General features: G+C 69.2%; 53 protein-coding genes, 1 tRNA gene and 2 pseudogenes (1 of these 56 running past the window's edge). 29 read left to right on the top strand and 27 right to left on the bottom strand.

The genetic code is table 11. From position 1 onward, the window contains the following. Nucleotides 1–224 precede the first annotated feature (224 nt). Entirely contained in the window at nt 225–710 is a 486-nt protein-coding gene (locus ACFQU4_RS35100; protein ID WP_377501289.1) for a GNAT family N-acetyltransferase, read from the bottom strand. Nucleotides 711–768: 58 nt separating this feature from the next. On the opposite strand from ACFQU4_RS35100, the gene ACFQU4_RS35105 reads away from it, so the two are divergent. The 6 genes from ACFQU4_RS35105 (at nt 769) to ACFQU4_RS35130 (ending at nt 5,803) form a co-directional block, all read left to right on the top strand. Further along, entirely contained in the window at nt 769–1,086 is a 318-nt protein-coding gene (locus tag ACFQU4_RS35105; protein WP_377501291.1) for a hypothetical protein, read from the top strand. A 132-nt stretch (nt 1,087–1,218) separates the two neighbouring features. Then, nucleotides 1,219–2,406, top strand: coding sequence for an ROK family protein (locus ACFQU4_RS35110; RefSeq protein WP_377501293.1), 1,188 nt, complete (start codon nt 1,219–1,221; stop codon nt 2,404–2,406). Then, on the top strand, nt 2,403–3,287 hold the full coding sequence (locus ACFQU4_RS35115; RefSeq protein WP_377501295.1) for a sugar phosphate isomerase/epimerase family protein: 885 nt from the start codon (nt 2,403–2,405) through the stop codon (nt 3,285–3,287). Before ACFQU4_RS35110 ends, ACFQU4_RS35115 begins: the two co-directional genes overlap by 4 nt. 39 nt (nt 3,288–3,326) lie before the next feature. Then, nucleotides 3,327–4,385, top strand: a complete 1,059-nt coding sequence (locus ACFQU4_RS35120; RefSeq protein ID WP_377501297.1) for a Gfo/Idh/MocA family protein — start codon at nt 3,327–3,329, stop codon at nt 4,383–4,385. A gap of 35 nt (nt 4,386–4,420) precedes the next feature. Next, entirely contained in the window at nt 4,421–5,320 is a 900-nt protein-coding gene (locus tag ACFQU4_RS35125) for a DMT family transporter (RefSeq protein WP_377501299.1), read from the top strand. A gap of 12 nt (nt 5,321–5,332) precedes the next feature. Beyond that, entirely contained in the window at nt 5,333–5,803 is a 471-nt protein-coding gene (locus ACFQU4_RS35130; RefSeq protein WP_377501301.1) for an OsmC family protein, read from the top strand. A 10-nt stretch (nt 5,804–5,813) separates the two neighbouring features. On the opposite strand, the gene ACFQU4_RS35135 is transcribed toward ACFQU4_RS35130, so the two are convergent. Together ACFQU4_RS35135 and ACFQU4_RS35140 are read right to left on the bottom strand one after the other, a co-directional pair. Then, entirely contained in the window at nt 5,814–6,734 is a 921-nt protein-coding gene (locus ACFQU4_RS35135; RefSeq protein WP_377501303.1) for an aminoglycoside phosphotransferase family protein, read from the bottom strand. Nucleotides 6,735–6,742: 8 nt separating this feature from the next. Then, on the bottom strand, nt 6,743–7,696 hold the full coding sequence (locus ACFQU4_RS35140; RefSeq protein WP_377501305.1) for an AraC family transcriptional regulator: 954 nt from the start codon (nt 7,694–7,696) through the stop codon (nt 6,743–6,745). A gap of 113 nt (nt 7,697–7,809) precedes the next feature. On the opposite strand from ACFQU4_RS35140, the gene ACFQU4_RS35145 reads away from it, so the two are divergent. Continuing rightward, complete coding sequence (locus tag ACFQU4_RS35145; protein WP_377501308.1) at nt 7,810–8,058, top strand: nickel-binding protein; 249 nt, start codon at nt 7,810–7,812, stop codon at nt 8,056–8,058. A gap of 24 nt (nt 8,059–8,082) precedes the next feature. Here ACFQU4_RS35145 and ACFQU4_RS35150 read toward each other — a convergent pair whose 3' ends face one another. Further along, nucleotides 8,083–8,673, bottom strand: coding sequence for a dihydrofolate reductase family protein (locus ACFQU4_RS35150; protein WP_377501310.1), 591 nt, complete (start codon nt 8,671–8,673; stop codon nt 8,083–8,085). A gap of 99 nt (nt 8,674–8,772) precedes the next feature. Then, a complete protein-coding gene (locus ACFQU4_RS35155; protein WP_377501312.1) occupies nt 8,773–9,669 on the bottom strand; it encodes a phosphotransferase in 897 nt (298 codons plus the stop codon). A 146-nt stretch (nt 9,670–9,815) separates the two neighbouring features. Here ACFQU4_RS35155 and ACFQU4_RS35160 point away from each other — a divergent pair, with 146 nt between their 5' ends. Genes ACFQU4_RS35160 through ACFQU4_RS35170 form a run of 3 tightly spaced genes read left to right on the top strand, consistent with a single transcriptional unit; the run spans nt 9,816 to nt 11,898 of the window. After that, nucleotides 9,816–10,274: a DoxX family protein gene (locus ACFQU4_RS35160; protein ID WP_377501314.1), complete on the top strand. Its 459-nt coding sequence runs from the start codon at nt 9,816–9,818 to the stop codon at nt 10,272–10,274. 5 nt (nt 10,275–10,279) lie between these two features. Next, complete coding sequence (locus ACFQU4_RS35165) at nt 10,280–10,651, top strand: YciI family protein (RefSeq protein WP_377501549.1); 372 nt, start codon at nt 10,280–10,282, stop codon at nt 10,649–10,651. A 5-nt stretch (nt 10,652–10,656) separates the two neighbouring features. Continuing rightward, complete coding sequence (locus ACFQU4_RS35170) at nt 10,657–11,898, top strand: RNA polymerase sigma factor (protein ID WP_377501316.1); 1,242 nt, start codon at nt 10,657–10,659, stop codon at nt 11,896–11,898. On the opposite strand, the gene ACFQU4_RS35175 is transcribed toward ACFQU4_RS35170, so the two are convergent. Then, a complete protein-coding gene (locus tag ACFQU4_RS35175) occupies nt 11,895–13,712 on the bottom strand; it encodes a glycoside hydrolase family 2 protein (protein WP_377501318.1) in 1,818 nt (605 codons plus the stop codon). The genes ACFQU4_RS35170 and ACFQU4_RS35175 overlap by 4 nt on opposite strands. A 135-nt stretch (nt 13,713–13,847) precedes the next feature. Here ACFQU4_RS35175 and ACFQU4_RS35180 point away from each other — a divergent pair, with 135 nt between their 5' ends. Together ACFQU4_RS35180 and ACFQU4_RS35185 are read left to right on the top strand one after the other, a co-directional pair. Beyond that, nucleotides 13,848–15,410, top strand: a complete 1,563-nt coding sequence (locus ACFQU4_RS35180) for a succinic semialdehyde dehydrogenase (RefSeq protein ID WP_377501320.1) — start codon at nt 13,848–13,850, stop codon at nt 15,408–15,410. A 43-nt stretch (nt 15,411–15,453) separates the two neighbouring features. Next, a complete protein-coding gene (locus ACFQU4_RS35185; protein ID WP_377501322.1) occupies nt 15,454–16,725 on the top strand; it encodes a hypothetical protein in 1,272 nt (423 codons plus the stop codon). A 4-nt stretch (nt 16,726–16,729) separates the two neighbouring features. Here the strand turns inward: ACFQU4_RS35185 and ACFQU4_RS35190 are convergent, their stop codons facing one another. Further along, nucleotides 16,730–18,079: an FAD-binding oxidoreductase gene (locus tag ACFQU4_RS35190; protein WP_377501324.1), complete on the bottom strand. Its 1,350-nt coding sequence runs from the start codon at nt 18,077–18,079 to the stop codon at nt 16,730–16,732. Between the two features lie 154 nt (nt 18,080–18,233). Between ACFQU4_RS35190 and ACFQU4_RS35195 the strand changes: the two genes are divergently transcribed. Next, nucleotides 18,234–19,121, top strand: coding sequence for an RNA polymerase sigma-70 factor (locus ACFQU4_RS35195; protein ID WP_377501326.1), 888 nt, complete (start codon nt 18,234–18,236; stop codon nt 19,119–19,121). A gap of 463 nt (nt 19,122–19,584) precedes the next feature. On the opposite strand, the gene ACFQU4_RS35200 is transcribed toward ACFQU4_RS35195, so the two are convergent. From ACFQU4_RS35200 to ACFQU4_RS35210, 3 genes are read right to left on the bottom strand one after another with little or no spacing between them, the layout of a single operon-like run. Beyond that, the gene (locus tag ACFQU4_RS35200; protein ID WP_377501328.1) at nt 19,585–20,421 is read right to left on the bottom strand and encodes an aldo/keto reductase; all 837 of its coding nucleotides are present in this window, start codon (nt 20,419–20,421) and stop codon (nt 19,585–19,587) included. Nucleotides 20,422–20,430: 9 nt separating this feature from the next. Further along, entirely contained in the window at nt 20,431–21,432 is a 1,002-nt protein-coding gene (locus ACFQU4_RS35205) for a TRM11 family SAM-dependent methyltransferase (protein WP_377501330.1), read from the bottom strand. Continuing rightward, on the bottom strand, nt 21,429–22,388 hold the full coding sequence (locus tag ACFQU4_RS35210) for a DUF389 domain-containing protein (RefSeq protein ID WP_377501332.1): 960 nt from the start codon (nt 22,386–22,388) through the stop codon (nt 21,429–21,431). Before ACFQU4_RS35210 ends, ACFQU4_RS35205 begins: the two co-directional genes overlap by 4 nt. Before the next feature lie 77 nt (nt 22,389–22,465). On the opposite strand from ACFQU4_RS35210, the gene ACFQU4_RS35215 reads away from it, so the two are divergent. Beyond that, entirely contained in the window at nt 22,466–24,481 is a 2,016-nt protein-coding gene (locus ACFQU4_RS35215) for an acetoacetate--CoA ligase (RefSeq protein ID WP_377501334.1), read from the top strand. 145 nt (nt 24,482–24,626) lie between these two features. Then, the gene (locus tag ACFQU4_RS35220; RefSeq protein WP_377501336.1) at nt 24,627–25,811 is read left to right on the top strand and encodes an MFS transporter; all 1,185 of its coding nucleotides are present in this window, start codon (nt 24,627–24,629) and stop codon (nt 25,809–25,811) included. A 30-nt stretch (nt 25,812–25,841) separates the two neighbouring features. On the opposite strand, the gene ACFQU4_RS35225 is transcribed toward ACFQU4_RS35220, so the two are convergent. Then, nucleotides 25,842–26,132 (bottom strand): GlsB/YeaQ/YmgE family stress response membrane protein, encoded by a 291-nt coding sequence (locus tag ACFQU4_RS35225; protein ID WP_377501338.1) that lies wholly within the window; start codon nt 26,130–26,132, stop codon nt 25,842–25,844. A gap of 154 nt (nt 26,133–26,286) precedes the next feature. Between ACFQU4_RS35225 and ACFQU4_RS35230 the strand changes: the two genes are divergently transcribed. Continuing rightward, nucleotides 26,287–27,096 carry a TIGR03620 family F420-dependent LLM class oxidoreductase gene (locus ACFQU4_RS35230; protein ID WP_377501340.1) on the top strand — a complete coding sequence of 270 codons (810 nt, stop codon included), beginning with the start codon at nt 26,287–26,289 and terminating at the stop codon, nt 27,094–27,096. Between the two features lie 6 nt (nt 27,097–27,102). Here the strand turns inward: ACFQU4_RS35230 and ACFQU4_RS35235 are convergent, their stop codons facing one another. The 8 genes from ACFQU4_RS35235 to ACFQU4_RS35270 are packed head-to-tail and all read right to left on the bottom strand — an operon-like array spanning nt 27,103 to nt 34,646. After that, nucleotides 27,103–28,251 carry a sialidase family protein gene (locus ACFQU4_RS35235; protein ID WP_377501342.1) on the bottom strand — a complete coding sequence of 383 codons (1,149 nt, stop codon included), beginning with the start codon at nt 28,249–28,251 and terminating at the stop codon, nt 27,103–27,105. Nucleotides 28,252–28,264: 13 nt separating this feature from the next. Then, nucleotides 28,265–28,717, bottom strand: coding sequence for a (deoxy)nucleoside triphosphate pyrophosphohydrolase (locus ACFQU4_RS35240; protein ID WP_377501344.1), 453 nt, complete (start codon nt 28,715–28,717; stop codon nt 28,265–28,267). Further along, complete coding sequence (locus tag ACFQU4_RS35245; RefSeq protein WP_377501346.1) at nt 28,714–30,552, bottom strand: ABC transporter substrate-binding protein; 1,839 nt, start codon at nt 30,550–30,552, stop codon at nt 28,714–28,716. The genes ACFQU4_RS35240 and ACFQU4_RS35245 overlap by 4 nt, the downstream gene beginning before the upstream one ends. Continuing rightward, on the bottom strand, nt 30,545–30,790 hold the full coding sequence (locus tag ACFQU4_RS35250; protein WP_377501348.1) for a hypothetical protein: 246 nt from the start codon (nt 30,788–30,790) through the stop codon (nt 30,545–30,547). The genes ACFQU4_RS35245 and ACFQU4_RS35250 overlap by 8 nt, the downstream gene beginning before the upstream one ends. Beyond that, nucleotides 30,787–31,662 (bottom strand): ABC transporter ATP-binding protein, encoded by an 876-nt coding sequence (locus ACFQU4_RS35255; protein WP_377501350.1) that lies wholly within the window; start codon nt 31,660–31,662, stop codon nt 30,787–30,789. Before ACFQU4_RS35255 ends, ACFQU4_RS35250 begins: the two co-directional genes overlap by 4 nt. Next, nucleotides 31,655–32,524 carry an ABC transporter ATP-binding protein gene (locus ACFQU4_RS35260; protein WP_377501551.1) on the bottom strand — a complete coding sequence of 290 codons (870 nt, stop codon included), beginning with the start codon at nt 32,522–32,524 and terminating at the stop codon, nt 31,655–31,657. Before ACFQU4_RS35260 ends, ACFQU4_RS35255 begins: the two co-directional genes overlap by 8 nt. A 13-nt stretch (nt 32,525–32,537) precedes the next feature. Next, nucleotides 32,538–33,476, bottom strand: coding sequence for an ABC transporter permease (locus tag ACFQU4_RS35265; protein WP_377501352.1), 939 nt, complete (start codon nt 33,474–33,476; stop codon nt 32,538–32,540). A 9-nt stretch (nt 33,477–33,485) separates the two neighbouring features. Next, complete coding sequence (locus ACFQU4_RS35270) at nt 33,486–34,646, bottom strand: ABC transporter permease (protein WP_377501354.1); 1,161 nt, start codon at nt 34,644–34,646, stop codon at nt 33,486–33,488. A gap of 310 nt (nt 34,647–34,956) precedes the next feature. Here ACFQU4_RS35270 and ACFQU4_RS35275 point away from each other — a divergent pair, with 310 nt between their 5' ends. Next, the gene (locus tag ACFQU4_RS35275) at nt 34,957–37,467 is read left to right on the top strand and encodes a DEAD/DEAH box helicase (RefSeq protein WP_377501356.1); all 2,511 of its coding nucleotides are present in this window, start codon (nt 34,957–34,959) and stop codon (nt 37,465–37,467) included. Here ACFQU4_RS35275 and ACFQU4_RS35280 read toward each other — a convergent pair. Then, nucleotides 37,451–38,008, bottom strand: a complete 558-nt coding sequence (locus ACFQU4_RS35280) for a DUF402 domain-containing protein (RefSeq protein ID WP_377501358.1) — start codon at nt 38,006–38,008, stop codon at nt 37,451–37,453. The two genes, ACFQU4_RS35275 and ACFQU4_RS35280, sit on opposite strands and share 17 nt — an antisense overlap. Nucleotides 38,009–38,116: 108 nt before the next feature. Between ACFQU4_RS35280 and ACFQU4_RS35285 the strand changes: the two genes are divergently transcribed. The 4 genes and pseudogenes from ACFQU4_RS35285 to ACFQU4_RS35300 all read left to right on the top strand — a co-directional run. Further along, a complete protein-coding gene (locus ACFQU4_RS35285; RefSeq protein ID WP_377501360.1) occupies nt 38,117–38,647 on the top strand; it encodes a DedA family protein in 531 nt (176 codons plus the stop codon). Further along, the gene (locus ACFQU4_RS35290) at nt 38,644–39,546 is read left to right on the top strand and encodes a 1,4-dihydroxy-2-naphthoyl-CoA synthase (protein WP_377501362.1); all 903 of its coding nucleotides are present in this window, start codon (nt 38,644–38,646) and stop codon (nt 39,544–39,546) included. The genes ACFQU4_RS35285 and ACFQU4_RS35290 overlap by 4 nt, the downstream gene beginning before the upstream one ends. A 78-nt stretch (nt 39,547–39,624) precedes the next feature. Then, the gene (locus ACFQU4_RS35295) at nt 39,625–41,304 is read left to right on the top strand and encodes an RNA-binding domain-containing protein (protein WP_377501364.1); all 1,680 of its coding nucleotides are present in this window, start codon (nt 39,625–39,627) and stop codon (nt 41,302–41,304) included. Between the two features lie 356 nt (nt 41,305–41,660). Beyond that, a pseudogene (locus tag ACFQU4_RS35300) lies at nt 41,661–41,792 on the top strand (1,4-dihydroxy-2-naphthoyl-CoA synthase); the annotation flags it as partial. Here the strand turns inward: ACFQU4_RS35300 and ACFQU4_RS35305 are convergent. The 3 genes and pseudogenes from ACFQU4_RS35305 to upp form a co-directional block, all read right to left on the bottom strand. Next, the gene (locus ACFQU4_RS35305; protein ID WP_377501366.1) at nt 41,786–42,121 is read right to left on the bottom strand and encodes a hypothetical protein; all 336 of its coding nucleotides are present in this window, start codon (nt 42,119–42,121) and stop codon (nt 41,786–41,788) included. The pseudogene ACFQU4_RS35300 and the gene ACFQU4_RS35305 sit on opposite strands and share 7 nt — an antisense overlap. Before the next feature lie 124 nt (nt 42,122–42,245). Then, nucleotides 42,246–42,905: pseudogene (locus ACFQU4_RS35310) on the bottom strand (PQQ-binding-like beta-propeller repeat protein); the annotation flags it as partial. A gap of 281 nt (nt 42,906–43,186) precedes the next feature. Beyond that, a complete protein-coding gene (gene upp / locus ACFQU4_RS35315; protein WP_377501368.1) occupies nt 43,187–43,828 on the bottom strand; it encodes a uracil phosphoribosyltransferase in 642 nt (213 codons plus the stop codon). 136 nt (nt 43,829–43,964) lie between these two features. On the opposite strand from upp, the gene ACFQU4_RS35320 reads away from it, so the two are divergent. From ACFQU4_RS35320 to ACFQU4_RS35335, 4 genes are all read left to right on the top strand, one after another. Next, nucleotides 43,965–44,648 (top strand): tRNA adenosine deaminase-associated protein, encoded by a 684-nt coding sequence (locus ACFQU4_RS35320; RefSeq protein WP_377501370.1) that lies wholly within the window; start codon nt 43,965–43,967, stop codon nt 44,646–44,648. Between the two features lie 52 nt (nt 44,649–44,700). Next, nucleotides 44,701–45,144 (top strand): nucleoside deaminase, encoded by a 444-nt coding sequence (locus ACFQU4_RS35325; RefSeq protein WP_377501553.1) that lies wholly within the window; start codon nt 44,701–44,703, stop codon nt 45,142–45,144. Between the two features lie 47 nt (nt 45,145–45,191). After that, nucleotides 45,192–45,276 (top strand) — tRNA-Ser (locus tag ACFQU4_RS35330). Between the two features lie 133 nt (nt 45,277–45,409). Then, nucleotides 45,410–46,927, top strand: coding sequence for a potassium/proton antiporter (locus tag ACFQU4_RS35335; RefSeq protein WP_377501372.1), 1,518 nt, complete (start codon nt 45,410–45,412; stop codon nt 46,925–46,927). A 4-nt stretch (nt 46,928–46,931) separates the two neighbouring features. On the opposite strand, the gene ACFQU4_RS35340 is transcribed toward ACFQU4_RS35335, so the two are convergent. After that, entirely contained in the window at nt 46,932–47,447 is a 516-nt protein-coding gene (locus ACFQU4_RS35340) for a LytR C-terminal domain-containing protein (protein WP_377501374.1), read from the bottom strand. 94 nt (nt 47,448–47,541) lie between these two features. Beyond that, a complete protein-coding gene (locus tag ACFQU4_RS35345; RefSeq protein WP_152361098.1) occupies nt 47,542–47,835 on the bottom strand; it encodes a type II toxin-antitoxin system VapB family antitoxin in 294 nt (97 codons plus the stop codon). 108 nt (nt 47,836–47,943) lie between these two features. Between ACFQU4_RS35345 and ACFQU4_RS35350 the strand changes: the two genes are divergently transcribed. From ACFQU4_RS35350 to ACFQU4_RS35360, 3 genes are all read left to right on the top strand, one after another. Next, nucleotides 47,944–49,557: a helicase HerA-like domain-containing protein gene (locus ACFQU4_RS35350; RefSeq protein WP_377501377.1), complete on the top strand. Its 1,614-nt coding sequence runs from the start codon at nt 47,944–47,946 to the stop codon at nt 49,555–49,557. 187 nt (nt 49,558–49,744) lie between these two features. Further along, nucleotides 49,745–50,311: a hypothetical protein gene (locus tag ACFQU4_RS35355; protein ID WP_377501379.1), complete on the top strand. Its 567-nt coding sequence runs from the start codon at nt 49,745–49,747 to the stop codon at nt 50,309–50,311. Between the two features lie 32 nt (nt 50,312–50,343). Then, nucleotides 50,344–50,691: a hypothetical protein gene (locus tag ACFQU4_RS35360; RefSeq protein WP_377501381.1), complete on the top strand. Its 348-nt coding sequence runs from the start codon at nt 50,344–50,346 to the stop codon at nt 50,689–50,691. 157 nt (nt 50,692–50,848) lie between these two features. On the opposite strand, the gene ACFQU4_RS35365 is transcribed toward ACFQU4_RS35360, so the two are convergent. Both ACFQU4_RS35365 and ACFQU4_RS35370 read right to left on the bottom strand, forming a co-directional pair. Next, nucleotides 50,849–54,043, bottom strand: coding sequence for a heparinase II/III family protein (locus tag ACFQU4_RS35365; RefSeq protein WP_377501383.1), 3,195 nt, complete (start codon nt 54,041–54,043; stop codon nt 50,849–50,851). 161 nt (nt 54,044–54,204) lie between these two features. Next, entirely contained in the window at nt 54,205–54,414 is a 210-nt protein-coding gene (locus ACFQU4_RS35370; protein ID WP_377501385.1) for a hypothetical protein, read from the bottom strand. Nucleotides 54,415–54,843: 429 nt separating this feature from the next. Between ACFQU4_RS35370 and ACFQU4_RS35375 the strand changes: the two genes are divergently transcribed. Further along, on the top strand, nt 54,844–55,373 hold the 5' portion of the coding sequence (locus ACFQU4_RS35375) for a DUF402 domain-containing protein (RefSeq protein WP_377501387.1). 169 nt of this gene lie beyond the right edge of the window; only the first 530 of its 699 coding nucleotides appear in the window; it begins with the start codon at nt 54,844–54,846; its stop codon lies off the right edge, out of view.

The following is a 55,373-nucleotide window of genomic DNA, read 5'->3' on the forward strand; positions in this document are numbered from 1 at the left end:
ACCAACCTAGAAGAGCCGACCGCGTGCGCGTCCTCACATCTCCCACAACACGTCGAAACCTCCACCACACAAGGGGAACCCCGCCGATCAACCCGCCTCGATCACCCACACAAGCGTGAGGAGAGGCACATAGATACGATTCCAACAAGGGGTGCTGACAGTTCGCCAGGCCGTGCCGCAAGACATCGGCGACAGTTCTGATGTCGCGCAGGAACGGCCCGGTCTCACGGTAGGGAGCGCCAGTAGATCAGCCCTGCTTCGTTGCCGTGAGTGTTGGGGATGGTGCCGATGATCTTGAATCCTGCTCGCTCGTACATGAGGCGTGAGGGATTGTGCTGCTGCACGAGGTTGAACATCATCGCGGTGTAGCCCAGTCGTGCAGCCTCCTCGAGGGAGTGGGTCAGCAGTCTGCTGCCGACGCCGCGGCGGCGGGCCGACTCGGCCACGAGGTAGCCGCCCTGGGCGATGTGCGCGGCGAACGCGGGAAAGTTGGTGCGCAGAAAGTAGCCGCCGATCGCGGTGTCGCCGGCTCGGGCCACGTAGACACGCCGCCGCCTGATCCAGCCCTCATGGAAGACATCGCGGTCGGCTGCCCCGCCATCCGGTTGTGCGCCGCCGGAGGCCACGACACCGCGGTAGATCTCGAACAGGGCCTCGTGGTCGGATTCGGTCGCTGGCCCGATCACCAGCTCCCTGGCAGCTTCATCCATGGGGACAGTCGAACAGAGATCGCCGCCGCCGATACTGGTTGTCCACCATCGCCACTCCATGGCGCCGACCGGAGGACCTGTGCCCCAACCCGACTCGCTGGCTGAGTTCGTCGAGCAGATGGTTCGGGGCACCCTCGACTCCGGGTTCATCGAACTGCACCGCGAGGTTCTCCTCGCCGGCGACCTCTGGTTGGGAACCTGGATCAACCCGGCGACCGGCCGGTGCTACCTCGATCTGATCACGCGGCATCGGAATCAGCACGAGGCCCTGCGCCTCGCACGGCTCTACAGCCACGCGGGAGGCAGGTGGATCGTCGCCATCTGCAACCCTTTGCGCCAACAGACCCGGGAGGTCTTCGGTACGCACGGACCGTGATCATGAGCAGCGCCCTCACCTCCTGGCCCCGGTCCCGGAAATCGGTGGAGCCGAATCGGTTGACCGGCGGCCGGTGGGATGCAAGGCTTGGAATTAACAAACCGGGTTTCGCAATTCGTCACGGGAGCGCGCGTGTCAACCGAGGACCCCGCCGGCGCGGCCGTTCGGCAGGCCAATGCGGCGGCCTGTCTGACGGTTCTGCGGGACCAGCTGCGGCCGCTGACGATCGCCGAACTGGCCCTCGCGACCGGGCTGTCCCGGCCCACGGTCAACGCCGTGATCACCGACCTGCTCCGCTCCGGCCCGGTCCGCTCCGCCGGCTCCCGGCAGGCCCCGGGTGCCGGCCGGCCCGCGCGGGCGTACGGCTTCGACCCGGACGCCGGGCGGGTGGCCGGGATCGACGTCGGTGATCGCCGGGTACGGGCCTGGATCGCCGACCTGGCCGGCGGGCTGGTCGGTCGGGCCGAGACGCGGGTGCCCGGCGGGACCACGGGCGCCGGCCGGATCGCCGCCGTCCGGCAGACGGTTCGGGACGCCCTGGCCGACTCCGGGGCCGAGCCGGGCGCGCTGCGCTCGGTCGGGATCGGCGTGCCGGGCATCCTGGACTCCGCGGGCCGGGTGGCGCGCAGCCTCGCCGTGCCGGACTGGATCGGACTCGACCTGGCGGCTCGGCTGGAGCGGTCGCTCGGCTGCCCGGTGCTGGTGGAGAACGACATCAAGCTGGCCGCCCTGGCCGAGCAGCGGCTCCGGTCCGACGGCGACGACCTGGTGTTCCTCCAGTTGGGCCACCGGATCTCGGCGGCGTTGATCATGAACGGGGCGATCCTGCAGGGCCGGCACCGGCTGGCCGGCGAGCTCGGCAGCCTGCGCGGGATGCGCTGGACCGAGTCGTCGGTCCGCGGCCGGCTGCGCTGGCGTACGGCACGGACGGGGCGGAAGGTGTTCGAGCTGGCCCGGTCCGGTGATCATCGAGCGACCGCCGAGGTCGAGGCCTTCTGCGCCGAGATCGCCCCCAAGATCGCCACGCTGGCGCTCACCGTCGACCCGTCGGTGATCATCATCGGCGGCGGCCTCTCGCAGGCCGGGGACACCCTGATCGAGCCGCTCACCGCGGCGATCCATCACGACCTGATGACCGATGACAAGCCGGCCGTCGCGGCCGCGCACCTGGCCACCGAGGGCACCCTCTGCGGCGCGCTCGGTTCCGCCTTCGAATTCCATTCGGCCGAGATCCTCGGTGTGCCGGGGGTCCCGGCGCGCTGGAGTTCCTGGGCCGACACCCCGACCACCCAACGAGAGAACGCGAGGATGACCAGATGAAGTTCGGCTTCAGCTCCTACAGCTTCAACCAGAAACTCAGCAGCGGCGAGATGACCCTGTTCGACGTGATCGACTGGGTCGCCGAGAGCGAGGGTGAGCACCTCGAACTGGCCGCGATCTACCCGAACGCCGACGGCCCGGTGCCCAACGCGGACAGCGATCCCGGCTTCATCGACAAGATCGCCGAGCACGCCGGCACCCGCGGCGTGACCCTGTCCAACCTGGCCATCGGGGCCAGCTTCCTCGGCGACGAGGCGGAGAACGCGGCCGAGGTGGAGCGGGTCAAGGCCCACGTCGACCTGGCCGAACGGCTCGGCATCAAGCTGATGCGGCACGACGTGGTCCGGCACTCCGGCATCGAGGGCGACGACACCCCGGCCTTCGAGGAGGCGTTGCCCAAGATCGTCAAGGCCAGCAAGGAGATCGCGCAGTACGCCGCGACGAAGGGAATCACCACCAGCCTGGAGAACCACGGCTTCTTCGTCCAGGCCAGCGACCGGGTCCGCCGGATCGTGCACGCGGTGGCCGAGCCCAACTTCAAGACCACCCTGGACGTCGGCAACTTCATCTGCGTCGACGAGGACTCGACGGTCGCGGTGCCGGCCAACCTTCCGTACGCGATGATCGTGCACTTCAAGGACTTCTACATCCGGCCGGCCGACCGGAACCCCGGTGAGGGCTGGTTCCGCAGCCGGGGCGGGAAGTACCTGCGCGGCGCGATCGTCGGCAACGGTGACCTGGACACCTGGAGCATCGCGAAGTCGATCAAGGAATCCGGTTACGACGGCTACGCCTCGATCGAGTTCGAGGGCCACGAGGACTGCCTGATCGGCTGCGCCCGTGGTGTCGCCAACGCCAAGCGGATCTACGACGAAGCCTGACCCCGGCAAGCTCAACTGACCCCGAAATCAAGGAGAACCATGCAGCAGGTCAAGATCGGCGTCGTCGGCACCGGCGGCATCGCCGGCTGTCATCTGAAGGCCTATCAGGGCAACCCGCGGGCCGAACTGCTCGCGGTCTGTGACATCAACGCCGACCGGGCCACCTCGGTGGCCAAGCAGTGGGGCGCCGCCCGGTCCTACAGCGATCCCGCGGAACTGTTCGCCGACCCGGACGTCGACGCGGTGAGCATCTGCACCTGGAACAACACCCACGCCGAGCTCGCCGCCGCGGCGATCGAGGCGGGCAAGCACGTGCTGGTCGAGAAGCCGATGAGCCGCACCTACGCCGAGGCGCAGAAGCTCGAGGACGTGGTGAACGCCCATGATCGAATTCTGCAGATCGGCTTCGTCCGGCGGCATTCGGCGAACTGCCGGGTGCTCAAGTCGTTCATCGACGCGGGCGAGCTGGGCGACCTCTACTACGGCAAGGCCAGCTGCATCCGGCGGGTCGGCAACCCGGGCGGCTGGTTCGCCAACAAGGCGATCTCCGGCGGCGGTCCCTTGATCGACATCGGCGTGCACGTGATCGACCTGGCCTGGTACCTGATGGGCAACCCGCGGGTCACCTCGGTCAGTGCGAACACGTACGAGAAGCTCGGCAACCGATCCAACATCACGACCATGCCGCGCTACAAGGTCGCCGACTACGACCCGACCCTGAACGACGTCGAGGACATGGCGAACGCCATGATCAGGTTCGAGAACGGCGCGTCGCTGATGATGGACGCGTCCTTCTCGCTGCACGCGACCGAGGACTCGCTCACCGTTTCGGTGTACGGGGACAAGGGCGGCGCCGACCTGGAGCCGAAGCTGCAGATCGCCACCGAGAAGCACGAGACGGTGCTCAACGTGACGCCGCGGATCGGCTTCGACACGTTCAACCTGGACGACGGCTTCAACCACGAGATCGAGAACTTCGTCGCCGCCTGCCTGGGCGAGGCGGAGAGCATCGCCCCGGTCTGGCAGGGCGCCGAGATGATGAAGATCCTGGACGCCGTCTACGTCTCGGCCGCGGAGGGCAAGGAGATCCAGGTCTGACCGAGGCCTCGGCGCGCGGGTCCTGGACCCGCGCGTTGATCATCAGCGCAGCGCTGGCGATCTTGCTCGCGCTGACCTGGCTCGTCTCCGATCTTGCGGTACGGCGAGCCGACCCGGCCGTGGTCGCGGCCGGGCGGTCGGCGTTCAGCGCGCTCGGCCTGTGCCTGCTGGCGTTCCGCGGCAAGGGCGCGCTGCGGCGTTCGGTCGACCAGATCCGGCGCCGCCCGCTGGCGCTCGGCCTGTCCGGGCTGCTCGGCGTCTCGATCTACGCCCTCGGCTCGCTGACGGCGATCTCGCTGGTCGGCGTGACCGTACCCAATCTGCTGCTGGCGACCACGCCGTGTCTGTCGCTGCTGATCGGCGTGCTGTTCTTCCGCAAGCGGACCAGTTGGCCGGCCGTCGCGGGCGTGATCGCCGGCTCGGCCGGCGCGGTGCTCTTCGTCACCGCGAGTTTCGCGCTCCGGCCCGACCTGCCGAGCTCGACCCTGCTGTCCGGGGTGCTGGCCTCGGTGGTCGCGGTGATCGCGATCGCCGCGTACGGCCAGCACTACGCCCGGCTGTCCAAGGGACAGGACCCGTTGGACCTGTTGCCGGGGATCTTCGGCATCGGGACGCTGGTCGTGATCATCTTCCTGGTGATCACCGGACAGCTCGGTGGCGTGGCCCGGCTGACCTGGCTGGACCTGGGCCTGCTCGCCCTGCTCGGGGTCGGGATCTACGTACCGGTCTACGTCCTGCAGCACCAGCTGATCCACCTCCGCGGCGCCGTGTTCAAGGCGTCCATCTCGCTGGTCGTCCCGTTCCTGGTCCGGATCGCCGAGACCCTGCTCGGGGCGCCGCCGCCGACCCTGTTCGAGCTGGCGACGATGCTCATCTGCGTGGCCGGCGTGGCCCTGGTGATCCGGCACCCGGAGCGGGACCGCGACGGCGGGTGACACACTGGCTCCATGGCAGGCAAGGCACATCACTATCGGGTGACGACGACGTGGACCGGCAACACCGGCACCGGGACCTCGAGCTACCGGGACTACTCCCGTGATCATGAGGTGGTGATCGAGCCGAAGCCGGAGCCGCTGCTGGGCTCGGCCGACCCGACGTTCCGCGGCGACCCGCTGCGCTACAACCCGGAGGAGCTGCTGCTCACCGCGCTGAGCCAGTGCCACATGCTGTCGTACCTGCATCTGTGTGCGGTGAACAAGATCATCGTGACCGGCTACGTCGACCGGGCCGAGGGCACCATGGAGACCGACCAGAACGGCGGCCACTTCACCGAGGCCACACTGAACCCGGAGATCACGATCACCCCGGAGTCCGACGCCGAACTGGCCGCCCGGCTGCACGAGCCGGCCAGCGCCAACTGCTTCATCGCCGCCTCGGTCAACTTTCCGGTCCACCACCGGCCCACGATCACCAGCTGAGCCAGGGGGATCAGGAGAGCAGCCGGACGCTGAACAGGGTGGCGGCACGGAGCCGGCGGACGTTGTCCGGGTCGCCGCCGTTCTGGCTCTCCCAGTACGTCGACGCGACGTAACGGGCCAGGGACAGACGGCAGGCCTGATCATGATCGACTTCGGCGGCCTCGGCGGCCGCCCTGGTCAGCTCGGCCAGGGCGTCCGCGTCGCCGATCTCGGGCAGCCGGCTCCGGACGATCGTGTGCACCTCGTGGGCGACCGGCCCCGCGACGAGCAACGGGTCGATCGCGACCCAGCGTCCCTCGCCGCCGGAGCGGATGTTGTCCAGGCTCAGGTCACCGTGGGTCAGCCGGTCCGAACGCTCGGCGCCGAGCTCGGTGACGCCCAGCAGGGCCTGGGCGAACACGTCGTCCGGGAACGCGAGGCGGGCGCCGTCCGCGGCCTCGTGCTGTTCGATCAGCTGGTGCCGCCAGGCCGCGGCGCCGTCGGCCAGGCCCGGGATGCCGCCCGGGGCCGGGGTCCGGCCGAGCTGCTCCGCCAGTCGCCCCGCGATCCGTACCGCAACGAGCGGGTCCGGTTCGTCCGACAGCGACGGGCCCGGCAGCCACTCCAGCAACAGGGCGTTGTCCGCGGACTCGGCCTCGAACAGCCGCACCGCGCCGTTCCCGTCGAAGGCGTCCAGGGCGGCGGCCTCCTTCGTCGCGTCGATCATGGGCCCGATGATCTTGAGCGCGGCCGGGCCCGAGGTCATGATCACCGGGACCACGATCGAGGTGGCGCCGGCGGACACCGGTCCGTTGATCGTCAGGCGCCAACGCCGGCACAGCTCGGCACAGCGCGCGGGCAGCTCGGTCAGCCAGGCAGCGCCGGCGTCCGGACTTCGGCGCAGCACTTCGTGCCGGAACCGTTCCGGGACCTGAAGCTCGAAGGCGTGCACCCGTCGAGTCAACCACCGGGCCGGGTTCCGGCCGGCAGCCGGGCATCGCGCGGAGACCGGCCGGTGTTGCGTTTGAAGGCTCGGCTGAACGCCTCCTCCGAGTCGTAACCGACCCGTCGAGCGACCGCGGCCACGCTGAGGGTCGTCGATCCGAGCAGGTCCCCGGCGACGTGCATCCGCCAGCCGGCCAGATAGCGGATCGGTGGCAGGCCGAGCGTACGGCGGAACCGCTCGTCCAGCAGGGACTCCGACACATGCGCCAGCCCGGCCAGCGTCTCGACCTGCCAGTGCACCTCCGGCGCCTCGTGGATCGCCGCGAGAGCCGGAGCCAGCACCGGATCGCCGAGCGCGGCGAACCAACCGCACTCGATGTTCGGCGCGCTGGCCAGGTGCAGCCGGAGCACCTCGCGCACGATCAGTTCCGGGAGCTGGGTCGGGCAGGCCAGCCCGCCCCGTTCGGCCGGAGCGGTCTGGGCCAGCGCGTAGTCGATGCTGGCCCGGACCCAGTCCCGGGCCGGTCCGGAGCCGAGGCTCACCACGAACAACGGCGGCAGGGCGCGCAGCCGCGGATCGAACAACGGGTGATCACTGGACAGGTAGCCGCACACGACATCGGTCGGCCGGCCGCCGGCACCGAGGGTGATCACTGGCATCCGGGCCCAGGGCGGGGGATCGAGCAGCTCCTCCATCGGCACGATCTCGCTGTCCGCGGACCCGCCCATGGTGTGTACGTCGCCGTACGGAACGACGATCACGTCACCGGCGCGGGCCCAATGCCGCTCGCCGTCGTGCAGTGCGACCCAGCATCGGCCGGTGGCCACCAGATGGAACAGCGCGACCCGGGGCGACCCCGGACTCAGCAGTGCCGCGGTGACCGTCGGAGTCGGCGACCGGTACGCCCAGGCCTCGCTGTATTCACCGCGCAGGAAGACGGCCCCCTGGAGTCGCATCCGGCTGAGCATCTCGACAAGCGTGGTCTTCCGGTCAGGCTCGGCGGGGGCACGGTCATGGTCGGCCGGCACCGCTCGCACAAGACTGAGTCTGACAGCGATTCGCCACGATTGAAGGAGAAGTCATGCTTTTCATGGACGTCCACGAGAACCTGACCGGAGTCAAGGCGGCCGACGTCGCCGAGGCCCATCAGAAGGACCTCGCCATCCAGGACCAGTACGGCGTCGACTACCGGCAGTACTGGGTCGACGAGGCGGGCGGCAGGGTGTTCTGCCTGGTCGAGGCGCCGTCCGCGGAGGCCGCCGCCGCGGTGCACAAGGAGGCCCACGGCCTGCTTCCCGATCATGCCTACCCGGTGACCGAAGGGGTCTGACCGGAGGCCGGGCAGGGTGGCGGGTCAGCGGGTCGTGTTGATCACCCGGTAGCGCAGATGGGTGGCGTTGGGGGAGTCGATCACCTCGGTCCGCTCCAGCGTCACCTGGCCGCCGAGGTGATCGAACAGCCTGGTTCCGGAGCCGAGCAGGACCGGCACCAGGTGGAGCTGGAGCTCGTCCATCAGTCCGGCGGCCAGGCATTGCTGGGTGACGCTGGCCCCGTGCACGCCGACCGCTCGGTCCCCTGCGGCCGCCTTCGCCTGCTCGACCGCGCTCCGGACCCCGTCGGTGACGAAGGTGAAGACGCCGCGAGCCCGTACCGTCTCCGGCTCAGGGGCCCGGTGGGTCACCACGAAGCAGGGCAGCTGCCCGGCCGGACCACCGTCGCCCCAGCCGCCGTCACCCTCGGCCAGGTCATAGGACCGGCGGCCCATCAAGATCGCCCCGGCCCCGTCCCGCATCCCTTCCAGCAGGTCGGTGTCGACCTGGTCCGGTGCCCACAGCCACCGGTGCAGCGCGTCGCCGCCGTCGCCGAGCTGCTGCTCCCGGGTGACCTGGGGGCCGGTGACGAAGCCGTCCAACGACATCGAGATCCCGGCGATGATCTTGCCCATGATGGTTCCTCCTTGATCGAGTACGGCGACCTCCGCCGTCACCCCCTCGTCGGAGCCGAACCGCCGGTCACGACAGTCCGCGGCAAGAACCTTCTGCAGCTAGGCGAAGTGGATCCGGGTGGTGAGGTACTCGGTCAGGTCCGGTTGGTCGTCGAGGTCGTTGATCATCTGCGAGAACCGCCAGTAGGTCCGGAACGCCTCGAACCGCGGCAGCGGGAGGATCTCCTCGTAGCCGCGGCGGAAGTCGTCCGGGCGGGTGAGGCACAGCTCGGCGACCGTCAGTTCCAGCTCGCGCGGCCCGGCGACGTAGGAGTCGAGGTCGACCACGCCCGCGATCCGGGCGCCGTCGTAGACGAACTGGTTGGCGGAGACGTCCGGCATGATCGGCGCCGGCGCAGCGGCCAGCGCGTCCGGGTCGGTCCGGACGATCCGGTCCTCGAGGAAGGCGACCACGTCGGGTCGGTGGGTCCAGTAGCTCTCGACGATGGTCGCCATGCTCCGGTTCGCCCGGGCGATCAGCCCACCGGGATCGAACGGCTGGTGCTCCAGCGTCCCGAAACCTTCCAGCCGGCTGCCGTCGGCGTGCAGCGTGGCCAGGTAGCGGCCCAACTGCTCGTGCACCTCCGCTGAGTCGGGAAACTCGTCCGGCTCCCACGCCTCGCCGTCGACCCAGCTGAAGATATAGGCCGTGGTTTCAAGGAACGGCCCGCTGGCCACCGGCCTCGGCGCGGCCACGATGCCGGCCCGCGCGATCCGCTCCGCGAGCGGTCCGACGTGGCCGAGCTGGGTGCCGTACCGAAGGCCGAACGTGTCCCGCAGCTGTTGCCAGTACGCCGACAGCCGGTCCGGCCGGAGCAGCGGCACCCGCAGCGAATAGCGAACTCCGGCGACCGTGGTGAGCCGGAAGACGTGGTTGGAGCTGCGGGCGATCTGCTCGAGCTCGTCGATCGGCTCGCCGAGCAGCCGCTCCGCCACCGCCCTGACCTCGGTCTTCATGACCCGGGACGCTACGTGCCGTCCGGGACCGGCGGCCACCTGTTTATCCCCCCGCCGCGAATCTCGGAAAAACTTCGGCCGAAGTGTCGTGATCGTGTCGACGGCTCCGTACGAGAGGTGACAGCAACCCAGACCAAGGAGTCATCATGACCGCACAGACCCTCTCCGACACCGCCGTCCGGCCGGCCCGGACGGGCGGCCGGATCCGTACCGTCGCCTCCTGGATCCTCCAGGTGGCCCTGGCCAGCCAGTTCGCGATGGCCGGCATCCCCAAGCTGACCGGCGACCCGATGATGGTCGGCATGTTCGACGCACTCGGAGCCGGCCAAGGGCTCCGGTACGTCGTCGGCTCGCTCGAAGTGGCCGGCGCCGTCGGCCTGCTGATCGCACCGGTGGCCGGGATCGCCGCGATCGGCCTGTTCGCCCTGATGATCGGCGCGGCCGTGTCGAGCGTCGGGCCGCTCGCCACCAGCCCCGCGATCCCGCTGACCGTGGCCGCCGTCGCGGCCGTCGTGGTCGTCCTGCGGCGGCATCGGCTGCTCGACTTCGTCACGGTCATTCGCCGGTACGCTGAGCGGACCGCAACGACGAGGAAGGCCCGGTGATCTCCATGAAGTACATGCTGATGACCTTCGGCGACGAGACGTCCTGGGACTGGGACCAGTGGCCGCGGGAGAAGGTCGAAGATCATTTCCGGAACATGAGCGCGTTCCTCGAGGAGCTGCAGGGCACCTCGGAGCTGGTGACGGGCGAGGGCCTCACCCCGCCGTCGCACGCGCTGACGGTGGAGCTCCGCGACGGCCGGCCGGTGGCCTCCGACGGCCCGTACGCCGAATCCAAGGAAGTGCTGGCCGGCTTCCTGATCGTCGAGACCGAATCCCATGATCGGGCCCTGGAGTTGGCCGGCCGGTTCGCGGGTCTGGTCGAGAGCCGGGTCGAGCTGCGGCCGGTCGACGAGGCCGCCGGGCCGGACTACATCTGAACCCGGTGGCCCGGACCAGCGGCTTCGAGAGCCTGCTGCGCGAGATCGCGCCGCAGGCTCTCGGCGCGCTGACCCGGCGCTACGGACGGTTCGATCTCTGCGAGGACGCCGTCCAGGAAGCCCTGCTGGCGGCCGCGACCCAGTGGCCCGAGGCGGGGGTGCCGGACAATCCGGCGGCCTGGCTGACCACCGTTGCGGGCCGCAAGCTGACCGACCTGCTGCGCAGCGAACAGTCCCGGCGGCAGCGCGAGCAGCGGGACTTCGTCCGTGAGGTGCCGATGCCGTCGCCGACGCCGGACACCCCGCGGCCGGAGGACCGCGACGACACCTTGATCACGGTCTTCCTGTGCTGCCATCCGGACCTCAAGCCGCCATCTCAGATCGCCCTCACGTTGCGCGCGGTCGGCGGCCTGACCACGGCCGAGATCGCCCGCGGGCTGATGATCCCGGAGACCACCGTCGGGCAGCGGATCACCCGGGCCAAACAACGGATCCTGGAATCCGGCGCCCGGTTCCGGATGCCGGAGCCGAAGGAACGGGACAAGCGGCTGGCCGCCGTGCTCCAGGTGCTCTACTTGATCTTCAACGAGGGTTACACGGCCTCGTCGGGCCCGGACCTGCAGCGGGTCGAACTGGCCGACGAGGCGATCCGGCTGACCCGGCTGCTCTGGTCCCGACTGCCGGACGAGCCCGAGGTCGGCGGGCTGCTGGCCCTGATGTTGATCACCGCGTCCCGCCGGGACACCCGGACCGGTCCGGCCGGCGAGCTGGTCCCGCTGGCCGAGCAGGACCGCAGCCGCTGGGACCGGACCATGATCACCGAAGGGGTCGGGCTGCTCGAGCAGGTGCTGCCACGGCAACGGCCGGGCAGCTACCAGTTGCAGGCCGCGATCGCCGCCTGTCATGCCGAGGCGGAGCGGTACGAGGACACCGACTGGCCCCAGATCGCTGCCCTGTACGGGGTTCTGGACCAGATGTCGGACGATCGGATGATCACGTTGAACCGGGCCGTCGCGGTCGCGATGGCGTACGGGCCGGCCGCCGGGCTGAAGTTGATCGACGGTGTCGTCGATCATCCCCAGCTGGCCGGGCATCACCGCCTGTTCGCCGTCCGGGCCCATCTGCTGGAGCAGGATGATCAACCGGCGGCGGCCCTCGAGGCGTACCAGGAGGCCGCGCGGCTCACCCTCAGCCAGGTCGAGCGGCGCTACCTGCAATCCCGCGCCGCTCGCCTGGCGAAGGACTAGGCGTCCGCCTGACCCTCGATCGCGGCGATCCGCCGCTGGATGTTGCGGAGCCGGGTCAGGTCGAACTTCGGCTTGCGGTCGAAGAAGAAGATCCCGTTCTGCTCCTGGAACACGTCGGTCAGCTGGGTGTAGCAGTAGCCGAACATGTTCGGGTCGTCCATCAGCACCTTGAGCAGCCCTTCGAACCGCTCGTAGAACTCCTCCTCGGTGCGCGGCCGATCACCGTACCCCCAGGACTCGCCCTCCTCGACGCCCGAGGCAGCCACCTCCGGGTTCCACCAGATGCCGCCGAACTCGCTGCAGAAATAGGGCTGTCCGCGGTACGGCAGCGACCAGAGCCGGTCCGGTGCTTGATCATCCGGATTCGCGTACGGCTTGCCCTCGGCCAGCGGGGCCATGATCGCGGCGAACTTGGCCGGATCCTGCTCGTAGTTGTGCGAGTCGTAGATGTCGGTCTCGGCGACCCGGTGCGAGTAGCCGGAGGAGTCGATCACCGGGCGGGTGGTGTCCATCGCCTTGGTGGCCAGGAACATCCCGCGGGTGACGTCGTCCAGCACGGTGACCTGATCACTGATCACCTGCCAGGTCTCGTTCAGCGGGCACCAGCCGACGATGCTCGGGTGCGAGTAGTCGCGCTCGACCGCCTCCAGCCACTGGGTGACGTACCCCTGGGACGGCTGCTGATGATCATAGGGAGCCTGACCGGTGCCGCAGCCCCAGTCGCCGAACTCGCCCCAGACCAGGTAACCCAGCCGGTCCGCGTGGTAGAGGAACCGCTCCTCGAACACCTTCTGGTGCAGCCGGGCGCCGTTGAAGCCGGCCTCCTGGCTGAGCCGGATGTCGTCGATCAACGCCTGGTCCGACGGCGCCGTCATGATCCCGTCCGGGTAGTAGCCCTGGTCCAGCACCAGCCGCTGGAACACCGTGCTGCCGTTGATCCGTACCTGCTTGCCGACGATCGAGACGCTGCGCAGGCCGGCGTAGCTGAGCACCGAGTCGATCAGGTTGCCGTCAAGATCACGGAGCTCGATCGCCACGTCGTAGAGGTACGGGTCGTCCTGCGACCAACGCCGGGCCTTGTCGGCCGGCAGTCGGACCTCGGTCCGCGGGGCAAGATCAAGATCGGCCCGGACCGATCGCACGGCGACCGTTCCGGTGTCGTCGGTGATCGCGATCCTGATCATGGTGTTGTCGCGGTTCTCAGACAGCGGCAGCTCGAACTCGAACGAGGTGCCGGCGACGTTCGGCGTGATCCGGGGCCGGCGCAGGTGGTGCTGCGGCACCGACTCCAGCCAGACGGTCTGCCAGATCCCGGTGGTCCGGGTGTAGAGGCAGCCGTACTTCTCGTACCGGGTGGACTGCTTGCCGCGCGGCTGCGGGCTGTCCCGGTCGTCGCGAGCCCGGACGGTGATCCAGGCGGGCCGGCCGGGCGTCACGGAGTCGGTGATGTCGAGCGTGAAACCGGTGAAGCCGCCCCGGTGCCGGCCGACCTCGACGCCGTCGACCCAGACCGTCGCGTCGTAGTCGACCGCCTGGAAGTGCAGCAGCACCCGGTCGCCGGCCCAGTCGTCGGGCACGGTCACCTCGCGCCGGTACCAAACGGCGGTCATGAAGTCGACGTTCCCGATGCCGGACAGCTCGGACTCCGGCGCGAACGGCACGGTGATCTCGTCCGGCAGATCGCTGGTCACCAGCCCACGCTGCAGGCCGGAATCACCCGGATCCTGGGCGAACTGCCATTGGCCGTTGAGGTTGAGCCAGCGCTGCCGGCGGAACTGCGGGCGCGGGTATTCGGGTCTCGGGATGTCGGTCACGAGGTTCCTTCGGTACGGATCGGAGGTCACGGTGTCAACGAGGACAGAGTGTCTATCGTGGCAGACTCCGCCCGGCGCCACGCCTGGAGGTCGCGATCAGTTGGTCGGGCCGTCAGCACGCAGCAGACTGGCGCCATGGACGGCCAACGAGCTTTGCCTCCGACCCTGGCGCCGGCCCGCCTGGATCACCTCCGCCGCGGCATCTCGGGCACCGGACCACTGCAGCAGACCCTCCTGCCCTTCACCGGGGAGCCGCTGACCGAGCTGCCGACTTCGACCGCCGACGATCTTGATGCCGCGGCCGACCGGGCCCGGGCGGCCCAGGCAGGCTGGGCCGAGATGCCAACGCGGGAGCGGGCAGCGGTCGGCCTGCGGTTGCAGGAGTTGATCTTGGACCGGTCCGGCGCCCTGCTCGACGTGATCCAGGCCGAGACCGGGAAGGCCCGCGGGCACGCGTTCACGGAGCTGCTCGAGGTCGCGCTGCTGACCCGGTTCCTGGGCCTGGTCACCCCGGCGACGCTGGCGCCGCGCTCGCTGCCGGGGGCGTTGCCGATCTTCACCCAGGTCCGGCAGCACCGGACTCCGGTCGGACTGGTCGGCCTGATCAGCCCGTGGAACTATCCCTTCTCGCTGGGGGTCGGCGACGGACTGGCCGCGCTGCTGGCCGGCAATGCCCTGCTGCACAAGCCGGACAGCCAGACCGTCCTTACCGCACTGCTCGGCCGGGAGCTGATCATCGAGGCCGGGCTGCCGGCCGACCTGTGGCAGATCGTGGTCGGTCCCGGCGGCGAGGTCGGCCCGGCGGTGATCGACCGCAGCGACCAGGTGATCTTCACCGGCTCGACGGCGACCGGGCGGCAGGTCGCCGAACGCGCGGCGCGGCGGATGATCAAGACGAGCCTCGAACTCGGCGGCAAGAACCCGATGATCATCCGGGCCGACGCCGACCTGGACCGAGCGGTGCCCGGCGCGGTCGCGGCCTGCTTCTCCTCGGCCGGCCAGCTCTGCGAGTCGATCGAGCGGATCTACGTCCACCGGGCGGTCGCGGCGGACTTCACCCGGCGGTTCGCCGCCGTCACCGACCGGCTGGTGGTCGGCACCGGGTTCGGCGACGACTACGACATCGGTTCGCTCACCTCGGCCGGCCAGTTGGCCAAGGTCGATGATCACGTCACCGACGCGGTCGCGCTCGGGGCGCGGGTGCTGTCCGGCGGCCGGCCGGTGCCGGAGGCGGGACCGTACTGCTACCGGCCGACCGTGCTCACCGACGTGCCGTCGACGGCCCGCTGCTACCGGGAGGAGACCTTCGGCCCGGTCGTCGCGATCACTCCGGTCGAGTCCGACGACGAGGCGGTCGCGCTGGCGGCGGACTCCGAGTACGGCCTGAACGCGTCGATCTGGTCCGCCGACGCCCGCGCGGCCCGGGCGCTCGCTGCGCGGCTCCCGTCCGGCAAGATCAACATCAACGACGGCTTCGCCGCCGCGTACGGCTCGGTGCACGCCTCGATCGGCGGCTGGGGCCGGTCCGGCGGCGGTCACCGGCACGGCCGGGAGGCCTTGCTCTCGGTCACCCGGGTGCAGACCGTCGCCCGGCAGGTCGGCGTGCCGACCGGCGAGTTCGGACCCTTCCGCGGCTTGTCGTACCGCCGCCTGATGAGCGACGTGCTGCGGGCGGTACGGATCCTTCCCGGCCGCTGACCTGCGCACCCGGCCCGGCACGGTCGACTGCCACAATGCCCGGGTGCCGAATCGCCGTACCGTGCTCGCCGCGATCGTGTCCCTCCCGCTGCTCGCCTCCTGCTCGGGCACCGGCTCGCGGGCCCCGGAGCTCGCGCTGGACCGGGTCTGGGACCGGCCGGTGCCCTGGGATGCCGGGCGCGGGATCGACTACCTGGTCGACCGGTTGAGCCTGGTCGGGAACACGGTCCTGTACGCCGAGGGCGCCGAGCGCGAGCCCGAGCGGATCACCGCCCTGGACGCGGCCACCGGGGCGGAGCGGTGGTCGATCAAGGTCGGGCAGTCGATCACCGCGCCGACGGTCGGGCGGGTCCGGCTCAGCGGCTGCGGGCGGGTGGCGGCCGGCTCCTTCGGGGCGAGCTTTCAGAATCCCCTGCTCCGGGCCGTCGGCGACATCCTGCCGCTCCCGTACGTCAGCGACGACGGTGCGAAGCCGGCCAGCGGGGTGATCGGGGTCCGGTTGACGACCGGCGAGCCGGTGTGGGGCGTCGCCACCTCGGAGCCGTCGGCCGATCGTCCCGTGATCACCGCCGTGTCCGACGCGTGCGTGATCATCACCGTCACACCCGAGGTCGGGATCGACTGGCCCGCGGCCGACGCACCGGTGACCACGATCGCCGTCGACGGCCGGACCGGGCGTACCCTCTGGTCGGCACCGGACGTGCTCGGCCTCGGGGCCGACGGTGAGTTCGTGGTGGTCGGACAGCGCGAGCTCCGCGCCGGCAGCCGCGCCGTCTGGACGCTGCGAACCCTGGCCGCCGGGACCGGTGAACAGCGCTGGGCTGATGATCAGGAACTGCGTTACCTCGGTGATCATCGCGCCACCGCCGCGGGCTACACCGTGTTGAACGGCTACCGGGTCTTCCGGCTGGCCACCGGCGAGCGGATCGACTACGAGGCCGAGGCCCAGCCCCTGCCGATCATGACCGATCCGCCGCTGCTGGCCTGGGACGCCGGCGACGACTGGTGGAGCCCCTGGTCGAGCGGCTTCTTCACCCAGGTGCTGCCGGACGGGAAGCCGCAGCACGGCCGCGGCCGCCCGGGCGGACTCGAATTCGACGTGCGGTCCGGAGTCGGCCCCTATGTCTGGGGAGAGCTGACGGGCACCCAGGGCACCTGGGAGAGCGACGCCGACCTGATCGGCGTGGCGGCGCTCGACCGCTCCGGCACGCCGCGCTCGCCCAGCCTGCACGGCATTCTCGCCGCGGTGAACGACCGCTGGCTGATCACCGTGGACTCGAAGGGCTTCGCGACGTACCGGATCGCGCCGGCCTGAACCGTCAGCCGACCGGCGCGGGGCTGATGTTGTGGTTCCGGGCGAACAGGTTGGCCGGGTCGTAACGTCGCTTGATCGCCGCCAGCCGGCTCAGGGTCGCCGGCGGGTAGACCGCGGCAAGATCATCCGCGGACGTCCCGCCGAGGAAGTTGGCGTAGGCCCCGTACACGTACGGATCCAGCCGTTCCCACAGCGCCGCCACCCCGGGGCCGGCGGCCTCGATCACCGGTGGCGGTCCGGCGACGATGGTGGTGATCATCAGCTCGGCCTGCCGGTACGGATACGCGGTGGCCTCGCCGGCCACCCGGGACACGGCACCGCCGAGGCTGCGCAGGGCGATGAACGGAGACCGTCCGGACGTGCCGACCTCGGCCAGGATCGACAGCGCCTGCGGTACGGAATCCCTGTCGACGAAGGCGTTGCGGGGGATCAGCTGCAACCCCGGCGGCAGCACCTGGCCCTCCACCAGCAGGTCCCCGTACGGGCGGAGCGTGACGTCGTCGTCGATCACCGGCGCGAGCCGGCGCAGCGGCTCCAGGGTCCGGGCCGCCAGGTCGGGATCGTCGGTGTCCACGGCGACGTGGACCTGGACCGGAGCCTCGGGACCGCCGGCGGCCGGGTTGGCCAAGTCGGCGATGGCAGTGAGCTCCGGTGCCGCGTCGCGGATCAGGTCGGCCCAGCCCAGGAGCACCTGCGTCGCCTGGTCCCGCGGGAAGGTGATCTTGCCGAAGTGGACGTCGGTGGTCGGATGGGCCGCGAACTCGAAGGCGGTCACGATCCCGAAGTTGCCGCCGCCACCGCGGATCGCCCAGAACAGGTCGGCATGATCATCGGCGTCGGCCCGGACCAGCTCGCCGTCCGCGGTGATCAACTCCGCCGCGACCAGGCTGTCCAGCGCGAGCCCGTACTTCCTGACCTTCCAGCCCATCCCGCCGCCCAGCGTCAGGCCGCCGACGCCGACGCTCCGGGTGTCGCCGGAGGAGATGGCCAGACCGTGCGGGGCGAGGGCGTCGGCGACCTGGCCCCAGGTGGCCCCGCCGCCGATCCGGACCAGGTGCCGGTCCTCATCGATCACCTCGACGCCGGCGAGCCGGCCGAGATCGATCACCACACCGCCGTCGTTGGTGCCGAAGCCGGCGAACGCGTGGCCGCCGCCGCGGACGGACAGCGGCAGGCCGCTCGCCGCGGCGAACCGCACCGCGGCCCGGACATCGGCCACCGTCACGGGTCGCAGGACCATGGCCGGGCTGCCCAGGGCGAGCGGCGTCCGGCTCGCCGCCGGGTACTGATCACTGCTGCTGTCGATGATGTCTCCGCCGAAGTCACGGCCGAGGAGTTCGAGCGTCGTGCTCATGATGTGTCCTTCCAGGTCAGCTGAACGTTCACAAGACGCCGCCCGACGAGGCGCTGTGACCGGCCTCCGTTGTGACCTAGCTCACCAGCCCCGGCCTGTCACACGCGCGCGGTGGGTGGAGTCTTATGGGTGTCCGCCGAACCAGAGGAGCACCATGGCCAGCGACCCGGACGCCGCCACCGAGACGTTCGTCGAGCACCGGAACCTGCTCTTCACCGTGGCCTACGAGCTGCTCGGCTCGGCCGCCGACGCGGAGGACGTGTTGCAGGAATCGTGGCTGAGGTGGGCCGCGGTCGACCTCGACGAGGTACGGGACCGGCGGGCCTACCTGGTCCGGATCGTCACCCGGCAGGCCCTCGACCGGTTGCGCTCGCTCGGCCGGCGCCGGGAGTCCTACGTCGGTCCGTGGCTCCCGGAGCCGCTGCTGACCTCGCCCGACGTGGCCGAGGACGTCGAGCTCGCCGAGAGCGTGTCGCTGGCCATGCTGCTGGTGCTGGAGACGCTGTCACCGACCGAGCGCGCGGTGTTCGTGCTGCGCGAGGTCTTCGGCCTCGGGTACGACGAGCTCGCCGCGGCGGTCGACAAGAGCCCGGCCGCGGTCCGCCAGATCGCGCACCGCGCCCGGGAACACGTGGCCGCCCGCCGGCCCCGCGGCGAGGTGTCCCGGGAGGAGGCCGGCGCCGCGCTGCAGGCGTTCCAGCGAGCGGTCGAGACCGGCGAACTGCAGGCCCTGGCGGACCGGCTGGCGCCCGACGTCGTGCTGCTAGGCGACGGCGGCGGCGTCGTCCAGGCGACCCTGGAGCCCCTGGTCGGCGCCGACCGGATCGTTGACCTGCTCTCGCTGCGGATGCCGATCCTGGACATCGAGTCGATCGAGCAGGTCATGATCAACGGTTGGCCGGCCCTGATCATGCGCATCGACGGCAAGATCAACACCGTCCTCACGGTGCGGCTCGACGGCGGCATGATCACCGGGATCTACCTGGTCCGGAACCCGGCCAAGCTCTCCCGCCTCACCGAGCCGACCACGATCACCCGCTGATCGAACTCACGTGATCAGCAGGGGTGCCTCGGCCAGACCCGCCACCAGTCCACGCGTATCTCGGCGAGCGCGGCAAGGGTCCCACTACCTCGAGTGTGACGTTACGGACCGATGAAATCGATATCGGTTGGTCGTATCGTCACACTCGGCGCCCCAGCGCTCGATCGCTCGATCGGTCGCTCGGGGCGGCCGGTGGCGAGCGGGCGGCGCCAGTCAGCCGGGATAGCGGGGAGTGCCGTTGACGACAACCCGACGCAAGTCAGCCGGAGTAGCAGGAGTGCGGTTGTCGACAACCCGACACGGAATCCCACTAATCGCGTGCGGTTGTCGACAAACCCACGCGTGGGGGCGGGTTGAGGCGGTGGTGATCGGCAGCCCGGCCGGTTCCACGCCGAGCCGGCCGGGGCCCGCTTCGACCGCGGGATCCCGGTGCTGGGCTACGCGTTCCGTCGACTCACCGGCATCAGGTCGTGACGCGGTCCATCACGTCGGGGTGTGGGCCGATTCGGGCGTCGGTGTTGAGGGCGCTGATCGCGGCGACGTCGGCGTCGGAGAGCTCGAAGTCGAACAGGGCGAAGTTCTCTTCGACCCGGCTGCGGGTGATCGACTTCGGGAAGACGATGTCGCCGCGCTGCAGGTGCCAGCGCAGGGTGACCTGGGCGGGGGTCCGGGCGACCCGCTCGGCGATGCCCTTGATCACCGGGTCCTCCGCGACCTTGCCCTTCGCGATCGGCGCCCAGGCCTCGGTCGCGATCCCGTGCGCCTGGTTGTAGCCGCGGACGACGTCGTTGGTCAGGTACGGGTGCGCCTCGATCTGGTTGATCGCGGGCACGGTGTCGGTCTCGGCGGCCAGCCGGTCCAGGTGGGCCGGCTCGAAGTTGGAGACGCCGATCGCGCGGACCCGGCCGCCGGTCAGGATCTCCTCCATCACCCGCCAGGTCTCGACGTAGTCGCGGACGGTCGGCAGCGGCCAGTGGATCAGGAACAGGTCGAGATAGCCGAGGTCGAGCTCGGCCAGCGTCCGCTCGAACGCGGCCAGGGCGTCGTCGCGGGTCTGGTACGGGTTGTTCAGCTTGCTGGTGACAAACACGTCCTCGCGGGCCAGCCCGGACTCCCGGACCGCCTCGCCGACGCCGCGTTCGTTGCGGTACATCTCGGCCGTGTCGATGTGCCGGTAGCCGATCTGCAGCGCGGCCAGGGTGGCCTCCCGGGTCTGCTCCGGCGGCACCTGGTAGACCCCGAATCCCAACTGGGGAATGGTGACGCCATTGTTCAAGGTGATCACTGGCACGGAAGTCATGCCCGAAGCCTATCGGCCGCGGCCGCGCCGGTTCCTGGTGGTCGGCGTGATCACGTACGCGGTCGGGCTGACCCCGCCGAAGCTCAGCACCCGCTCCCGGATGATCTTGATCCCGCCGGTCCGCTGGACGGATTCGGCGAACAGCCGCTTGTCGTCGGTGAGCAGCACGGCCCGGCCGCGCTGGTCGAGGATCCGGCCGATCTCCCGCAGCGCGGCCGGATAGAGCTGTTCGTTGTCGCGGTGGCTGCCGACCTGCTTGCCGAACGGGAGGTTCGCGATCACCCGGGCTGCCGCGCCGTCGCGGAGGTCGATCGACTCGGCCGATCCGGTACGCCAGCGAGCCCGGATGCCGAACCGGTCGGCGTTGAGCTTGGCCAGCCGGATCGCCTCGGGGTCCCGGTCGGAGCCGAAGAGCCGTACCTCGGGCACGGCCAGTCCGGCCAGGACCAGCAGGGTTCCGGTGCCGCAGAAGGGATCCGCGACCAGGTCGCCGGGGCCGATCTTGGCCAGCCGGACCAGCGTCGCCGCCAGCACCGGCGTGCTGGACCAGGGCAGGCGCTCCAGCCGGCCGAAGCGCCGGGTCCAGTGCAGCGGCCCGAGCTCGGCCAGCCAGCGCTCCCCGTACCGGGTGAGGTTGACCAGCCAGTCGCCCGGCGCGTTCTCCCAGCCGAACTCCGCGCTGATCCGCTCGGTGAGGGCGGTGCGGACCTCGGTGGAATCGTGGCCGACCCGGAAGGTGACCGGGCCGTGCTCGGGAGCCAGCGCCGCGATCATCCCGCGGTCGGCGGACTCGCGCAGCGGCCCGAGGTCGGGTTCGGCCGCATCTCCGAGGGGCAGCGACGCGGTGGAGCTGAGCCGGAGCCGGGTCAGCGTCTCGGGCGGGCCGGTGACGGTCGCGGTGACCCGGCGCTCGCCCAGGGCCAGCTCGGTCAGGCCGGCGTCGCCGAGCTCCTCGGCCAGCAGGTCCTCGGCGCCGCCGATGGTACGGAACTCCACCCGGTCGGTGATCATGCCCGGCTCCGTCGCCGGGCCAGCTGCCGCTGGGCGTACCGCTGGATGATCAAGGTGAGCACTCCGGCCACGATGATCGCGGCGAGGTTGATCAACAACTGCAGGGCCGAGCCGCCGGCCTCCCACGGAACCCAGTAGGCGAGGGCGACCGCGGCGTTGGCGGCGGCCGGGATCGTGGTCACCGAGATCAGCACGCCGACCAGGGCGCCGGACTTCGCCGCGGTCAGGGACAGCATCCCGGCGATGCCCGCCAGCAGGCCGATCACCCAGGACAGCGCGTCGGGGTGCCAGATGAAGCTGGTCAGTGGACGCGGCTCGAGCAGCATCTCGCGATTGATCAGGCCGAGCGCGGTGAACAGCCAGGTGGTGCCGATGGTGATCATCATGCCGACGCCGAAGCCGGCCAGCAGGGTGCCGAAGGGCCGGGCGATCAGGCTCCGCCGGCCGCCGACGATGCCGGTGCAGAGGGCGGCCAGCGGCCCGAACTCCGGACCGACCACCATCGAGCCGACGATCAGGATCGGCTGGTCCAGCAGCACGCCGATGCTGGCGATGATCATGGCGACCGTCATGAAGACAAGGTACGTCCAGCTCAGCTTCGCCTCGTCGCCGGACCGCTGCTCGATGTCGGACCAGACGATCGCGTCGCTCGACTCACCCGGCGTCTGGTCGACGGCCGAGTCGGCCGCGGAGGAGAGCGTGAGGTCGACCTGTTCGACGCTGATGCCGCCGTGCTCCTCGAGCCCCAGCTCGCGGAGCCGGTCCAGGATGTCCTGGGCGCCCTCCCGCGCGATGTCGCAGCTGATCACGTCGCCGGCCGGACGTTGCGCGGCGCCGCGCAGCACGAACAGGTGCGTCACCGCCTCGTCGTCGCGCAGCAGCTCCAGCGTCGGCTCGGTGAGCCCGTCGGGTGAGATCACCCGCAGATGCAGCATCCGGTCCTCCTCCGTGATCATTGTGCTCGACGCCCGAACTCTCGATTCGCCGTCCAGAATCGCATAGCCTTCCCGACAGCGCGGAAGGGAGCGAGGCGATGATCGCCGAGAACACGGCCGGAACGGAACTGTGGACCCCGGACGAGGACGCGATGCTGCGGTCGCAGGTGGCCCGGTTCCGGGACTTCGTGGCCGCCGACCTCGGCCTGCAGCACCCCGACTACGGGTCGCTGCACCGCTGGAGCGTCGAGCGGCCGGAGGAGTTCTGGGCGGCCCTGTGGCGCTACTTCCGGCCCGGAGTCGATCTTGGCGCGGAACGGATCCTGGCCGATCCGACGATGCCCGGCGCCCGCTGGTGTCCCGGCGCGCGGATCAACTTCGCCGAGGAGATGCTCCGGCCGCTGCCGGACGAGTCGCCGACCGCGCTGATCGCGATCGACGAGCGGGACCAGCCGGTCGAGCTGACCCGGGCCGAATTGCGCTGCCGGGTCGCCGGACTTTCCGAGACCCTGCGGGCGGCGGGGATCGGGCCGGGCGACTGCGTCGCCGCGTACCTGCCGAACGTCGCGGAGACCGTGATCGCGCTGCTGGCCGCGGCCAGCGTCGGCGCCACCTGGACCTCCTGCTCGCCCGACTTCGGGGTGTCTGCCGTGGTCAGCCGGTTCGAGCAGGCCAAGCCGACGGTGATCTTGGTCGCCGACGGCTACCGCTACAACGGCAAGCTGTTCGACCGGACGGCCCAGGCCCGCGAGTTGATCACCGCCCTGCCCGGGCTTCGCCTGGTGATCACGGTCGACCTGGTCGGCGGCGCCGACTGGTCCGACCTCGGTCCGCATCGGATCGCCTGGACCGACGCAGTGGCCCCCGAGGCCGAGCTGATCTTCGCCGACCTCGAGTTCGATCATCCGCTGTGGGTGCTCTGGTCCTCCGGCACCACCGGCCGGCCGAAGGGGATCGTCCAGTCCCACGGCGGCATCGTGTTCGGCTTTCTGGCCTCGATCGGGCTCGGCTCCGACATCCGGCCGGACGACCGCTACTGCGTGATCACCTCGGCGAGCTGGATGATGTGGAACTACCTGGTCGGCGGGCTGGGCCTCGGCGCCACCGTGATCTTGTACGAGGGCAGCCCGATGGCCGGCGGCGGCGACGCGGTCTGGCGGGTCGCCGCCCGGACCGGGGCCACGGTGCTCGGGATCGGCGCGGGCTACCTGGACGCCGACTTCCGGGCCGGCGCGCGGCCCCGCGATGATCATGACCTGAGCCGGCTGCGGTCGATCCTGCAGACCGGCTCGACGCTGCCGACCGAGGCGTGGGTCTGGGTCGCGGAGGCGGTGTCGGACCGGTGCTGGTTCGCCTCGGTCAGCGGCGGCACGGATCTCTGCGGCGTGCTGATCGGCGCGTCCCAGCTGCTCCCGGTGCACGCGGGCCGGATGGCGGCGCCGTACCTCGGGGCGGACCTGCACAGCTGGGATCCCGACGGCCACGACCTGATCGGCACCGAGGGCGAGCTGGTGATCACCGCGCCGCTGCCGTCGATGCCGCTCCGGCTGCTCGGCGACCCGACCGGGGAGCGCTACCGGGAGACCTACTTCGATCTCTATCCCGGCGTTTGGCGGCACGGCGACTGGATCACGATCTTCGCCGACGGCTCGGCGGCGATCTCCGGCCGCTCCGACGCCACCCTGAACCGGCAGGGAGTCCGGATGGGCTCGGCCGAGCTGTACGGCGTCGTCGAGGGGGTGCCCGGCGTCGCGGACAGCCTGGTGATCGGGCTCGACCTGCCGGACGGCGGCTACTTCCTGCCCTTGTTCGTCGTCACCGATGCCGAGATCGAGCTGGATGACGCACTGACGGCGAAGATCAAGTCCGAGCTGCGGACCAAGCTGTCGCCACGGCACGTCCCGGACGCGATCATCGCCGTGCCCGCGGTGCCGCGCACCCTGACCGGCAAGAAGCTCGAGGTGCCGGTGAAGCGGATCCTGCGCGGCGCCGACCTGGCCTCGGTGAGCGGCGGCCGCGGCTCGATCACGGCGCCCGAGATGCTCGACTGGTTCGCCGACTTCGCCCGCCACGAGCCGCGCCTGGCTCCGCTGCGCGACCAGAAGGGGAACTGAACAACGTTCCCTGAGCCTGTCGAAGCATGTCCTGAGCCTGTCGAAGGGGGCAAGGCCCGGTCAGGCTGGCACTTCGACAAGCTCAGTGCGCGAGAGTTACGCTGATCATGATACGAGACGTTCTGTCCTGAAATGTGAGACGATCATGATCAGTGAGTTCCGGCGCTGGGCACTGCTGGCGGTGAGCATGCTGGCGCAGGCGACCAGTGCGTTCTTCGTTCACGGCACGGCGTTCCTGATTCCCGAACTGCACGGCCGGCATCGGCTGACGCTGGTCGAGGCCGGTGTCGTGGTCGCCATGCCGACGATCGGGACCATGCTCACCCTGATCGCCTGGGGAGCCGCCGTCGACCGCTTCGGCGAGCGCCGGGTGCTGGTGGTCGGCACCGCGCTCACCGCGGTCGCGGGTGCCGGGGCGGCGCTCACCGCCTCGTCCATGATCATGATCTCGGTGTTCCTGCTGCTCGGCGGGATGGCCGCCGCCAGCACCAACGCCGCCAGCGGGCGGGTGGTCGTCGGCTGGTTCCCGGCGCACCGGCGCGGCCTGGCGATGGGGATCCGGCAGATGGCCCAGCCGCTCGGGGTCGGGCTGGCTGCGATCACCGTGCCCACCCTGGCTCCCGGGTACGGGATCGGCGCCGCGCTCTGGCTGGCCGCGGCGCTGGCCATCGCCGCCGCCGGGCTGTCGTACCTGGTCGTCCTCGACCCGGCTCGGCCCGAGCGGTCCGACCCGGCCGCGGCGGGTCAGCTGGCGAACCCGTACCGGAGCGGCGGGTTCCTCTGGCGGGTGCACGCGGTGTCGGTGCTGCTGGTGGTGCCGCAGTTCATGGTCTGGACGTTCGGCCTGGTCTGGCTGATCGGCGAACGGGGCTGGTCGCCCGGCGCCGCCGGCACCTTGATCGCGATCACCCAGGTGCTCGGCGCCCTGGGCCGGATCGCCGCCGGGCAGTTGTCGGACCGGGTCCGGAGCCGGATGCGGCCGCTGCGCTGGGTGGCGATCGCGGCGGCCGCGACGATGATCATGCTGGCCGCCGCCGATCAGTTCGATTCCCCTGCGGCCGTGGTGCTGTTGGTCCTCGCCACCGTGATCACGGTGGCCGACAACGGGCTCGCCTTCACGGCGATCGCGGAGCGGGCCGGTCCGTTCTGGTCCGGCCGGGCGCTCGGCGCGCAGAATACGGCCCAGTTCCTGACCGGTTCGCTGGTGCCGCCGGTGCTGGGCGCGGCGATCACCGTGCTGGGCTTTCCGTTGGCCTTCGCCCTGACCGCGCTCTGCCCGGCCGTGGCGGTGTCGTTGGTTCCGGTACGGCAGGAGGAGTTGATCAGCTGACGAGCTGATCAACTCCCACCCGACCGAGTGTCAGTCGGCCTTCTTGCTGCCGAGTCGACTGGAGATGAATCCCCAGATGATCAACACGATCAGCGAGCCGACGATGGCGAGCAACCAACTGCGCAATTCGAAGAATCCGCCGAGGTTGATGTCGAAGATCAGCCCGCCGAGCCAGCCGCCGAGCAATGCTCCGACGACTCCGAGAATGAGGGTGGAAATCCACCCGCCGGCCTGCTTCCCGGGCAGGATCAACTTGGCAATGGCTCCCGCAATCAGGCCCAACAGCAAGAATCCAAGAAAGCCCATCTCTGTCTCCCTCAATCGTTAGTTGGACCAAACCAACGTAGCGCTCGTTCGCCGGATCTGGCGATGATCAGGAGCAGGAATCTGCGTGCCGTGTCCCGCCGACATCAAACCGTGATCGAGCGCACCCGGATTTGATCTCAACCGCGGTTGAACTCCTAGCTTCGTGGGTATGGACATCGGCAGAGCAGGCATCAGCATCGAGGCGACGGACGACCTGGCCCGGCAGGCGCGCGGCTACGAACAACTCGGCTACGACGCGATCTGGATCGCCGGCGGTCAGCTGTCGTCGCTCGGGTTGCTGGACGAGCTGGCCGGCGCGACCGAACGGATGACGATCGGCACCGCGGTGATCCCGACCGGGGTGTATCCGGCGGAGCAGGTCGCCCGCAGCTACGCCGGCCTCGAGACCGCGGCGCCGGGCCGGTTTCTGGTCGGGCTCGGCGCCGCCCAGCAACCCCGATCGCTGGGTGCGCTGCGCGACTATCTGGACCGGCTGGACCGGGACGAGCCCGTGGTCCCGGTCGATCGTCGCTATCTCGCCGCGCTGGGCCCGCGGAAGCTGGAACTGGCGCGCGACCGCTTCGCCGGCGCGATCACACTCCTGGTCACGCCGGAGTTCACCGAGCAGGCCCGGGTCGCGCTCGGCGGCGCCCAGCAGCTCGTCATGCTGCTCGCGGTCGCCGACCTGGATCCGGTACGGGCTCGCGCGACGGCCCGGGAGACGCTCGGGTTCCTGACCCAGGTGCCCGGCTACCGCGCGCATCTGATCCGGATCGGCTTCAGCGAGGGCGAACTGGACCGGCTGGACGACCGGGTGGTCGACGCCCTGGTCCCGTGGGGCTCGGCGGAGACCGTGGCCGCTGCCGTACGGAAGCAGTGGGACGCCGGCGCCGACCAGGTGATCATCAGCCCGACCGGGCCCGGCGCCGAGGCCCTGGCCGCCGACCTCAGTGAGCTCCTCGGCCTGCGGGCCGGGTGATCGGCGTCAGGCCGGGCCGAGCCGGTTGCTGACCAGGTAGCGGCCGTGGTCGCGGCGGTAGCCGTAGAACACGACCAGCAGCGTCCCGTCCGGCAGGTCGGCCAGCGCCGGATACCCACACTGGTATTCGGCGGTGGGCCGTTGCCCGTCCGGATACTCGAGCTCGATCGGGGCACTCCAGGGCCGGCCGACGCCCTCGCTCAGCCGCAGTTCGACCCCCGGCGCCGAGCCGTCCCCGGTCGCCCGGCGGTAGGCGAGGACGTACTGCCCGGACGGCCGCCGGTGCAGGCACGGCGACATCCCGGCGAAGCCCAGCTTCTGGTACGGGCTCCAGGTCCGGCCGCCGTCGGTCGACTCGGCGCCGAACAACTGGAGGGTGTCGTCCCCGCCGACCCCCTGCTGCCGCAGCACCGCCACCAGCCGGCCGTCGTCCTCGATCACGGTGAACTCGTTGAACCCGTCGATGGCCGCGTGCGGCCGGAAGTCGGGATCGGTGGTCGCGGACAGGTCAGGCCGCCCGTCGGCGGTCTCGCCGCTCACCGTCGGGGCGGCGTAGGCGCCGATCAACCGGGCGGTCGGGTCGTGCGCGACGGTGGCCAGCCAGCCGAACGTCTCGCCGTCGTCGGCGGACTGGTAGAGCGCCGCCTGCCAGCGGTCGCCCTCGCGGCGCTGCCCCCACACGGGCAGCAGGATCCGGCCGTCGGCGGTCGGCAGCAACCGGCCGTAGATTGCCGGGCCGTGGAAGTCGGCCGCCACCCGGCGTTCGGCCGACCAGGTCCGGCCGCCGTCGTCGGAGTTGATCAGGTGTGCCGAGATCCGGCGGCCGTCGACGCCGTTCCCGACCCAGCTGACCCGGTTGTACGGCAGCAGCACGCGGCCGGTCGCCGTCGTCGTCATCGACACCGCGCCGAGCGCCGCCTCGCTGGTCTCGTCCGGGCCGGCCAGGAACTCCGGCGAACTCCAGCTGCGGCCGCCGTCGGCCGAGCGGACCAGCCCGACCCGGCCGCCCGGCCAGCCGTCGGGAACGGTCGAGAAGGAGACCAGCAGGTCGTCGCCGACCGCGGTCAGGGCGGGGAACATGGCCGGGACGCTGTCCACGACCGGTCGGGAATCCATGATGCGCAAGGCGGCCTGCGGCCGCTGGTCGGTGGACATGACCAGATTCTAGTCAATGAAATAGCAAATCCAGAGAGCGAATCAGATTCACGGCCGGCCGGTCGGGCTCCAGCCAGTCGACCGACCCGAGCCCGTCCCGAGGCAGCCAGCGCAGCTCGTCGTGCGAGTCGCCGGGGATGGGGCCGGGTTCCGCGGCCAGGGTGGCGGTCCAGACCCGGAGCTGCCAGGCCGGAGTGATCATCCACGGCGCTCCGTCGGTGAGTTCGGTGCCGACCGAGATCTCGACGCCGAGCTCCTCGACGAGCTCGCGGACCAGGGCGTCGGCCGGGGCCTCGCCCGGCTCCACCTTGCCGCCCGGGAACTCCCAGCGGCCGGCCAGGTGGGCGGGCCGGCTGCGCCGGGCGGCGAGCACCCGGCGAGGCCGTACACGATCATCGAGAATGGCCGCCGCGACCACCAGCCCGGGGTGTTCCGGGCCGGTGGTCGCGGACGTTGCTGAGGTCACGAAGGAATGATCGTCCCCCGGAACAGCGACATGACCACCGGGTTGTCGGTGTAGGCCGCGCTCTGCCAGATCGGGTCGTCGTTGGCCGGGAACTGCTTGACCCGGACGCCTTCCTGAGCCGGGTTGTTGCCGAACCGCTCCCAGATCGGGAGCCGGGGCAGCTCGGTGTTGAAGATCAACGCGAGCTGCTGGATCAGCTTCCGCTGCTCGTCCTCGTTCAGTCCCTGACCGGACTTCGTGACCAGTTCCTGGATGTTGATCTTGCCCATCCCCGGGACGTCGCGGACGAGGTCGTAGTCGATCCCGCGGCCGCCCAGGTTGCGGGTGATCGGCTCGTTGTCGGTGATGAACGCGGCCGTGAACGCGTACTGCGGATGGACGTCGCCGCCGCCCCAGCCCGCGTGGCAGAGGTCGAACCGGCTCTTGGCGACCCGGTCGCTCATGTTCGGGCTCTCGATGCCGTCCAGCGCGACCTTGATGCCGAACTTGGTCAGCTTCTCGGCGAAGTACTGCGCGGTCGGCGGCACATCGGCGAAGTCGCTCGGGAAGGTGTACTGGTATTCGGCCGGCTTGCCCTCCGGCGTCGACCACTGGTTGTTGTTGCGCTTCCAGCCGGCCTCTTCCAGCAGCGCCGCCGCCTTGTCCTGATCGAACGGGTACGGGTTGAGCTTGGCCTTGGTGTCCTCGTCGAGCCAGCGCTCGTCGAGCAGCGCCGGCATGCCGGACATGGTCGCTGAGACCTTGGCCGAGGAGTCCAGCGAGATCAGGCCGGCCTCGGCCCGGTCGACCGCGTGCGCGATCGCCTGCCGGAACCGGGCGTCCTTGAACTCGGCGCGCCGGTTCAGGCCGAAGACCATCCCGGTCCCGCTGTAGATCGCCGGCTGCAGCGTGCGGTGCTTGCCGTCGGACTCCCAGTTCTTCTGGGTCGAGACCGGGAAGCCGTGGGTCGCGTAGTCGATCGTGCCGTCCAGCACCAGCGGCGTGATGTCGTTGGTCTCGCCGTTGTAGATCTGGATGGTCTTGAACTTGACCTGGTCGGCAAACAGCCCGGAGTCCCGCTTCTTCAGCGTCAACCGGGCGTCGGTCATCGAATCGATCTCCCAGTGGAACGGCCCCGACGACAGCACCTCCTTGGCGTTGTCCTTCGGGCGCCAGGCCGAGATCTCCTCGCGCAGCGTGTTCGCCTCGGTCGAGTCGGTGGCCTTGCCGGCCTCGAAGATCTCCTTGGCCCGTTCGCCGTAGCTTCCGTACACGGCGGCGGGGATGATCGGAGCCTTCAGGATCCGCCGGTCGATCATGGTCGACGGCGCGCTCAGCTCGAACTCGACCGTCTTGTCGTCGACGGTCTTCAGCCCGCTGATCATCGGCCACTCCTGCTGGTTCATCAGCCAGCGGAGCCAGAAGGTGATCTCGACGTCCTTGGTGGTGATCGGCGAGTCGTCGCTCCAGGTCAGGCCCTGGCGCAACTGGTAGGTGAACTTCTTCTCGTCGTAGTCGTGGCCCTCGGCGAGCAGGTAGAACCACTCCTCGGCGGCCCAGTCCCACAACGCACCGGCCGGCAGGGTGAACTCGCGGTAGATGCCGAGCGTGACGCCGTTGACCAGGCCGGGGGTGAAGTTGAAATGGCCGGTCGGCGGCATGACATACGGATAGGCGGCGTGGAAGACGCCGTCGGGGTTGCTGGAGCCGCCACCTCCGTTGCCTTCCTCGCCGGGGTTCGGGTTGGCCCGCATACAGGCGCCGAGTGCGGGCACGCTCGCAGCGCCCAGGACCAGGGCCGTGAACGAGCGTCGGGTGAAGGCCGGGAGTGATCCCGGCCGGGGCCCATCAGTCATGGTGCTTCCTCTTCTCTGGGTGTTCGGGACTGCTGCGATCGTCGGATCGACTCGATCGCCGGAGAATGATCATCAGGAGCGTGCACAGGACCGCCGCTCCGACCAGCATGATCATGGTGATCACGAAGGGGCCGGTGCCGGGTGCCGGCCGGCCGAAGTACAAGATCATGGCGGCCATCACGAAGACGAACATGATCATGCCGAGCCCGGCCCGGCCCATCTCCAGGGGCAGCTTCATCGCGCCGTCGCCTCCTGCAGCCGGCGGGCGGTGCGGCGCTGCTGGGCCAGGTCCGGGTCCGGCTCCGGACAGGCCTCCAACAACGCCTGCGTGTACGGGTGCTGCGGCCGCTCGATCACGTCGAGGGTCGGGCCGGACTCGACGACCGCGCCGTGCCGCATCACGGCCATGGTGCCCTCGGCACCGAAGAACTTGGCCATCGCCAGGTCGTGGGTGATGAACAACATGCCGACCTGCCGGTCCACCCGGAGCCGGGTCAGCATCTCGAGCAACCCGATCCGGATCGAGACGTCCAGCATCGAGGTGGCCTCGTCGGCCAAGATCACCTTCGGGTTCAGCGTCAGCGACCGGGCCACCGCGACCCGCTGCCGCTGACCGCCGGACATCTGGTGCGGGAACAGCGAGATGAACCGGTCGGCCGGCTTCAGATCCACCTCCAGCAACAGTTCCCGGACCCGCTGCTCGGCCTCGTCCGGGCCCTTGACCAGCTTGTGCTCCAGGAGTGGCGCGGAGAGGATCGTGTAGACGTCCTGGATGGGGTTCAGCGAGGCGTACGGGTCCTGGTGCACGTACTGCACGCCGCGCCTGAACGTCTTCCAGGCCCGCCGGTTCCGCCGGTCGTAGACGTCCTTGCCGTCGTACCGGACCTGACCGCCGGTCGGCCGCCGGAGTCCGGCGGCGATCTTGGCCAGCGTGCTCTTGCCGGAGCCGCTCTGGCCGACCAGGCAGACCACCTCGCCGGGCCCAACGTTGAGGCTGACGTCCTTGACCGCGACCACGCTCTCCCGGGTCGAGTGGAACACCTGCCGGATCGAGTCGAGTTCCAGCAGCGGGCCGTTGCCGGCCGGGGCTGACGGGCTGTTTTCAGGCATCGCGCTGCTCCTGGTCGGGGCGCCGGGTGGCGCCGGTCAACGTCGGGACCGAACCGATCAACTTCTGCGTGTACGGATGCTGCGGGCGGTAGAAGATGTCCCGGACGTCGCCGACCTCCACCATCTCGCCGTCGTACATGGTGGCGACCCGGGTGGCCAGCTCGGCCGCCACCGCCAGGTCGTGCGAGACGAAGATCATCGCGAAGTCGAGCCGCTCGTGCAGGTCGTAGATCAGATCGACGATCCGCCGCTGGGTCAGGATGTCCAGGGCGGTGGTCGGCTCGTCCAAGATCAGGATCTGCGGCTCGAGCAGGATCGCCATCGCGATCAGCACCCGCTGCCGCATGCCGCCGGACAGCTCGTGCGGGTAGGCGCGGAGCACCCGGCCCGGCTCCAGGTCCACCTCGCGGAGCGCGTGCTCGGCCCGCTCGGTGATCTCCCGTTTGCCGATGCCGTCCTGATGATCACGGATGGTGTCGGCCATCTGGTCCTTGATCTTCAGCACCGGGTTGAACGAGTTCATCGCACCCTGGAAGACGATCGCCGCCTCGGACCAGCGGAACCGGCGCATGGCCGGCTCGGAGAGGCTGCGCAGGTCGATCAGTTCACCCGCGCGGTTGCGGTACTCGAGCTCCCCGCCGCTGATCTGGGCGATCTTGGGGAGCAGCCGCAGCAGGCTCAGCGCGAGGGTGGTCTTGCCACACCCGCTCTCGCCGATCAGCGCGATGCTCTCGTGCGGGTACAGCTCGAAGCTCACCCGGTCGACGGCACGCAGCACGTGCGCGTCCGACCGCTGGCTCGCCTCGGTGCGGTATTCGACAGTGAGGTCCTTGACGCTCAGGACCGGGCCGGCGTTCGTCATGTCCACCCCGTTCTCAGTTGTGCCGCAGCCGCGGGTTGAGGATCTCTTCGAACGACCTGGACATCGTGACCAGAGACAGCTGGAGCAGCGAGATGGCCACCACCGGCCCCATCGCCCACCAGACCGATTCGTCGCGGAAGTGCGCACCGGCCTTCTGGGCCCAGTGGATGGTGATCCCCCAGTTGGTGCCGGTCAGCGGTGCCAGACCGAGCAGGTAGAGGCCGACCAGGGAGTAGATCGCGTTGATCGCGCCGAGGACGAAGTTCATCATGATGTAGCTCGCCATGTTCGGCACGATCTCCCGGAGCACGATCCGGCTGATGCTCAGATCGAGCAGTCGCGCCGCCTCGACGTACTCGCGTTCCTTGATCGAGAACGCCTGGGCGCGCACCGTACGGAGCAGGCCCGGCCAGCCGAGCACGCCGATCAGGACGGCCAGCCCCCAGTCCGAGCCGATCGAGTAGAAGGCCGCGATCACCGCCAGCAGGATGATCGACGGGATCGTCAGCGCGATGTCGGTGGCGGTGACGATCACCGCGTCCAGCCGGCCGCCGACGTACGCGGCGAGGGAGCCGAAGAAGACGGCGATGACGGTCGAGATCAACGCGGCCAGGAAGCCGACCAAGATCACCGCCCGGCCGCCGTCGATGACGTCCACCAGGACGTCCTTGCCCATGTTGTCGGTGCCCATCCAGTGCTGCCAGCTCGGGCCGGCCAGCCGGTTGGCCACGTCGGTGCTCTGCTCCGGTGTGAAGAACGGGCCGATCAGGCAGATCAGCAGGATCGCCACGAAGACGCAGAAGCCGATGAAGCCGGACCGCGACCGGCGGATGCCGCGCCAGAAGATCTGCAGCGCGTTGGGCCGGTCCCGGCGGCCGCCGGCGGCGGGGGCGGCCGGTTCCGGACCGGTCGGTTCGTCGCCCCTCGGGTTCGTACCGGATGCGATGATCATGCCCATGGCTCAGCCCTCCTGTCCGCGTACCCGGACCCGGGGATCGATGGTGCTGTAGAGGAAGTCGGCCGCGAGGTTGGCGATCACCACCGAGATCGTGGTGAGCAGCAGCACGCCCTGGATCGTGGTGTAGTCGCGGCTGCTGATCGAGTCGTAGAGCAGTTGGCCGATGCCCGGATAGCGGGTGATCGTCTCGACCAGGATCGAGCCGCCGACCAGGAACCCGATCGAGAGCATGAATGCCGTGAACATCGGCAGCATGGCGTTGCGCCCGACGTACTGGTACTGGATCCGGGTCGTCCGCAGCCCACGCGCCCTGGCCACCTGGACGTAGTCGTCGCCGAGGACCTGGACGGTCGACGATTTCATCACCAGCATCCAGCCGCCGACCGAGGTGAGGATGTAACACCAGATCGGCAGCGCGGCGTGGAACAGGGCGTCCATGATGAAGGTGAGGTTGAACCCGATCTCCACCCCGGGCGTGTACGCACCGCGCATGTCGGCCAACGGCAACCAGCCGAGTTTCACGCCGAAGACGACGATCAGCATGATCGCCAGCAGGAAGGACGGGATCGACTGGGTGACCGAGCCGAACGCGGTCGCCAGGTGATCGAACCAGCCGCCGCGCCGGTACGCCATCACCATGCCGAGCGCGACGCCGGAGACGAAGCTGATCACCAGCGCGATGCCGACGCTGAACAGGGTCCACGGCAGGTACTGCCCGATCATGGACCCGACCGGGGTTCCCGGAGCGGTGATCGAACTGCCCAGATCGCCCCGGACCAGGTTGCCCAGATAGCTGAAGTACTGCTCGACCGGGGACGCGGTCGGGTCGAACGAGAACAGCACCGAGGCCGCGGCGGCCGCTTCCTCGTAGCTGCGGCCGTACTGGGTGATCTGCTCGTTGATGTAGACGTCGAGCGGACTGCCCGGCAACAGCCTGACCAGGAAGAACGTCGCGGTGGCGACCACGAAGATCGTCAGCAGCGCGCGCAGCAACCGGAACGCGACGTAGCGAATGGTGCCGACCAGGTGCCGCCGGCGCCACTCCGCGGAACTGACCGCGGCCGCCGCAGCCTCCTCGGCGTCCTCGACCTCCGCGGCAGCGTCGAAGGGAGCATCGGACGCCGTTGCCACGGCGCCGGGAGAAATCTTGCTCGAATCCGTCATGCCGCCTGACCTTCCTGACCTCGTTGAGGAACAACGCGTACAGGTTTCAGGTGCGCCGTTGCCCTCATACCGATCAAATCCCGTCGCCGTGAGGCGCCGAACCGGGGGAACCGTCGCCTCCCTGCGGCGGCCGATGACCAGCTTTGTCAGGCCATACCCCGATTGCGGCAAGACTCTACTGGAACCGCGCCAGAATGTGTTCAGTTAAATCAAAAACCGAGCACAATCACTCACGCCGTAGATCCGCGAGTGGGGCGCGAGTATTCTGGGTCGGCTGCGCAGGGGTTTCGGACGAGTAAGGTCACACGCGATGTTGCTCTCCAACCGGATCCCGGCCGCTCCCGATCCCGACGCGATTTTCGAGGCATTCGTCGACTGGTCGGTCGAGCGGGGCTGGCAGCCCTACCCGGCGCAGACCGAGGCCCTGATCGAGATCGTCTCCGGCTCGAACGTGATCATGGCGACGCCGACCGGCTCCGGGAAGAGTCTGGTCGCCACCGGCGCCCAGTTCGCCACCCTGGCCGCCGGCGGCACCACCTACTACACGGCGCCGATCAAGGCCCTGGTGTCGGAGAAGTTCTTCGCGGCCACCGAGTTCTTCGGTCCGGAGCGGGTCGGCATGCTCACCGGCGACGCGAGCGTCAACGCCGGAGCGCCGATCATCTGCTGCACCGCCGAGGTGCTGGCCAACATCGCGCTGCGCCAGGGGGATCGCGGCGGCATCGACACCGTGATCATGGACGAGTTCCACTACTACGCCGAACCCGATCGCGGCTGGGCCTGGCAGGTGCCCCTGATCGAGCTGCCCTCGGCGCAGTTCCTGCTGATGTCGGCGACGCTCGGCGACATGACCCGGTTCGAGGCCGACCTGAGCCGGCGGACCGGGCGGCAGACCGCGGTGGTCAGCTCGGTGGAACGACCGATTCCCCTTTACTACTCGTACGTGACGACGACCCTGCACGAGACGATCGAGGAGCGGCTGGAGTCCCGGGACGCTCCCATCTACGTGGTGCACTTCAGCCGGGCGGCCGCGATCGAGCAGGCCCAGGCGATGGCCAGCCTCAAGGTCGCGACCCGGGAGGAGAAGGACAAGATCGCCGAACTGATCGGCGACTTCCGGTTCTCGGCCGGCTTCGGCAAGACCCTGTCCCGGCTGGTCCGGATGGGGATCGGGGTGCACCACTCCGGGATGCTGCCGCGCTACCGGCGGCTGGTCGAGCGGCTGGCCCAGGCCGGGCTGCTCAAGATCATCTGCGGTACGGACACGCTGGGCGTCGGGATCAACGTCCCGATCCGGACCGTGCTGCTGACCTCGCTGAGCAAGTACGACGGCGTGAAGCCGCGGCTGCTCACCGCCCGCGAGTTCCACCAGATCGCCGGCCGGGCCGGTCGGGCCGGCTACGACACGGCCGGCAACGTCGTGATCCAGGCCCCTGATCACGTGGTCGCCAACGAGAAGGCGCTGGCCAAGGCCGGCGACGACCCGAAGAAGCGGCGCAAGGTGGTCCGGAAAAGGCCGCCGGAAGGCACCGTCGGGTACGGCCAGCCGACCTACGACCGGCTGGTCGCGGCCGAGCCGGAACCGCTGGAGTCGAGCTTCGGGGTCAGCCACGCGATGGTGATCAACGTGATCGCCCGCGGCGGCGACTGCTTCGCCGGGATGCGGCACCTGCTCACCGGCAACGACGAACCGGCCGCCCGGCGGCGACGGCACGTCCACCGCACGATCGAGATCTACCGCGGCCTGCTGGCCACCGGCATCGTGGAGCCGAACCCGTCCGGCACCGGGGCCCGGCTGACCATCGACCTGCAGGAGGACTTCGCGCTGAACCAGCCGCTGTCGCCCTTCGCGCTGGCCGCCCTCGACCTGCTCGATCCGGAGTCCGACGACTACACGATGGACATCGTCTCGGTGATCGAATCGATTCTGGAGGATCCGCGGCCGGTGCTGACCGCGCAGCGGAACCGGGCTCGCGGGGCGGCGGTCGAGGCGATGAAGGCCGAGGGGATCGAGTACGAGGAGCGGATGGAGCTGCTCGAGGACGTCACCCATCCCCAGCCGCTGGCCGAGCAACTGGGGCATGCGTACACGGTCTACGCCCAGACCCACCCCTGGGTCCTTGATCACCGGCTGTCACCGAAGTCGGTGGTCCGCGAACTGTCCGAGCAGGCGATGACCTTCTCCGAGTACGTCAGCAACTATCAGCTGGCCCGGTCCGAGGGGATCGTGCTGCGCTACCTGTCCGACGCGTACAAGGCGCTGCGGCAGACGGTGCCGGAGTCGATGCGGACGCCCGACCTGGCCGACCTGATCACCTGGCTCGGCGAGATGATCCGCCAGGTCGACTCCAGCCTGGTCGACGAGTGGGAGGAACTGCGGCATCCCGGCGCGCAGCCGAAGGAGCACCGGATCGACGAGCGGCCGGCGCCGGTCACCCAGAACCAGCGCGCCTTCGCGATCATGGTCCGGAACGCGATGTTCCGCCGGGTCGAGCTGGCCGCCCGGCGCCGCTGGGACGATCTGGGCGCGCTGGACGGCGACGCCGGCTGGACCGCCGACGACTGGTGGAACGCCCTGAAGCCGTACTTCGAACGGCACGGCGAGATCGGCACCGGCCCGGACGCGCGCGGCCCCCAGCTGCTCGCCCTCGACCGGTCCGAGGACGTCTTCCGGGTCCGGCAGACGCTGGACGACCCGGCGGGGGACCGGGACTGGGTGATCGAGGCCGAGGTCGACCTGGCTGCCAGCGACGAGGCCGGCGAGGCCGTCGTGCGGGTGACCCGGGTCGGCGAACTCAGCGGCTTCACGGACGAGAGTTGACCGTCGCGGCTCGATCGACCCAGTGCCGCCACGCGGTGCCGAACGGTTCGGAACCCGCTCGAACCGCAGCCAGCAATTCGTCAGCTGTCGCCCGGGCACCCGCGACGACCGTCTCCGGGTAGCGGTAGCGAACGGTGTGCGCGGCGAACTCGTCCTCGTCCTCGATCCAGCACCGGCCGTCGGCGGCGGCGACGACATCGAGGTCCAGATCCACGGCGCGGATGGCCCAGCCGGACCCGTCGTCGGAGAACTCCGGCACGGTCGTGACGTCGGCATACAACGCCGTGCGGTGCGGTGGTGCGTTGAAATGGGCCAGAAAGCCACCCGTCCGAGGAATCAACATGGCGTGGGCCGCCCGCCGCCGGAGCTCCGTCCCTGCTTCCGCGGCGTCAAAGGGAAAGGGAGAGCCGTCCGCATTCGCGAGCCAGCCGCCATGTTGATCGGAGCCGAGAAAGAGCATCCGCGCCTGGCGATGGGCCGCGCCGTCCCACTTGCGCTGCCGAAGGGTCACGGGTTCGCCGATCCCCGGTTCAGTGTTCATCTCGCCCCTTCCGAGGATCCATCGTTCCAGTCGGGTGCACGCCAAGGGGGTTAGGCAGCCCTCACCTATAGTGGTTCGGTGATGACCGGGGACGGGAGCTGAGCGCCGATGGACTTCTGGCGCGACTGGCCCTATCCGGTGGCTCTGTCGGTCCTGTTCCTGGTGATCCTGCTCCGCGCCAACGCCACCTACTGGATCGGCCGGGCCGCGAATGCCGGGGCCGACCGGACCCGGCTGCACCGGCTGATGGAGACCTCCGGCTACCGGCGGGCGCGGGACCTGGTGGTCCGCTGGGGCGCTCCGGTGATCACGGTGTCGTTCCTCACGGTGGGGCTGCAGACCTTGATCAATCTCGCGGCCGGTGCCCTCCGGATGCCGTACCGCCGCTATCTGCCGGCGATGCTGATCGGCGGCGTGCTCTGGGCGTTCCTGTACGCGACGTTCGGCTTCGTCTCGTTCGAGGTGTGGCAGCGGCTGTACGAACGCTGGCCCGGCCTCGCCATCGCCTTGCTGGTGCTGCTGGTGTTGATCTTGATCGGCTTCATCGTCCGGCAGGCGACCCGGTCGCGGCGGCGCGGCGATGATCAGACGTCGCCGGAGGATGCCGATCGCGCGTCGGGGGATAACGTGGGGGCGTGACGTTCGACCCAGCCCGCTGGCAGCCGATCGATGGCTTCGCCTTCACCGACATCACCTATCACCGCGCCGTCGACGCCCCGGTCGTCCGGGTGGCGTTCGACCGGCCGGAGGTGCGCAACGCGTTCCGTCCGCACACCGTGGACGAGCTGTACCGCGCTCTTGATCATGCGCGGACCAGCTCCGACGTCGGCTGCGTCCTGCTCACCGGGAACGGCCCGTCGCCCAAGGACGGCGGCTGGGCCTTCTGCAGCGGGGGTGATCAGCGGATCCGCGGCCGCGCCGGCTACGAGTACGAGGACGGCGCCGAGCCACCGGCCGACCAGCCGGCGCCCGATGCCGGTGCGCTCGGCCGGCTGCACATCCTCGAGGTGCAACGGCTGATCAGGTTCATGCCGAAGGTGGTGATCGCGCTGGTCAACGGCTGGGCGGCCGGCGGCGGGCACAGCCTGCACGTGGTCTGCGACCTGACCCTGGCCAGCGCCGAGCACGCCCGGTTCAAGCAGACCGACGCCGATGTCGGCTCCTTCGACGCCGGCTTCGGCTCGGCCTACCTGGCCCGCCAGGTCGGCCAGAAGCTCGCCCGGGAGATCTTCTTCCTCGGCGAGGTCTACGACGCCGAGGATGCGCATCGGATGGGCATGGTCAACCGCGTCGTACCCCATGATCAACTCGAAGAGGTCGGCGTCGAGTGGGGTAAGAAGATCTGTGCCAAGAGCCCGACCGCGCAGCGGATGCTCAAGTTCGCGTTCAACGCGATCGACGACGGCCTGGTCGGCCAGCAGGTCTTCGCGGGCGAGACCACCCGGCTCGCGTACATGACCGATGAGGCCGTCGAGGGCCGCAACGCCTTCCTGGAGAAGCGGCCGCCGGACTGGTCGGCCTTCCCGTACTACTACTGAGTCGACTGAGTCATAACTATTGCATAGTTATGAACGCCTTGCAGGCGGCGCTTGCAAAGTTCATAACTATGTATAACTATGGACTTCGTGACTCCAGCGGATCTTCGACGGCTCGTGCGAGCGGGCGAGACATTCACGACGGAGTTCAAACGTGCCAGGGGTCTCAACGACAGCGACATCGTGAACGCAGTCGTGTGCATGGCCAACGGCGAAGGCGGGCACCTTCTCCTGGGCGTCGAGGACAACGGGGACATCACTGGCCTCCCCCCGCGTCACGGCGATCGGACTGACCCCGATCGCCTTCGTGCCTTGATCCTCAACAACACCGAACCTGCGGTTGCAACGGAGATCGAACTCGTCCAGATCGACGAGGGTCTTGAAGTTGCAGCGATCGAGATTGCGGCCGCTCCGAGTCCAGTGGGCAGCAAGGCGGGCGTCTTCTTGCGCCGCGCCACGAAGTTCGACGGGTCGCCCGAGTGCGTGCCCTATCGTGCGCACGAGATCATCTCAGCGGGCCTCAGTGCCCAGGGTCGCGACTATGCGGAGACGCCGGCACGGGGTGCTCGGATGACTGATCTCGATCCACGCGAGTTCGACTCGTTCCGCCGGCTGTGCGGTGATGGCCGGGGTGACCGCGGCCTGGCCGAGGCCGACAACGAGGATGTCCTGCGTGCACTTCGGGTGGTCCGGCCGGACACCGGAGAGCTCACGCTCGGCGCCGTTCTGCTGTTCGGGCGGGAGTCCGCGCTGTTCACACATGTGCCAACGGCAGAAGTCTTGTTCCAGGAGTCGACCGAGGGTGAGATCACCACGAATCAGCAGCTCCGGCTCCCCCTATTTCGGGTGGCCGAGAGGATTCGCGAGCTCATCGAGGTTCGCAACACCGAGCAGGAGTTCGTTCTTGGGCTGCACCGCGTGGGCGTGCCGCGTCTGCCGGACGGGATCGTCCGCGAGGTCGTTGCCAATGCGCTGATCCACCGCGACTATTCCGAACTTGGGCCCATCGCCGTGAGACTGAGTGAAGATCAACTCCAGGTGTCCAGCCCCGGCGGACTTCCGCCGGGGATCACGTTGCGGAGCTTGCTGACCGAGTCAAGGCCGCGCAGTGTCATCCTTGCTGATGCCTTCAAGCGTGCTGGTCTCGTTGACCGCTATGGCCGCGGTGTATCCGAGATGTACCGGCAGTTGTTGCGACTTGGCCGCGATGGTCCGGATTACTCCGCGACGAGCGACAAGTCCGTGATCGTCGACATCCCTACGAGCGATGCCGATCTCGAAATGGTTCGATTCGTGATCGAGTATGAGGAGAGTGAGGACAAGCGGCTCACGCTCCCTCACCTTCGGATCCTGCATGAGATCAAAGCGATGGGGGACGGGAGCATCTCCGAGTTGGCCTCGTCCCTCGATGTAGCGGACGTGACGGTCCGAGGAGACCTTGCGAGACTCACCGAGCTGGGACTGGTGGAGCCGCGAGGCAGCGGCCGCGGTCGACGGTTCCACCTGACCGCGGCCTTCTACCGGAAGGCGGAGTCCTCGGCGTACGTAAGGTTGCAGGACACCGAGCCGATTCAGCAGGACCACATGGTGCTCGCCTATGTTGATCAATGGGGCTCCATCACGCGCAGAAAGGCAGCCGAACTCTGCCGGTTGAGCCCACTGCAGGCGAGGACGACTTTGCGGCGACTTGTCGACGCCGGCGAGCTTGAACTCCGTGGTGAGCGACGCGGTGCCCATTACGTACGTCCGGGTCGAAACTGACATTGCGGACTGGTGGTCCTAAACCGATGCCAGGGCCGACGGGCGACGACATCACATGATCAACAACACGGCGGGCGCTGGCCACTCTGCGATCGCCGAACAGGCTAGAGCGCTTTCGGTTTCGCCGAGGCGCATGACCGGCAGAACGAGTCCGGTCTCTTCAGCGCCTACTACGAGAAGCCGGCGATGCTCGACCTTGCGGGCGACGTCACTGATCTCGGTGACAAGTCAGCTTTCCTGTGCTTCCCGTTCTTCGTTCTGGAAGCCTCCTGAGTCGTATGGAGGGATCTGCCCGTTATGGAGGTGCAGCGGTTGATCAGGTTCATGCCGAAGGTGGTGTTCGCGCTGGTCAACGGCTGGGCGGCCAGCAGGTCTTCGCGGGCGAGACCACCCGGCTCGCGTACATGACCGACGAGGCCGTCGAGGGCCGCAACGCCTTCCTGGAGAAGCGGCCGCCGGACTGGTCGGCCTTTCCGTACTACTACTGACCGGGTGTGATCCGGTAGGCCTCGAACGGATGGCCGTCGGCGCCCTTGCTGCCGGTGGAGACGATCAGGTAGTCGCCGGAGACGGCCAGCAGATCCCGGCCGGGCAGCGTCGCCCGCTTCGCGCCGGTGCGGTCCAGGGCGAAGGTGACCCACTCGTCGGGGTGCTCGGAGGGGCTGAGCTCGTACCACTCGGTGCCCCAGAGGTAGCCGCCGACCGCGGCCCTGAGCTGGACGTTGATGTGGAGGGCCGAACCGGGATCGAGTTCGGTCGCGCCGCGCTCGGTCTGCTCGTTGTTGATCATGCGGCTGCGGAGATCGCGTTCGGTCAAGCCAGGCCAGCAGCCCGTCGTCGCAGACGAGCCGGCCGGTGGCCTGGAACTCCGTGATCGCCAGCGTCTGAAGATCAACGGCCTGGTGGTCCCCGCCGTCCGCCAGGAAGACGGCGTGGGTGTCGCAGACGGCGCGCAGGTAGGCCGGCGAAGCCGAGGCCCAGCGAGGCTTCCCGGTCCGGACGTCGAGGACCGTGGCGGTGCCGGCGCCGGACCTCGCGATGATCGAATCCCCGGTTGCGGCATAGGAGAGCATGTCCTCGACTCGCCACAGCTCGGCACCGGTCCGCGGATCGAGGGCGATCGTCGTGTCCGGCTTCCCGGTGCTGCCGGTGGCGTCGAGATTGATCATGACGGCCGCGCCGGTCACCGCGATCACCTTGGCCTTGGTGTCGGGCCGGGCCCGGGGATCGTCGGCGGGAAGCTGGGGGATCGCGGGATAGGCCCATCGCGGCTTGCCGTCGGCGAGGTTCAACCCGACGACGGCCCAGCCGTCGGTGAAACCCGAGTCCGGGGCGTCGCCCGACCCCTGCGAGTAGGTCAGGGCGACGAGTCCGCCGGCCGGGTCGAGGGCCGCCTTCGGAGCGCTGCCGCTGGACTCGGGGTCGTACCAGTACTCGAAGTCGGGCCTGGCCTTGGTCAGGCCGGTACGGGTGAGAACCGGTGCCGGCGGGGTGTTCCGGTCGACCCGCCAGCGGCGCTCGCCGGTCCCGGCGTCCACGGTGATCAGCGCTTGGTCCGTACGGCCCGGGCGCTTGTCACTGTCGGTCGGGATCTCCGACATGATCACCGTCTGGTCGAGCACCTGGGTGTAGCTGGCGTGCTCGATCCCGCTGGACCCGCTGTCCCAGATCTTGTCGACCTTGAGGTCCGGACTCGGTGGACCGGCGTACTCGGGGTCGGAGTTCAGCAGGGCGCAGCCGGTGAAAGTCAGGCCGATCGCCAGGGCCAGCGCCAGGCGACGGAGGGCGCGAGGGCGGAAGTCTGTACTGATGGGCGAGAGAATAACAGTGTTATCGCAACGACCCGGACCGGGCTGATCAGCCTGCGATGATCATCGACGGCTCAGTCGACCACGCCGTAGAGCCGGTCACCGGCGTCGCCCAGTCCCGGCACGATGTAGCCGACCTCGTTGAGCCGTTCGTCGACGGCGGCGGTGACCAGGTGGCAGGGCACGTGCAGATCGTTGAGCAAGGCCTCGACCCGGGCGATCCCCTCCGGTGCCGCCAGCAGGCAGATGCAGGTGATGTGATCGGCGCCGCGGTCGACCAGGTACTTCACCGCCGCGGCCAGGGTGCCGCCGGTGGCCAGCATCGGATCGAGGACGTAGCACTGGCGGCCGGACAGGTCCTCCGGCAGCCGCTCCGCGTACGTGGAGGCCTCCAGGGTCGTCTCGTCCCTGACCATGCCGACGAAACCCACCTCAGCGGTCGGGATCAGGCGGGTCATTCCCTCCAGCATCCCGAGCCCGGCGCGCAGGATCGGCACCACCATCGGCCGTGGCTGGGCGAGCTTCACGCCGACGCACTCCGCGATCGGGGTCCGTACCGTGTGCGGCGTGACCCGCACCTCCCGGGTCGCCTCGTAGGCCAGCAGGGTGACCAGTTCCTCGGTCAGGTGCCGGAAGGTCGGCGAGTCGGTGCGCTCGTCGCGCAGCGCGGTCAACTTGTGCGCCACCAGGGGATGGTCGACTACCCGAAGTTCCATGTCGTAGAGCGTGCCACAAATCGCGGTGCCTTCCGTAGGGGCAGGATGAGGTCAAGAGCGGGTATCAGTTGGGCCGGCGAGGATGTGTCTGTTGCCTTGTTCTGCCACCATTGGGTGGCGAATGAAGGGAAGGCTGATGAGTGACTTTGACGACGACGAGTACGAGTCGTTCGATCTGGGGACCTCGCGTGCGCGGGGCCGGACCGGTACGGGGACCGATGCTCGGAGTACGGATGAGGACTTGTCTGATTCCGATGATCTTGACCTCGACGAAGATGACGACAGCGACGACGATGACGACGACGACTTCGACGACGATGACGACTACGACGACGATGATCTTGAGGACGCGACCGACGACGAGATCGACTTCGTCGTCGCCGCGTACCGGGAGGACGGCCAGGCGGTCGCGCAAGGGCTGCGCAAGGACCTGGCCAACGACCTGGAGGAGTTGATCGACGAGCTCCGGCGATACCCCGGCGACGGTGGCACCCTCGGGTTCGTCTCGTTGACCCAGTCGGTGTTCGTGATCACCAGGGTCCGCGGCAAGCTGGTCCAGGTGCTGTTGTCCGACGGCGGTGCGGGCGACGAATGGCCGATCGCGCGCGACGTCGCCGACTTCCACGGCATCCCGGTGCCGGACAACGACGACCCGCTGGGTGATCTTGATCTGCTGGCCGACCTCGGCATCGGCTCGTTCGAGCTGGAAGCGATCAGCAGCGACCTCGACGAGACCAGCGAAGATCTGGTGTACCAGATCGTCGAGAAGCTCAAGATCGGTTCGGAGTTCCGCCGGGTCGTCCAGTCCACCTTCCACTGACCTTCATGAGCACGAAGGTTTGATCACGGTGCCCAGCCGCTGGGACCCGGCGATGCGGGTCGCCCTCGACCAGGCCGTCGCGGCGGCCGGGCACGGTGACGTACCCGTGGGTGCGGTGCTGCTCGATCCGGCCGGCGAGCCGATCGCGGTGGCCGGCAACGAGCGGGAACAGACCGGTGACCCGACGGCGCACGCCGAGATCCTCGTGCTCCGCCGGGCCGCCGAGGCCCTCGGTCACCGTCCGGACGCCTGGCGCCTGGACGGCTGCACCCTCGTGGTCACCCTGGAGCCGTGCACCATGTGTGCCGGCGCCCTGGTGCTGGCCCGGATCGGGCAGTTGGTCTTCGGCGCGTACGACCCGAAGGCCGGTGCGGTCGCCTCGCTCTGGGACGTCGTCCGGGACCGGCGGCTGAACCACCGGGTCGAGGTGATGGGCGGCATCCTGGCCGACGAGTGCGGAGCCGTACTCAAGGACTTCTTCGGCGACCGGCGGTAGGGGTTTCGATTCGCGTACACCCGAGTGAATTGGGTACGCTCTTCGGCGGTGGCGTGTCTGAGCGGCCTAAAGAGCGCGCCTCGAAAGCGCGTGAGGTGAAAGCCTCCGCGGGTTCAAATCCCGCCGCCACCGCTCTGGGAAGCCCGCGTCCATCCGTGGACGCGGGCGTTCCCTGTCTCGGGCCTCCGTAACGGTTCCCCTACCGGCGCGCCCGAACACGACCCCAACGGCCGGGATCTGCTGATCGACCAGCGAAAATGACCCGATGGAGATCAATCTCGACGGCATTCTGCTGGTCAGCGCCGTCGTGTTGATCGCCGCGATCATCGCGGCCCGGCTCGGGGCCCGGATCGGGCTGCCGTCGCTGTTGCTGTTCCTGGGCCTCGGCATGCTGATGGGCGATTCCGGGCTCGGGCTGCAGTTCTCCGACCCGGATCTGGCCCGCGCGCTCGGCTTCGGGGCGCTGGTGTTGATCTTGGCCGAGGGCGGGCTGACGACGCGCTGGCACGACATCCGGAGTTCGGTCGGGGTGGCCGGGGTGCTGGCCACCGGCGGGATCTTCGTCAGCGTCGCCCTGATGACCCTGTTCGGGCACTTCGTGCTCGGCCTCGACCTCTGGATCGCGGTGCTGCTCGGCGCGGTGACCTCGCCGACCGACGCGGCCGCGGTCTTCTCGGTCCTGCGCCGGGTGCCGGTCCCGCACCGGCTCCGCGGCGTGCTGGAGGCCGAATCGGGGCTCAACGACGCACCGACCGTGCTGCTGGTCGTGCTGGCCAGTGCCGCCGCCACCGGTGATCAGCCGCACGGTGCCGGCGGGTTCGCCGGGCTGATCGGCATGATCATCTTCGAACTGGTGGCCGGCGGCGTGATCGGGATCGCGCTGGGCTGGATCGGCGTCCAGATCCTGCGCCGGGTGGCGCTGCCGTCGTCCGGGCTCTATCCGCTGGCGGCGCTGGTCTGGACCGTGTTCGCGTACGCCATGGGAGCGACCCTGCACACCAGCGGCTTCGCCGCGGTCTACCTCTGCGCCCTGCTGCTCGGCAACGCGCAACTGCCGCACCGCGGCGCCACCCGGTCGTTCGTCGAGGGGATCGGCTGGATCGCGCACATCGGCCTGTTCATCATGCTCGGGCTGCTGGCCAGCCCGAACCGGGTCACCCTGCAGGCCGTCCTGATCGCGCTGGCGGCCGGCGCCTTCCTCACCTTCGTGGCCCGGCCGGTCGCAGTGCTGATGTCCGCGCCCTGGTTCCGCTTCCCCTTACGCCAGCAGGCCTTCCTGTCCTGGGCGGGGCTGCGTGGTGCCGTACCGATCGTGTTCGCGACCATCCCGCTGTCCGAGGACGTCGCCGGCGGCACCTTCCTGTTCGACGTGGTGCTGGTCTTCGTGATCGTCTTCACCCTGCTGCAGGCACCGACACTGCCGTTGGTCGCCCGGCTGCTCCGGCTCGTCGATCATGAATCGGCGCGCGACGTCGAGGTGGAGGCCGCGCCGCTGGACCGGATCTCCGCCGACCTGCTGCAGGTACGGATCCCGAAGGGCTCCCGGCTGATCGGGGTGGAAATCAGCGAGCTCCGGCTGGGCACCCAGACCGTGGTGTCGCTGGTGATCCGCGACGACACCCCGTTCCCGCCGACCGGCCGGACCCGGATCCGGGAGGGCGACGAGTTGTTGATCGTGACGCCGACGACGCTGCGCCAGCACACCGAGGACCGGCTCCGCAGCCTGGGCCGCAGCGGCCGGCTGGCCCGTTGGCGGGAACGTCTCGAGGAGACCGAGAACTAGCCGATCAACCTTCGGGCGCGGCGCTCGACTTGGGGATCGACGGCAGGCAGACGGTCTTGGCCTTCACCGCGAGAGTGGTCTTGGCCTTGTCGGCGAAGTTCTTGTCCCAGTTCCAGTCGTTGCCGACCAGGACGTCGACCCGATGATCAGCGCGGCCCGGCTCCACCTTGACCGTCGAGCCCGGGAAGAACTGCTTGACCAGCAGCACCTCGGGGTTCTTGGCGCCCTGGCCGACGATCACCGGCGCGCCCACCTTCTCGGCGGTGCTGGCTTCCTCCTGGACCCGGAACCCGCGGTCCCGCAGCCGGATGCCGAGGTCGCGGGCCAGCCCGCGCTTGCTGCCGCCGTTGTAGATGTTGACGGTCACCTGGCTCGCCGACAGCGCGCCCTTCTTGACCGGAACCGAGACGCACGGGGTCGGTGGCAGCGGCGGGATCGGCTTGAGCACGTTCGTGTATCCCCACCAGGCCCCGTAACCCAGAATTCCGAGCAGGACGAGCAGGGTCAGTGGCGTACGCACGATGCGCCACACCCGGCCGATCAACCGAACCAACTCCCTTCCCCTGGGCACGCCCGCCCGCGGCCTCCCGCAGTCGCAGTGCCCGCCGCTGACCTTACTTCAGATCGAGCACCCGAGCATGCATGGTCTGCCGCTGCTGGAGGGCCGCCCGCAGCGCCCGGTGCAGGCCGTCTTCGAGATACAGCTCACCGCGCCAGGCCACGACGTGGGCGAAGAGATCGCCGTAGAAGGTCGAGTCCTCTTCGAGCAGCGCTTCCAGATCCAGGGTCCGTTTCGTCGTGACAAGCTGATCCAAGCGAACCTGGTGCGGAGCGATCGCTGCCCACTGCTTCTGGGCGTACCCGTGGTCCGGGTAGGGACGTACGTCACCGACACGCTTGAAAATCACTGTGACACTCTATTCACAAAGGTGGCAGGGCACCGAACACGGCCGCGTAACGGTTTCGCATGCAGCGGGTCTATCGTCTCGCCAGCCGGATATGGAAATCTGATGCCCATGACCGAGCAAGCCGAGCCGACTGATTCCGGCACCGAGCCCCCCACCGAAACCGCCCAGACCGAACTGCCCGCGGAGGTCGTCAAGATCGCCGAGGGGTACGCCTTCGAAGGCGCGGCGATTGATCTTGGCGTTGTCGTGGAGGAGGGCCAGGCGCTGCCCGCTGCGGTGGTCCGGCTTCCGCTCGGGATGATGAACCGGCACGGCCTGGTGGCCGGCGCGACCGGTACCGGCAAGACCAAGACCCTGCAGCTGCTGGCCGAACAGCTCAGCGCGGCCGGCGTGCCCGTCTTCGCCGCCGACATCAAGGGCGACCTGTCCGGCATCGGGGCCGAGGGTGAGGGCGGCGAGAAGCTGCTGGCACGGACGACGGCGATCGGTCAGGACTGGAAGGCGATCGCCTGCCCGACCGAGTTCTACGCGCTCGGCGGGCAGGGCACCGGGGTGCCGATCCGGGCCACGATGAGTTCGTTCGGTCCGGTGCTGCTGTCCAAGGTGCTCGGCCTCAACGACGTCCAGGAGTCCTCGCTCGGCCTGGTCTTCCACTACGCCGACCAGGCCGGCCTGCCGCTGCTCGACCTGTCCGACCTGCGCGCCGTACTGCAGCATCTGACCAGCGACGAGGGCAAGGCGGAACTGAAGGCGATCGGCGGGCTGTCCGCGGCGACCGCGGGCGTGATCCTGCGGTCCTTGATCACCTTCTCGGACCAGGGCGCCGAGGCCTTCTTCGGCGAGCCGGAGTTCGACTCGGCCGACCTGCTCCGGATCGCCGAGGACGGCCGGGGCATGATCTCGCTGCTCGAACTGCCGAACCTGCAGGACCGGCCGGCCGTCTTCTCCACCTTCCTGATGTGGCTGCTGGCGGACCTCTTCCACGACCTGCCCGAGGTCGGCGACGTGGACAAGCCGAAGCTGGTCTTCTTCTTCGACGAGGCACACCTGCTGTTCAACGGGGCGTCGAAGGCGTTCCTCGACTCGATCGCGCAGACCGTGCGGCTGATCCGGTCGAAGGGCGTCGGTGTCTTCTTCGTCACCCAGACCCCGGGCGACGTACCGGACGAGGTGCTGGCCCAGCTCGGCTCCCGGGTGCAGCACCAGCTGCGCGCGCACACGCCGAACGACGCCAAGGCGCTGAAGCAGACCGTGTCGACGTTCCCCAAGTCGCACTACGACCTGGCCGAGGCGCTGCAGCACCTCGGCATCGGCGAGGCGATCGTCACGGTGATGGATCCCGACGGTGCACCGACCCCGGTCGCCTGGACCCGGATGCGGGCCCCGCAGTCGCTGATGGGCCCGATGCCCGCCGAGCGGCTCACCCAGACCGTCGACGGCTCGCCGTTGAAGGCGAAGTACGGCGAAGCGGTGGACCGCGAATCCGCCCGGGAACTGCTGGCCAAGAAGCTGGACGCCGGCGCCGCCGCCGCAGCCCAGGAGCAGGCCCCCGCCCCGGCTCCCGACGCCCCGGCCCCGGGCCCGGAACCCGAGCGCCGCGGCCGCAAGGAGAAGAGCCTGATCGAGCAGGTGACGTCGAACAGCATGTTCAAGCAGTTGGTGAACACCGCCGGCCGCGAGATCATCCGAGGCCTCTTCGGCACCGCCCGCCGCCGCCGCTGACCCCCCACCCCTCCGTCCCCGCCCCTCCGTCGCTCCTCCCGCCGACTGGGCACAAAAGCAGGCGTTTCGGCGGTGTGTCGCTGCTGTTGTGCCCAGTCGGCGAGGGGCCGGGGTGGGTCGTGTCGGAGTGGGTGGTGCCGGAGTGGGTCGTGCCGGAGTGGGTCGTGTCGGAGTGGGTGGTGATCGGATGACGGTGGTACGGATCCGGGTGCCGCAGGTGGACGATGCGTCGCCGCCCGACCGGCACGCGGCGATCGGGCCGGAGCTGGATCGGCGGTGTGCGGAGATCGTCCTCACCTCGGACCCGGTGCCGAGCAAGATCGGCATCCGCGGCCTGTCCCTGACCGACCATCCCGGCTGGACCGCCGACGAGCTCGCGGCGGAGATCATCCGTACCGGCACCGATCGCCACGATCCCGTGCGATGGCTGCCGTTCACGGCGGGTTACGACAGACTCGGCGTCGAGCTCCACATCGAGCCGACGACGATCCAGGATGGACGACTGCGCGCGGTCCGGCACGACGAGTCGAGCTGCGGCCGGATGCTACGGGACTTCCGGGTCGGGCCACCGGTCGACCGAGGCGGGGTGCCGCTGCAGATCGACCTGATCACGCTGTACGACCTTGATCAACTGGTGTCGGTGCCCGTGCCGTACGACGGCAGGCACGTGGATCGCCTCACCTCGTGGCGGTTCGGCGCCGATCGGGCGGGCGCGGTGATCGCTGTGGTGATCTTGGATCGTTCTCCGGCTTGAACAAACACGTCGACTCGGACAACCTGTTCACGATGAACGATCCACAGGTCCAGCCTCAGCCCGACGCGCCACCCCGGCGGTCGGGGGCACTGGGCGTGATCAGCTTCGTCGTCGCCGGGATCGGATTGATCTTGGCAGCCGTCGCCATGTACCTACTCCCGACCTCAGCCGGAACATCCCTGACCGGACCCCTCTTCACTCGGGCCGGGATGCTTTCCGCGTTCGCAGCGATCGGAGTCGGTCTGATCGCCGTGGTGCTCGCCACCATCGCGGTCGCCGCCCGGTTCGGCCGCCGGTGGGGGCTGATCGGCCTGGTCGCCGGCGTGCTCGCCTGTCTGGTCGCGTTCGGCGCCATGGTGATCGGCTACCTGAGTTCCTGACGGACCACGCTCCTCGTCACCGGAATCTCCTCCGAGCAGCTACTCCGGCGTCGCGTGGTCGCCGGAATCGCCCGCCGCCCGTTGCGCCGACCGGGCACCTCAGCAGCGACACTCCGTCAGATCGCCTGCTTTTGTGCCCGGTCGGCGGAATGGGGGGTCAGGAGGTTTCGGTGAGGGGGAGGGTGAAGGTGGCGCCGGGGGTGAGGTCGTAGGTGTAGCCCGCGTTGGCGTCGTCCGGGTCGCGGAGGCCGCGGATCGGGGTCTGGTCGCCGAGGTCGAGGACGAACCGGTTGACGCTCTCCTTCCGGGCACCGACGATCCGGTAGCTGGCGTTGCGCTCGCCGTCGGTGTCGACGTGCACGTAGAGCCCGGTCAGGGTCGCCGGGTCGAAGCGGGGGCCGTGCCGGCCGTCGGCCAGATCGATGGTGAGTTCGTTCCGGTCGGTCAGCTCCCGGGTGAAGTCGGCGACCGTACCCTCGAGCCGGGAGTAGGAACGCTGGCCCTGCTCCCCGAGCAGCCGGCAGTCGTGCAGGAAGTGCTGCTGTTCCTCGCCGTCCTGCAGGGTGCAGACGCCGAAGCGGCCGCGGAACCGCAACCGGCCATCGATCACGTACACCTGATCATCGACGGTCGAGCTGATCACGTAGTCGGTCCGGCCGTCGGCGAAGTCGATCTTGACCGCGGCGACCCGGAACTGATCGACGTCCTGGCCGTCCTCGGTGTGCACCGGGACCAGGGCGCTGCCGGTGATCACGCTGTCGCCCGGGTAGCTCTCGATCACCGACACGAAGTTGCTCTGCAGTCCGGTCCCCTTGCGGTGAGCCAGCAGGTAGCGCAGCCGATCGGGGTTGCCCGGCTTGTTGCGCGGCGGGATTCCGTCGGCGAGGGCGACGTCGTCCACCGGTGACAGCAGAGTCAGCCGCAGGCGGGCGTCGGGATCCTGATCATGGACGTTCCAGTTGTCCGCGATCTTCCAGTCGACCCGGAACGAGCCGGCCGGCGCGCTGTCGCGCTGCACCGCGTTGAGATAGTTGAAGCCGCCGAGCTTGCCGTTCTTGTTGTACGCCGGATCCTGGAACGGGATGTTCGGGCCGGCATAGGAACCGCCGTTCTGGTCGACGAGTTCGAGACCGGTCGTGGTCGCCGTGCCCTTGGCGCCGTGGAAGCTGAACACATGATCATCGCCGCCGTCGACGCGGAAGAAGTCGACCAGGTAGGAACGTTGATCATCGATCGTGATCATGGTCGTGGTCCGGCGATACAGCTCGGCCTGGGGGTACGCCCTCGGCGCATCGATCTCGACCATCTGGACCCGGTCCGAGTCACCGATCAACCGGGGCAGGGCGACCCAATGCGGCTTCTGCGAGGACTCGTCGACCACCACCGTGTTGTGACTCACCGTGGCCATCGTCCAGTTCAGCCGCTCGGGATCGGAGCCGGTCACCTCCGGATAGCCGAGGTCCGGCGCCAGGTCCATCCCGGACGCGTGCACGCCGAGGTTGAGCGTGTCCCGGTGGCCGTGCCCTCCGCTGCGTCCGTAGTAGATCCAGGCGCCCCGGGCGTCGGCCCCGCTGCCTTCGCGGAGTGCCGAGAACCCGTACCCGGTCTGATGCACGGTGCCCGGATTGAACCGGCCACGCTCGTCGACGATCGCCTGGATCTCGGCGACCACACCCTCCGGTTCGGGGTCGTAGAGGTTGCCGCGCAGGTTGGCCGTCGAGTTCCCGTTGCGGTGGAAGATCAACTGGGCCAGTCCGGGATCCTTGGTCTTGGTGAATCCGAGCAGGTCCGTGGCCAGCGCGCCGACGATCGCCGGCCCGCCGGTGTTGCCGCTGTCGCCGATCGTCGGCGTGTAGCGGGACAGCATGGTGATCGGATACGTCGCGGTGAACATCTTGAGGAACTTGAGCTGCCCGAACAGGTCGTAGTCCGGGTACCGCTGGTAGCCGTCGACGGCGTCGGCGAGCTGCAGGAAGTTCGCCAGCCAGCCGGCGTTGTAGCCGGGCGCCGCCTCGTTGCCCCAGCCGTCCCGGTCCACGTCGTTGATCAGGACGCGGGCCATGTTGCCGCCGGTGACCTCGTACCTGCGCCCGTACGGGGCCGACGGATCCTCGATCCGGACCAGGTCGCCGGGCTTGAAGACGAAGTCGAGCCACTCCTTGCTGGTGTTCTCCTCGTCCTGCACCACCGCCGCGAGAGCCAGCACGCTCTGGTGCATGCCCGTGTTGCCGCGGATCCGGGAGTTCTGCACCGCCGGGTAGACGAGCCGGACGATGTGATCTTCGACGTGCTTGCGGAACTCGGCCGGGGTCGACTTCGGCGTCGTGATCTTGTAACGCTCGGCCTGGTCGCCGACGAAGTCGAGCAGGGCGGTGTCGGTCTCGATCGCCGGGTAGAAGCCGTCGTAGGCGAGCAGGAAGGCCCGCGCGATCCCGGTCTCCCAGATGTCGTGCAAGATCTTTCCCTGCACCGTGTGCACGTTCGGATCGCCGTTGTCGAAGCCGTCCTCCCACTTGTACGCCGACACGTCCATCTCCGGATAGACGTCGGCGATCCGGTCCAGCAGGACCAGTCCCTTGTGGGCGTACTCGGCCTGTCCGGTGAAGAGGTAGGCGTCCCGCAGCGCGTTGAGGGCGCGCAACACGTAGCCGTGGAACGCCTGCCCGCCGCCGGTGTTCCAGACCGCCCAGTGGTTGTAGTACGCGACGAAGGTCCAGGTGTCGCCGTCCGGGTCGGTCCAGCCCATCCCGTCGTCGACGCCCCAGCCCTCACCGCGCTCCGGGTAGAGCTCGTTGATCAAGAACTGGGAGCCGCGTTCCCGGGCCAGCACGGGATCGAAGATGCCGTGCTCGTTCAGACCTGCGGCGTAGAAGGAGGCGAAGTCGTTGCTCGGGTAGCGCTCGCCGGTGACCGGGCTCTGCAGCTTCCAGGGATGGTTGACCGCGTCGATCTTCCAGGGGTAGTTGCCGAACTTGTTGATCTCGGCGCCGTCGGGTCCCGGGCTGCCCTTGATGCGCTGCCGGTAGCGGATCAGTACGCCCAGGCTGCGGGAGATGCTCTGCGGGGTGACGAAGTTCCACCAGAACTCGTCGCTGTGGGCCAGGAACGGGGCCGCAGCCGCCACTGTGGCGTCACGCTGCTGTCGCGCCCACGGATAGCGCTCGATGTTGCGCCGGGCATTGGCCACCCGCTCGGCCGTGTAGTAGGTGGACTGGGTCTTGGTCGGCGCGACCGGTTCGGCGGCTGCGCGGCCGGTCGTCCAGTTGGCCAGCGGTACGGCGAGGGAGAGTCCGGCACCGGCCTGGAGCAGGCGGCGGCGGGGGATCGGGTGCGGGTGGGACTCAGCAGACATTGCGCGTCCTTCGGGGATCCGGAGAACCTGAAGTTAAGCGACAGCCACTAATAGGGCAATAGGTGCGACTGTAATTGACCGCTGGTCGGCCCGAAACAACGACGTCCCCGGATCACGGTGGATCCGGGGACGTCGGGGAGGGGGAAGGGTGGCGCGGGTGCTCATGCCGGCCGGGCAACGGGCTGCCGCCGGCCACGCGGGGCGCGGACCTTGGCGGCACGACGCTGCTGGCGCCGCTCGGCGAGCGCGCGCTTGAGCTCGTACTGCTTCGCGGCCAGGTGGCTCAGTGTCTGGTTCGACGAACTGATCCGCGGATCGAGCATCGACTGGCGACCGAGTTGGCCGTCGAGGTCGGCGAGGTGGAACGTCATGGTGATTCTCCTTTTGAGGTGGTGACACAAGTATGGCGTCATGATGACGTCAAATTCAAGAGGTAAGACATCGAAAGTTGGAATCGTGGTGTCATGTGGCGCCAGGAGGCGCTGTGGGGTGCCGAGGGCAGGCAGAGTTGTCCGGCGACACGTGAGCGCGGAAATCGGCCCCTCAGGCAGCGGGGACGAGAGGTGGGGTCAGCCGACGATGACGGTGCCGACGACCGGGGCGCCACCGGTAGCTGCAGCAGCGACGACACGCGTCGGGCAGAACTTGATCATGGTGGCACCTCCTCGAGATCGTACGGTCACAGGCCTGGACGACAGTACGGTGCGGCCGTCAGGGGCTGCAACCCATTTAACGCGGCCCGCGAGATGATCATGGACGCGGCACAACACAAGGTGATCGGTTCGGGCAGAATCGGCTCCATGCTGCCCGTCTTCACCCCCGGCTCGGACATCGTCGTCGAGGAGCGGTGGCGCGGCCGCCTGTGGAGTGCGGTGCCGCACCGGGTGATCGCCAGCGGGTCGGCGTCCTTGATCACCAGCCTGCCCCGGACCACCCGGATGGTGTTCGCGACCAACCGTGGGCTCCCCGAGGCGGAGGGGCTGACTCGGGATCAGCGCAAGCACGAGGCGCTGAAGACCGGGATCGCCCGGCCGGTCGAGTTCGACGACTGGCTGGACAAGGTCTACGTCTTCGAGCCGGGCCGCTGGTCCCGGGTCAATCTCGCCTGGGATCCCAACCGGGACGGGAAATTCCTCGGCTGGTACGTCAACTTCGAGCTCCCGCCGGCCGGGACCGACACCGGGTTGTGGGGCAAGGACCTGGTGCTCGACCTGTTCGTCTATGCGGACGGAAGCTGGGCCTGGAAGGACGCCGAGGAATTCGACCGGGCGCTCAGCGACGGACTGTTCGCGCCGTCCCTCCGGGCGATCCTGGACGCGGAGGCCGAGCA

The organism is Microlunatus sp. GCM10028923, assembly GCF_042666975.1.
Classification (GTDB): domain Bacteria; phylum Actinomycetota; class Actinomycetes; order Propionibacteriales; family Propionibacteriaceae; genus Microlunatus.

Bases quoted from the DNA above. Each gene is read 5' to 3' on its own strand.
- ACFQU4_RS35255 (WP_377501350.1), bottom strand. From the start codon at position 31,662: ATGCCTGAAAACAGCCCGTCAGCCCCGGCCGGCAACGGCCCGCTGCTG.
- ACFQU4_RS35215 (WP_377501334.1), top strand. From the start codon at position 22,466: ATGATCGCCGAGAACACGGCCGGAACGGAACTGTGGACCCCGGACGAG.
- ACFQU4_RS35105 (WP_377501291.1), top strand. From the start codon at position 769: ATGGCGCCGACCGGAGGACCTGTGCCCCAACCCGACTCGCTGGCTGAG.
- ACFQU4_RS35270 (WP_377501354.1), bottom strand. From the start codon at position 34,646: ATGACGGATTCGAGCAAGATTTCTCCCGGCGCCGTGGCAACGGCGTCC.
- ACFQU4_RS35325 (WP_377501553.1), top strand. From the start codon at position 44,701: ATGCGGGTCGCCCTCGACCAGGCCGTCGCGGCGGCCGGGCACGGTGAC.
- ACFQU4_RS35200 (WP_377501328.1), bottom strand. From the start codon at position 20,421: ATGACTTCCGTGCCAGTGATCACCTTGAACAATGGCGTCACCATTCCC.
- ACFQU4_RS35350 (WP_377501377.1), top strand. From the start codon at position 47,944: ATGACCGAGCAAGCCGAGCCGACTGATTCCGGCACCGAGCCCCCCACC.
- ACFQU4_RS35205 (WP_377501330.1), bottom strand. From the start codon at position 21,432: ATGATCACCGACCGGGTGGAGTTCCGTACCATCGGCGGCGCCGAGGAC.
- upp (WP_377501368.1), bottom strand. From the start codon at position 43,828: ATGGAACTTCGGGTAGTCGACCATCCCCTGGTGGCGCACAAGTTGACC.
- ACFQU4_RS35250 (WP_377501348.1), bottom strand. From the start codon at position 30,790: ATGAAGCTGCCCCTGGAGATGGGCCGGGCCGGGCTCGGCATGATCATG.
- ACFQU4_RS35365 (WP_377501383.1), bottom strand. From the start codon at position 54,043: ATGTCTGCTGAGTCCCACCCGCACCCGATCCCCCGCCGCCGCCTGCTC.
- ACFQU4_RS35160 (WP_377501314.1), top strand. From the start codon at position 9,816: ATGACCGCACAGACCCTCTCCGACACCGCCGTCCGGCCGGCCCGGACG.
- ACFQU4_RS35155 (WP_377501312.1), bottom strand. From the start codon at position 9,669: ATGAAGACCGAGGTCAGGGCGGTGGCGGAGCGGCTGCTCGGCGAGCCG.
- ACFQU4_RS35275 (WP_377501356.1), top strand. From the start codon at position 34,957: ATGTTGCTCTCCAACCGGATCCCGGCCGCTCCCGATCCCGACGCGATT.
- ACFQU4_RS35180 (WP_377501320.1), top strand. From the start codon at position 13,848: ATGGACGGCCAACGAGCTTTGCCTCCGACCCTGGCGCCGGCCCGCCTG.
- ACFQU4_RS35190 (WP_377501324.1), bottom strand. From the start codon at position 18,079: ATGAGCACGACGCTCGAACTCCTCGGCCGTGACTTCGGCGGAGACATC.
- ACFQU4_RS35150 (WP_377501310.1), bottom strand. From the start codon at position 8,673: ATGGGCAAGATCATCGCCGGGATCTCGATGTCGTTGGACGGCTTCGTC.
- ACFQU4_RS35295 (WP_377501364.1), top strand. From the start codon at position 39,625: ATGGACTTCGTGACTCCAGCGGATCTTCGACGGCTCGTGCGAGCGGGC.
- ACFQU4_RS35140 (WP_377501305.1), bottom strand. From the start codon at position 7,696: ATGCTCAGCCGGATGCGACTCCAGGGGGCCGTCTTCCTGCGCGGTGAA.
- ACFQU4_RS35130 (WP_377501301.1), top strand. From the start codon at position 5,333: ATGGCAGGCAAGGCACATCACTATCGGGTGACGACGACGTGGACCGGC.
- ACFQU4_RS35245 (WP_377501346.1), bottom strand. From the start codon at position 30,552: ATGACTGATGGGCCCCGGCCGGGATCACTCCCGGCCTTCACCCGACGC.
- ACFQU4_RS35260 (WP_377501551.1), bottom strand. From the start codon at position 32,524: ATGACGAACGCCGGCCCGGTCCTGAGCGTCAAGGACCTCACTGTCGAA.
- ACFQU4_RS35115 (WP_377501295.1), top strand. From the start codon at position 2,403: ATGAAGTTCGGCTTCAGCTCCTACAGCTTCAACCAGAAACTCAGCAGC.
- ACFQU4_RS35360 (WP_377501381.1), top strand. From the start codon at position 50,344: ATGAACGATCCACAGGTCCAGCCTCAGCCCGACGCGCCACCCCGGCGG.
- ACFQU4_RS35265 (WP_377501352.1), bottom strand. From the start codon at position 33,476: ATGATCATCGCATCCGGTACGAACCCGAGGGGCGACGAACCGACCGGT.
- ACFQU4_RS35370 (WP_377501385.1), bottom strand. From the start codon at position 54,414: ATGACGTTCCACCTCGCCGACCTCGACGGCCAACTCGGTCGCCAGTCG.
- ACFQU4_RS35320 (WP_377501370.1), top strand. From the start codon at position 43,965: ATGAGTGACTTTGACGACGACGAGTACGAGTCGTTCGATCTGGGGACC.
- ACFQU4_RS35280 (WP_377501358.1), bottom strand. From the start codon at position 38,008: ATGAACACTGAACCGGGGATCGGCGAACCCGTGACCCTTCGGCAGCGC.
- ACFQU4_RS35195 (WP_377501326.1), top strand. From the start codon at position 18,234: ATGGCCAGCGACCCGGACGCCGCCACCGAGACGTTCGTCGAGCACCGG.
- ACFQU4_RS35230 (WP_377501340.1), top strand. From the start codon at position 26,287: ATGGACATCGGCAGAGCAGGCATCAGCATCGAGGCGACGGACGACCTG.
- ACFQU4_RS35100 (WP_377501289.1), bottom strand. From the start codon at position 710: ATGGATGAAGCTGCCAGGGAGCTGGTGATCGGGCCAGCGACCGAATCC.
- ACFQU4_RS35120 (WP_377501297.1), top strand. From the start codon at position 3,327: ATGCAGCAGGTCAAGATCGGCGTCGTCGGCACCGGCGGCATCGCCGGC.
- ACFQU4_RS35285 (WP_377501360.1), top strand. From the start codon at position 38,117: ATGGACTTCTGGCGCGACTGGCCCTATCCGGTGGCTCTGTCGGTCCTG.
- ACFQU4_RS35145 (WP_377501308.1), top strand. From the start codon at position 7,810: ATGCTTTTCATGGACGTCCACGAGAACCTGACCGGAGTCAAGGCGGCC.
- ACFQU4_RS35355 (WP_377501379.1), top strand. From the start codon at position 49,745: ATGACGGTGGTACGGATCCGGGTGCCGCAGGTGGACGATGCGTCGCCG.
- ACFQU4_RS35165 (WP_377501549.1), top strand. From the start codon at position 10,280: ATGAAGTACATGCTGATGACCTTCGGCGACGAGACGTCCTGGGACTGG.
- ACFQU4_RS35235 (WP_377501342.1), bottom strand. From the start codon at position 28,251: ATGTCCACCGACCAGCGGCCGCAGGCCGCCTTGCGCATCATGGATTCC.
- ACFQU4_RS35210 (WP_377501332.1), bottom strand. From the start codon at position 22,388: ATGATCACGGAGGAGGACCGGATGCTGCATCTGCGGGTGATCTCACCC.
- ACFQU4_RS35220 (WP_377501336.1), top strand. From the start codon at position 24,627: ATGATCAGTGAGTTCCGGCGCTGGGCACTGCTGGCGGTGAGCATGCTG.
- ACFQU4_RS35335 (WP_377501372.1), top strand. From the start codon at position 45,410: ATGGAGATCAATCTCGACGGCATTCTGCTGGTCAGCGCCGTCGTGTTG.